50 protein-coding genes are annotated in these 47,776 nt (G+C 73.3%); 30 read left to right on the forward strand and 20 right to left on the reverse strand.

Annotation, left to right across the window (positions count from 1 at the left end):
• Nucleotides 1-200: 200 nt before the first annotated feature.
• Genes ACRWND_RS19280 through ACRWND_RS19300 form a run of 5 tightly spaced genes read left to right on the forward strand, consistent with a single transcriptional unit; the run spans nt 201 to nt 5,807 of the window.
• On the forward strand, nt 201-1,823 hold the full coding sequence (locus tag ACRWND_RS19280; RefSeq protein WP_431950982.1) for a peptide ABC transporter substrate-binding protein: 1,623 nt from the start codon (nt 201-203) through the stop codon (nt 1,821-1,823).
• A gap of 5 nt (nt 1,824-1,828) precedes the next feature.
• Nucleotides 1,829-2,752: an ABC transporter permease gene (locus ACRWND_RS19285; protein WP_431950984.1), complete on the forward strand. Its 924-nt coding sequence runs from the start codon at nt 1,829-1,831 to the stop codon at nt 2,750-2,752.
• A complete protein-coding gene (locus tag ACRWND_RS19290) occupies nt 2,745-3,749 on the forward strand; it encodes an ABC transporter permease (RefSeq protein WP_431950986.1) in 1,005 nt (334 codons plus the stop codon). The genes ACRWND_RS19285 and ACRWND_RS19290 overlap by 8 nt, the downstream gene beginning before the upstream one ends.
• Nucleotides 3,749-4,774, forward strand: a complete 1,026-nt coding sequence (locus tag ACRWND_RS19295) for an ABC transporter ATP-binding protein (protein ID WP_431950988.1) — start codon at nt 3,749-3,751, stop codon at nt 4,772-4,774. The genes ACRWND_RS19290 and ACRWND_RS19295 overlap by 1 nt, the downstream gene beginning before the upstream one ends.
• Nucleotides 4,758-5,807: an ABC transporter ATP-binding protein gene (locus ACRWND_RS19300; RefSeq protein WP_431950990.1), complete on the forward strand. Its 1,050-nt coding sequence runs from the start codon at nt 4,758-4,760 to the stop codon at nt 5,805-5,807. Before ACRWND_RS19295 ends, ACRWND_RS19300 begins: the two co-directional genes overlap by 17 nt.
• 160 nt (nt 5,808-5,967) lie before the next feature.
• On the opposite strand, the gene ACRWND_RS19305 is transcribed toward ACRWND_RS19300, so the two are convergent.
• Nucleotides 5,968-8,100, reverse strand: a complete 2,133-nt coding sequence (locus ACRWND_RS19305) for an alpha/beta fold hydrolase (protein WP_431950992.1) — start codon at nt 8,098-8,100, stop codon at nt 5,968-5,970.
• A 189-nt stretch (nt 8,101-8,289) separates the two neighbouring features.
• On the opposite strand from ACRWND_RS19305, the gene ACRWND_RS19310 reads away from it, so the two are divergent.
• From ACRWND_RS19310 to ACRWND_RS19325, 4 genes are all read left to right on the forward strand, one after another.
• The gene (locus ACRWND_RS19310; protein ID WP_431950994.1) at nt 8,290-8,484 is read left to right on the forward strand and encodes a hypothetical protein; all 195 of its coding nucleotides are present in this window, start codon (nt 8,290-8,292) and stop codon (nt 8,482-8,484) included.
• A 50-nt stretch (nt 8,485-8,534) separates the two neighbouring features.
• Entirely contained in the window at nt 8,535-9,428 is an 894-nt protein-coding gene (gene mshB, locus ACRWND_RS19315; RefSeq protein WP_431950996.1) for an N-acetyl-1-D-myo-inositol-2-amino-2-deoxy-alpha-D-glucopyranoside deacetylase, read from the forward strand.
• Nucleotides 9,425-9,781, forward strand: coding sequence for a DUF6113 family protein (locus ACRWND_RS19320; RefSeq protein WP_431950998.1), 357 nt, complete (start codon nt 9,425-9,427; stop codon nt 9,779-9,781). Before mshB ends, ACRWND_RS19320 begins: the two co-directional genes overlap by 4 nt.
• A 192-nt stretch (nt 9,782-9,973) precedes the next feature.
• On the forward strand, nt 9,974-12,076 hold the full coding sequence (locus ACRWND_RS19325; protein WP_431951000.1) for a hypothetical protein: 2,103 nt from the start codon (nt 9,974-9,976) through the stop codon (nt 12,074-12,076).
• Between the two features lie 214 nt (nt 12,077-12,290).
• On the opposite strand, the gene ACRWND_RS19330 is transcribed toward ACRWND_RS19325, so the two are convergent.
• A complete protein-coding gene (locus tag ACRWND_RS19330; RefSeq protein WP_431951002.1) occupies nt 12,291-13,115 on the reverse strand; it encodes a tetratricopeptide repeat protein in 825 nt (274 codons plus the stop codon).
• Between the two features lie 8 nt (nt 13,116-13,123).
• The gene (locus tag ACRWND_RS19335; protein WP_431951067.1) at nt 13,124-14,149 is read right to left on the reverse strand and encodes a GNAT family N-acetyltransferase; all 1,026 of its coding nucleotides are present in this window, start codon (nt 14,147-14,149) and stop codon (nt 13,124-13,126) included.
• 113 nt (nt 14,150-14,262) lie between these two features.
• On the opposite strand from ACRWND_RS19335, the gene fdxA reads away from it, so the two are divergent.
• Together fdxA and dapC are read left to right on the forward strand one after the other, a co-directional pair.
• Entirely contained in the window at nt 14,263-14,583 is a 321-nt protein-coding gene (gene fdxA, locus ACRWND_RS19340) for a ferredoxin (protein ID WP_431951004.1), read from the forward strand.
• Between the two features lie 94 nt (nt 14,584-14,677).
• A complete protein-coding gene (gene dapC / locus ACRWND_RS19345) occupies nt 14,678-15,790 on the forward strand; it encodes a succinyldiaminopimelate transaminase (protein ID WP_431951006.1) in 1,113 nt (370 codons plus the stop codon).
• 70 nt (nt 15,791-15,860) lie between these two features.
• Here the strand turns inward: dapC and ACRWND_RS19350 are convergent, their stop codons facing one another.
• On the reverse strand, nt 15,861-16,274 hold the full coding sequence (locus ACRWND_RS19350) for an ATP-binding protein (protein WP_431951008.1): 414 nt from the start codon (nt 16,272-16,274) through the stop codon (nt 15,861-15,863).
• Nucleotides 16,275-16,557: 283 nt separating this feature from the next.
• Complete coding sequence (locus ACRWND_RS19355; protein WP_431951010.1) at nt 16,558-17,574, reverse strand: heavy metal transporter; 1,017 nt, start codon at nt 17,572-17,574, stop codon at nt 16,558-16,560.
• 63 nt (nt 17,575-17,637) lie between these two features.
• On the opposite strand from ACRWND_RS19355, the gene dapE reads away from it, so the two are divergent.
• Nucleotides 17,638-18,705: a succinyl-diaminopimelate desuccinylase gene (gene dapE, locus ACRWND_RS19360; protein WP_431951012.1), complete on the forward strand. Its 1,068-nt coding sequence runs from the start codon at nt 17,638-17,640 to the stop codon at nt 18,703-18,705.
• Nucleotides 18,706-18,786: 81 nt separating this feature from the next.
• Nucleotides 18,787-19,581, forward strand: coding sequence for a TIGR00730 family Rossman fold protein (locus ACRWND_RS19365; protein WP_431951014.1), 795 nt, complete (start codon nt 18,787-18,789; stop codon nt 19,579-19,581).
• A gap of 13 nt (nt 19,582-19,594) precedes the next feature.
• Here the strand turns inward: ACRWND_RS19365 and folP are convergent, their stop codons facing one another.
• Nucleotides 19,595-20,455, reverse strand: coding sequence for a dihydropteroate synthase (folP, locus tag ACRWND_RS19370; RefSeq protein WP_431951016.1), 861 nt, complete (start codon nt 20,453-20,455; stop codon nt 19,595-19,597).
• Between the two features lie 124 nt (nt 20,456-20,579).
• On the opposite strand from folP, the gene ACRWND_RS19375 reads away from it, so the two are divergent.
• Nucleotides 20,580-20,960 carry a DivIVA domain-containing protein gene (locus ACRWND_RS19375; RefSeq protein ID WP_431951018.1) on the forward strand — a complete coding sequence of 127 codons (381 nt, stop codon included), beginning with the start codon at nt 20,580-20,582 and terminating at the stop codon, nt 20,958-20,960.
• On the forward strand, nt 20,957-21,547 hold the full coding sequence (locus ACRWND_RS19380) for a DNA-3-methyladenine glycosylase I (RefSeq protein WP_431951020.1): 591 nt from the start codon (nt 20,957-20,959) through the stop codon (nt 21,545-21,547). Before ACRWND_RS19375 ends, ACRWND_RS19380 begins: the two co-directional genes overlap by 4 nt.
• Nucleotides 21,548-21,557: 10 nt before the next feature.
• On the opposite strand, the gene ACRWND_RS19385 is transcribed toward ACRWND_RS19380, so the two are convergent.
• A complete protein-coding gene (locus ACRWND_RS19385; protein ID WP_431951069.1) occupies nt 21,558-22,376 on the reverse strand; it encodes an enoyl-CoA hydratase/isomerase family protein in 819 nt (272 codons plus the stop codon).
• 259 nt (nt 22,377-22,635) lie between these two features.
• Between ACRWND_RS19385 and ACRWND_RS19390 the strand changes: the two genes are divergently transcribed.
• Nucleotides 22,636-22,803, forward strand: coding sequence for a DUF3117 domain-containing protein (locus tag ACRWND_RS19390; protein WP_018561471.1), 168 nt, complete (start codon nt 22,636-22,638; stop codon nt 22,801-22,803).
• Nucleotides 22,804-22,910: 107 nt separating this feature from the next.
• On the opposite strand, the gene ACRWND_RS19395 is transcribed toward ACRWND_RS19390, so the two are convergent.
• Nucleotides 22,911-23,576: a class I SAM-dependent methyltransferase gene (locus tag ACRWND_RS19395; protein WP_431951071.1), complete on the reverse strand. Its 666-nt coding sequence runs from the start codon at nt 23,574-23,576 to the stop codon at nt 22,911-22,913.
• A 136-nt stretch (nt 23,577-23,712) separates the two neighbouring features.
• Here ACRWND_RS19395 and sigE point away from each other — a divergent pair, with 136 nt between their 5' ends.
• From sigE to ACRWND_RS19420, 5 genes are all read left to right on the forward strand, one after another.
• Nucleotides 23,713-24,489, forward strand: coding sequence for an RNA polymerase sigma factor SigE (gene sigE, locus ACRWND_RS19400; RefSeq protein WP_431951022.1), 777 nt, complete (start codon nt 23,713-23,715; stop codon nt 24,487-24,489).
• Entirely contained in the window at nt 24,486-25,466 is a 981-nt protein-coding gene (locus tag ACRWND_RS19405) for a zf-HC2 domain-containing protein (RefSeq protein WP_431951024.1), read from the forward strand. Before sigE ends, ACRWND_RS19405 begins: the two co-directional genes overlap by 4 nt.
• A 69-nt stretch (nt 25,467-25,535) precedes the next feature.
• The gene (locus ACRWND_RS19410) at nt 25,536-27,068 is read left to right on the forward strand and encodes a S1C family serine protease (protein ID WP_431951026.1); all 1,533 of its coding nucleotides are present in this window, start codon (nt 25,536-25,538) and stop codon (nt 27,066-27,068) included.
• 161 nt (nt 27,069-27,229) lie between these two features.
• Nucleotides 27,230-27,682 (forward strand): sec-independent translocase, encoded by a 453-nt coding sequence (locus ACRWND_RS19415; protein ID WP_431951028.1) that lies wholly within the window; start codon nt 27,230-27,232, stop codon nt 27,680-27,682.
• Nucleotides 27,683-27,761: 79 nt separating this feature from the next.
• Entirely contained in the window at nt 27,762-28,373 is a 612-nt protein-coding gene (locus ACRWND_RS19420; RefSeq protein ID WP_431951029.1) for a hypothetical protein, read from the forward strand.
• Nucleotides 28,374-28,458: 85 nt separating this feature from the next.
• Here the strand turns inward: ACRWND_RS19420 and ACRWND_RS19425 are convergent, their stop codons facing one another.
• The 3 genes from ACRWND_RS19425 to ACRWND_RS19435 all read right to left on the reverse strand — a co-directional run bounded on the left by ACRWND_RS19425 (nt 28,459) and on the right by ACRWND_RS19435 (nt 31,501).
• Nucleotides 28,459-29,619, reverse strand: coding sequence for an Mrp/NBP35 family ATP-binding protein (locus ACRWND_RS19425; RefSeq protein ID WP_431951033.1), 1,161 nt, complete (start codon nt 29,617-29,619; stop codon nt 28,459-28,461).
• A gap of 80 nt (nt 29,620-29,699) precedes the next feature.
• Nucleotides 29,700-30,227 carry a DUF1003 domain-containing protein gene (locus tag ACRWND_RS19430; RefSeq protein ID WP_431951073.1) on the reverse strand — a complete coding sequence of 176 codons (528 nt, stop codon included), beginning with the start codon at nt 30,225-30,227 and terminating at the stop codon, nt 29,700-29,702.
• Nucleotides 30,191-31,501, reverse strand: a complete 1,311-nt coding sequence (locus ACRWND_RS19435) for a magnesium transporter MgtE N-terminal domain-containing protein (protein WP_431951035.1) — start codon at nt 31,499-31,501, stop codon at nt 30,191-30,193. The genes ACRWND_RS19430 and ACRWND_RS19435 overlap by 37 nt, the downstream gene beginning before the upstream one ends.
• A 175-nt stretch (nt 31,502-31,676) precedes the next feature.
• Between ACRWND_RS19435 and ACRWND_RS19440 the strand changes: the two genes are divergently transcribed.
• Nucleotides 31,677-32,378 (forward strand): hypothetical protein, encoded by a 702-nt coding sequence (locus ACRWND_RS19440; protein WP_431951037.1) that lies wholly within the window; start codon nt 31,677-31,679, stop codon nt 32,376-32,378.
• A 138-nt stretch (nt 32,379-32,516) separates the two neighbouring features.
• Here the strand turns inward: ACRWND_RS19440 and ACRWND_RS19445 are convergent, their stop codons facing one another.
• Complete coding sequence (locus tag ACRWND_RS19445; RefSeq protein ID WP_431951039.1) at nt 32,517-33,050, reverse strand: hypothetical protein; 534 nt, start codon at nt 33,048-33,050, stop codon at nt 32,517-32,519.
• Between the two features lie 147 nt (nt 33,051-33,197).
• Here ACRWND_RS19445 and ACRWND_RS19450 point away from each other — a divergent pair, with 147 nt between their 5' ends.
• Nucleotides 33,198-34,145: a DMT family transporter gene (locus tag ACRWND_RS19450; protein ID WP_431951041.1), complete on the forward strand. Its 948-nt coding sequence runs from the start codon at nt 33,198-33,200 to the stop codon at nt 34,143-34,145.
• Between the two features lie 72 nt (nt 34,146-34,217).
• Here the strand turns inward: ACRWND_RS19450 and ACRWND_RS19455 are convergent, their stop codons facing one another.
• Nucleotides 34,218-35,330 (reverse strand): magnesium and cobalt transport protein CorA, encoded by a 1,113-nt coding sequence (locus ACRWND_RS19455; RefSeq protein ID WP_431951043.1) that lies wholly within the window; start codon nt 35,328-35,330, stop codon nt 34,218-34,220.
• A 445-nt stretch (nt 35,331-35,775) separates the two neighbouring features.
• Between ACRWND_RS19455 and ACRWND_RS19460 the strand changes: the two genes are divergently transcribed.
• The 4 genes from ACRWND_RS19460 to ACRWND_RS19475 all read left to right on the forward strand — a co-directional run bounded on the left by ACRWND_RS19460 (nt 35,776) and on the right by ACRWND_RS19475 (nt 38,864).
• Nucleotides 35,776-36,366: a suppressor of fused domain protein gene (locus tag ACRWND_RS19460; protein ID WP_431951045.1), complete on the forward strand. Its 591-nt coding sequence runs from the start codon at nt 35,776-35,778 to the stop codon at nt 36,364-36,366.
• A gap of 174 nt (nt 36,367-36,540) precedes the next feature.
• Entirely contained in the window at nt 36,541-37,179 is a 639-nt protein-coding gene (locus ACRWND_RS19465) for a DUF6758 family protein (RefSeq protein WP_431951047.1), read from the forward strand.
• 96 nt (nt 37,180-37,275) lie between these two features.
• Nucleotides 37,276-38,142: a PHP domain-containing protein gene (locus ACRWND_RS19470; protein ID WP_431951049.1), complete on the forward strand. Its 867-nt coding sequence runs from the start codon at nt 37,276-37,278 to the stop codon at nt 38,140-38,142.
• 107 nt (nt 38,143-38,249) lie between these two features.
• Entirely contained in the window at nt 38,250-38,864 is a 615-nt protein-coding gene (locus ACRWND_RS19475) for a MarC family protein (protein ID WP_431951051.1), read from the forward strand.
• A gap of 278 nt (nt 38,865-39,142) precedes the next feature.
• Here ACRWND_RS19475 and ACRWND_RS19480 read toward each other — a convergent pair whose 3' ends face one another.
• Entirely contained in the window at nt 39,143-39,292 is a 150-nt protein-coding gene (locus ACRWND_RS19480) for a hypothetical protein (protein ID WP_431951077.1), read from the reverse strand.
• Between the two features lie 223 nt (nt 39,293-39,515).
• Between ACRWND_RS19480 and ACRWND_RS19485 the strand changes: the two genes are divergently transcribed.
• Nucleotides 39,516-40,424 (forward strand): NYN domain-containing protein, encoded by a 909-nt coding sequence (locus ACRWND_RS19485; protein ID WP_431951053.1) that lies wholly within the window; start codon nt 39,516-39,518, stop codon nt 40,422-40,424.
• 66 nt (nt 40,425-40,490) lie between these two features.
• Here ACRWND_RS19485 and ACRWND_RS19490 read toward each other — a convergent pair whose 3' ends face one another.
• Complete coding sequence (locus tag ACRWND_RS19490; protein ID WP_431951055.1) at nt 40,491-41,390, reverse strand: alpha/beta fold hydrolase; 900 nt, start codon at nt 41,388-41,390, stop codon at nt 40,491-40,493.
• Nucleotides 41,391-41,532: 142 nt separating this feature from the next.
• A complete protein-coding gene (locus tag ACRWND_RS19495) occupies nt 41,533-43,206 on the reverse strand; it encodes a DEAD/DEAH box helicase (RefSeq protein WP_431951075.1) in 1,674 nt (557 codons plus the stop codon).
• A gap of 477 nt (nt 43,207-43,683) precedes the next feature.
• Between ACRWND_RS19495 and ACRWND_RS19500 the strand changes: the two genes are divergently transcribed.
• On the forward strand, nt 43,684-44,430 hold the full coding sequence (locus tag ACRWND_RS19500) for a ferritin-like fold-containing protein (RefSeq protein ID WP_431951057.1): 747 nt from the start codon (nt 43,684-43,686) through the stop codon (nt 44,428-44,430).
• Between the two features lie 49 nt (nt 44,431-44,479).
• Here the strand turns inward: ACRWND_RS19500 and ACRWND_RS19505 are convergent, their stop codons facing one another.
• The 4 genes from ACRWND_RS19505 to ACRWND_RS19520 form a co-directional block, all read right to left on the reverse strand.
• Nucleotides 44,480-44,755, reverse strand: coding sequence for a hypothetical protein (locus ACRWND_RS19505; RefSeq protein WP_431951059.1), 276 nt, complete (start codon nt 44,753-44,755; stop codon nt 44,480-44,482).
• Nucleotides 44,756-45,062: 307 nt separating this feature from the next.
• Nucleotides 45,063-45,293 (reverse strand): DUF3107 domain-containing protein, encoded by a 231-nt coding sequence (locus tag ACRWND_RS19510; protein ID WP_319158819.1) that lies wholly within the window; start codon nt 45,291-45,293, stop codon nt 45,063-45,065.
• Between the two features lie 135 nt (nt 45,294-45,428).
• Nucleotides 45,429-46,064 carry a TetR/AcrR family transcriptional regulator gene (locus ACRWND_RS19515; protein WP_431951061.1) on the reverse strand — a complete coding sequence of 212 codons (636 nt, stop codon included), beginning with the start codon at nt 46,062-46,064 and terminating at the stop codon, nt 45,429-45,431.
• A gap of 100 nt (nt 46,065-46,164) precedes the next feature.
• Complete coding sequence (locus ACRWND_RS19520; RefSeq protein WP_431951063.1) at nt 46,165-46,383, reverse strand: hypothetical protein; 219 nt, start codon at nt 46,381-46,383, stop codon at nt 46,165-46,167.
• A 265-nt stretch (nt 46,384-46,648) separates the two neighbouring features.
• On the opposite strand from ACRWND_RS19520, the gene ACRWND_RS19525 reads away from it, so the two are divergent.
• Nucleotides 46,649-47,617, forward strand: a complete 969-nt coding sequence (locus tag ACRWND_RS19525) for an alpha/beta fold hydrolase (protein ID WP_431951065.1) — start codon at nt 46,649-46,651, stop codon at nt 47,615-47,617.
• Nucleotides 47,618-47,776 lie beyond the last annotated feature (159 nt).

Genomic DNA, 47,776 nt, shown 5'->3' on the forward strand with positions numbered 1-47,776 from the left:
CCCCCCCCCCCCCCCCCACCCCCCCCCCCCCCCCCCCCCCCCCCCCCCCCCCCTCGGGCGTTCGCGGCCCTGTGACGCTCCGGGGCGTCACAGGGCCGCACCGACCGGGTCGGTGAGCCGCTGTGCAATATGCCTGGGTTTGCGGTGTCATGGTGGACCTCGTGTCCTTCATGGCACAGAGCTCCCCGAGGAGGCATCCGATGCGCAGGAGCGCGGCGAGGTGGGCCGCCGGTGCGGCCGTGGCCGCCCTTGTGGCGACGGGCTGCGGCGGCGGGGACGGCGCCCGGAGCAGCGGCTCCGGTGTGCTGAGCGCGGCGTGGACCGATCCGCAGAATCCGCTGGAGCCGGCCAACACCAACGAGGTGCAGGGCGGCAAGGTGCTGGACATGATCTTCCGCGGGCTGAAGAAGTACAACCCCCGGACGGCGGCCGCCGAGGACGTCATCGCCGACTCGATCACGACCACGGACCAGCGGACCTTCACCATCAGGCTGAAGGCCGGCTGGACCTTCAGCAACGGCGAGAAGGTCACCGCCGATTCCTTCATCGACGCCTGGAACTACGCGGCGCTCGTGACGAACAAGCAGATCAACGCCTCCTTCTTCCGGTACGTCGAGGGCTACGACAAGGTCCATCCGCGGTCCGGGAAACCCGCCGCCGCCGAGCTGTCCGGCCTCACCCGGCAGGACGACCTGAACTTCACCGTCAGGCTCAACCAGAAGTTCTCCACCTGGCCCGACACCCTCGGCTACGCCGCCTACATGCCGCTGCCACGGGCCTTCTTCACCGACCATGCGGGCTGGCTGCGCAAACCCGTCGGCAACGGCCCCTACCGCGTGGAGTCCTACACCAAGGGCCAGGGCATGCGGTTGCGCGCGTGGGACGGTTACAGGGGCTCCGACGCGGCCGTCAACAAGGGCGTGGACCTCAAGGTCTACACCGACACCAACACCGCCTACACCGATCTGCAGGCCGGCAACCTGGACCTGGTCGACGACGTGCCCGCCGCCCAGTTGAGGAACGTCGAGACCGACCTGGACGGCCGCTACCTCAACACCCCGGCCGGCATCATCCAGACCCTCGCCTTTCCGCTCTACGACAAGGCATGGTCGGGTCCGGACTCCGAGAAGCTCCGCCAGGGCATCTCCATGGCGATCAACCGCGAGCAGATCACCCGGCAGATCTTCCAGAACACCCGTATCCCGGCGGGGGACTGGACCTCGCCCGTGCTCGGCGCGGACGGCGGCTTCGACGACACCCTGTGCGGCCGCACGTGCGCGTACGACCCCGCCCGCGCCAGGCAACTGGTCAAGGAGGGCGGCGGCCTCCCCGGCGGCACCATGAGGATCACCTACAACGCGGACGGCGGCTCCCACAAGGAGTGGGTCGACGCGGTCTGCAACAGCATCAACAACGCCCTGGGCAAGGACGACGCCTGCGTCGGCGATCCCGTCGGCACCTTCGCCGACTTCCGCAACCAGATCGTCAACCAGCGGATGAAGAACCCGTTCCGGGCCGGCTGGCAGATGGACTACCCGCTGATCCAGAACTTCCTGCAGCCGCTCTACTACACCGGCGCCTCGTCCAACGACGCCCACTTCAGCGACCCCCGCTTCGACCGGCTCGTCGACCGGGCGAACGCCGAGAGCGACCCCGCCAAGGCCGTCGACACCTTCAAGCAGGCCGAGCGGATCCTGCCGCAGCAGGTCCCGGCCATCGCGCTGTGGTACCAGAACGGCAGCGCGGCCTGGTCGCAGCGGCTCTCCGACGTGACCCTCAACCCCTTCAGCGTGCCCGTCTTCAACCAGATCAAGGTCGGCTGACGCCCATGGGCCGGTACGTCATCCGCCGTCTGCTGCAGATGATCCCCGTCTTCGCCGGCACCACCGTGCTGATCTTCGTCATGGTGTACGCGCTCGGCGACCCCGTCCAGGCACGGTGCGGCGACCGCGCCTGCGACCCCGCCACGGCCGCGCAGATCCGCCGCGACCTGTATCTGGACCACCCGCTGTGGCAGCAGTACCTGCGCTACATGGGGCAGATCTTCCGCGGCGACTTCGGGGTCGCCTGGAACGGGCAGCCGGTCACCGAACTGCTGGCCACCGCGCTGCCCGTCACCTTGCGGCTGACGGTCCTCGCCATCCTCTTCGAGATCGTCGCCGGCATCACCCTCGGCGTCCTCACCGGGCTGCGCCGCGGGCGCCTGGAGGACACCGCGACGCTGCTGGGCACCCTGGTCGTCATCTCCGTGCCGACCTTCGTCACCGGCTACGTGCTGCAGTACCTGCTCGGCGTCAAGTGGCACGTCATCGCGCCCTCGGTCTCCTCGCAGGCCCGCCTCGACGAGCTGGTCGTGCCGGCGTTCGTCCTCGCCCTGACCTCGCTCGCCTACGTCACCCGGCTCAGCCGCACCTCGGTCGTGGAGAACGTCCGGGCCGACTACGTCAGGACCGCCGTCGCCAAGGGACTGCCGAGACGCCGGGTGATCACCCGCCACCTGCTGCGCAACTCCCTCATCCCGGTGGTCACCTTCATCGGCACCGACATCGGGGCGCTGATGGGAGGGGCCATCGTCACCGAGCGCATCTTCAACATCCACGGCGTGGGCTACCAGCTCTACCAGGGCATCCTGCGGCTGGACTCGGCCACGGTGGTCGGGTTCGTGACGATCCTCGTGATCGTCTTCCTCCTGGCGAACCTGATGGTCGACCTCCTCTACGCCGTCCTCGACCCGAGGATCCGCTATGCCTGAGCCGCGCAACCACCCCGACGAGGCCGTGGAGCCGGCCGGCGGGACGGGAGCCGCCATGGGACTGGGCCAGGACGAGGCACGCACCCTGGAGAGGGGGGTACCCGCTCCCGGCAGGCCCCCGGCCGCCCCGGCCGGCGGGCCCGGCACGGACCGGCCGCGCAGCCTGTGGTCGGACGCCTGGCGGGACCTGCGGCGCAACCCGGTCTTCGTGATCGCCGCGCTGATCATCGTCTTCCTCGTCGTCATCTCCCTCTGGCCGCAGCTCATCGCTCCCGGCAACCCGCTCAGCTGCGACCTGGACAACTCCCAGAAGGGCTCCGCCCCCGGCCACCCCTTCGGCTTCGACACCCAGGGGTGCGACGTCTACACCCGGGTCGTCCACGGCGCCCGCGCCTCGGTCACCGTCGGCATCTGCGCCACCGTCGGAGCCGCCCTGCTCGGCTCGCTCCTCGGCGGCCTCGCCGGCTACCACGGCGGCTGGGCGGACGCGGTGCTCTCCCGGGTGAGCGACATCTTCTTCGGCATCCCGATCGTCCTCGGCGGCCTGGTCTTCCTCTCCGTCGTCACCGGCACCACCGTCTGGCCGGTGGTGGGGTTCATCGTGCTGCTCGGCTGGCCGCAGATCGGCCGCATCGCCCGCGGGTCGGTGATCACCGTGAAGCGAAACGACTACGTCGAGGCCGCCCGTGCGCTCGGCGCCGGACACACCCGGCTGCTGCTGCGGCACATCGCGCCCAACGCCGTCGCCCCCGTCATCGTCGTCGCGACCATCGCGCTCGGCACCTACATCTCCCTGGAGGCCACCCTGTCCTACCTCGGCGTCGGGCTGAAACCGCCCACCGTCTCCTGGGGCATCGACATCTCCCAGGCCTCCACCCAGATCCGCAACGCACCCCACATGCTGCTCTGGCCGGCCGGAGCGCTGAGCGTGACGGTGCTCGCCTTCATCATGCTCGGTGACGCGGTGCGCGACGCCCTCGACCCCAAGCTGCGCTGATGGACGGGCAGACGCCGGCCGACACGGCCCGGGACGAGCCGCCCCTGCTCGAGGTGCGCGACCTGCACGTGGAGTTCCGCACCCGGGACGGCGTCGCCCGGGCCGTGGGCGGGGTCTCCTACGCGGTGCGCTCCCGCCAGACGCTGGCCGTGCTGGGCGAGTCGGGCTCCGGCAAGTCGGTGACCGCGCAGGCCGTCATGGGCATCCTCGACTCGCCGCCCGGGTTCGTCACCCGCGGCGAGATCCTCTTCCACGGCGAGGACCTGCTCGCCATGGGCCGCGAGGCGCGCCGAAGGATCCGCGGCGCCAGGATGGCGATGATCTTCCAGGACGCGCTGTCCGCCCTCAATCCCGTGCTGACCGTGGGCGAGCAGCTCGGCGAGATGTTCCGGGTGCACCGGGGGATGTCCCGCAAGGACGCCCGTGCCAAGGCGGTGGAGCTGATGGACCGGGTGCGCATCCCGGCGGCGAAGGAGCGGGTGGGCGACTACCCGCACCAGTTCTCCGGCGGCATGCGCCAGCGCGTCATGATCGCGATGGCGCTCGCCCTGGAGCCCGAGCTGGTCATCGCCGACGAGCCGACCACCGCGCTCGACGTGACCGTGCAGGCACAGGTCATGGAACTCCTGGCGGAGCTGCAGCGCGAGTACGGCATGGGCCTGATCCTCATCACCCACGACCTCGGCGTCGTCGCCGACGTCGCCGACCACATCGCCGTGATGTACGCGGGGCGCATCGTGGAGACCGCGCCCGTCCACGAGATCTACCAGCGCCCCGCACACCCCTACACCAGGGGCCTGCTGGAGTCGATCCCGCGTCTGGACCGCAAGGGCCGGGAGCTGCATGCGATCAAGGGCCTGCCCCCGAACCCGCTGCACATCCCGACCGGCTGCCCCTTCCACCCGCGCTGCCCGCTCGCCCGCGACGTGTGCGCCACCGACGAGCCGGCGCTGTACCGGATCAGCGCCCGGCAGGGCAGCGCCTGCCACTTCTGGAGGGAGTGCCTCGGTGAGCGGCAGCGGTGACCCCGTGCTCCAGGTGCGGGGGCTGGTCAAGCACTTCCCGCTCACCCAGGGAATCCTCTTCAAGCGGCAGGTCGGCGAGGTCCAGGCGGTCGACGGCGTGGACCTCGACCTGCGCCGCGGCGAGACCCTGGGCGTCGTCGGCGAGTCCGGGTGCGGGAAGTCCACCCTGGCCCGGCTGCTGGTGCATCTGGAGCGGGCCACCCGGGGGCAGATCCTCTACAGGGGCGAGGACGTCACCAAGCTGTCCGGCCGCGCCCTGAGGGCCGTGCGCCGGAACATCCAGATGGTGTTCCAGGACCCGTACACCTCGCTGAACCCGCGCATGACGGTCGGCGACATCATCGGCGAGCCGTACGAGATCCACCCCGAGGTGGCCCCGAAGGGCGACCGGCGCCGCAAGGTGCGCGAACTGCTGGACGTCGTCGGCCTCGACCCCGAGCACGTCAACCGCTATCCGCACCAGTTCTCCGGCGGCCAGCGGCAGCGCATCGGCATCGCCCGCGGCCTGGCGCTGCGCCCCGAGGTCATCGTCGCCGACGAGCCGGTCTCGGCGCTGGACGTCTCCGTGCAGGCGCAGGTCGTCAACCTGATGGAGAGACTGCAGGCCGAGTTCGCCCTCTCCTACGTCTTCATCGCGCACGACCTGTCGATCGTGCGGCACATCGCGGACCGGGTGGCGGTGATGTACCTCGGGCGGATCGTCGAGACCGGGGACGACACCCAGGTCTACGAGCACCCGACCCACCCGTACACCCAGGCCCTGTTGTCGGCGGTGCCGGTCCCGGATCCCGGGGCGCGCGGGCGGCGTGAGCGCATCGTGCTCAGCGGTGACGTGCCCTCGCCGGCCGACCCGCCGTCCGGCTGCCGTTTCCGGACGCGCTGCTGGAAGGCACGGGAACGCTGCGCCCTGGAGGTGCCGGCGCTGGCGGTGCCCGAGGCCTTCCGGGCGGTGGACTCTCCGGCGGCGCACGACAGCGCGTGCCATTTCGCCGAGGACAAACGGGTGCTGCCGCCGGAGCCCCCGGGGCGCTGAGCGCGGCGGGCGGCCGCCGTCTTACACGCGCGCAACGTGATGGACGCACGTCCGATATACGGACGCCCCATGCTGGCATGTGTACGGCCGTGCGGGTGCCGTGAGCCGGCCGGAACGACCCTCGGTCGTTCCGGCCGGCTGCCGTGCGTTCCGGCGCGGCCTAGCGCCGCGCGACACCCAACGAGCGCCGCAGGAAGTCGACCTGGAGCAGGAGCAGGTTCTCCGCGACCTCCTCCTGCGGTGTCATGTGGGTGACCCCGGACAGCGGCAGGACCTCGTGCGGGCGGCCGGCCGCCAGCAGCGCGGAGGACAGCCGCAGGGTGTGCGCGGCCACCACGTTGTCGTCGGCGAGACCGTGGATGATCATCAGCGGCCGGACCTCGTCCGCCGGGTCCGCCAGCCCGGCGTCAGTGACCAGCGAGTTGGCCGCGTACACCGCCGGCTGCTCCCCGGGGTGGCCGAGGTAGCGCTCGGTGTAGTGGGTGTCGTACAGCCGCCAGTCGGTGACCGGTGCGCCCGCCACCGCGGCGTGGAAGACGTCCGGGCGGCGCAGCACCGCGAGCGCCGCCAGGTAGCCGCCGTAGGACCAGCCGCGGATGCCCACCCGGGTCAGGTCCAGCGGGTGCCGTTCGGCCAGTGCGTGCAGCGCGTGGACCTGGTCGTCGAGGGTGACGCCCGCGAAGTCGCCGGCGATCGCCTTCTCCCAGGCGGGGGAGTGCCCGGGGGTGCCCCGGCCGTCCGCGACGACCACCGCGAAGCCCTGGTCGGCCAGCCACTGCGGCTCGAGGTGGATGCGCTGCGTGCGCAGCACCATCTGGCCGTGGGGCCCGCCGTAGGGGTCCATCAGCACCGGCAGCGGTCCGTCGCCCTCCCGGTAGCCGGAGGGGAGCAGCACCGCCGCCGGGATGCCGCGCTCGCCGGCGCCCACCAGCACCGGGCGCGCGGTGAGGACCGGGGTCTCGGCGTGCGAGGCGATCTCCGCCACCTGTTCGCCGTCCCGCAGCACCCGAACGGCCGTGGCCGCCGACTCCAGGGACGCGGAGGACAGCACCATGACGCCCCCGGCGTGCACCGCGGAGTGGACACCGGGCGCACCGCTCAGCCGGACCGGTCCGCCGGGGCCGCCGTCGGCGCGGTACACATGGATCTCGCCGTACTCCGGGTCCTTGGCGCCGTGCCCCGCGGATGCGGACAGCAAGATGGCGTCGCCATCGCTTCCGAGCATCGCACGCACGTGCAATTCCGGTCCTGTCCAGGGCTGTTCGCCGACGTACAGTGATCGCGAGCCGTTCTCGTCGGAGATCCGCACGAGCCGCTCCCCGGACAGCCACGCGGGCACCCCGGCGAAAAGATCAAGCCAGATTCCGTCGCGGTCCCGGTGCACCTCGCGGGTGGCGCCGGTGGCGGTGTCCACCGCCAGGTACACCTGCTCGCACTGGTCACGCGTTTGCGCGAGCAGCAGCGGCGGACCGCCCGCCGACCAGTGCACCTGCGCCAGGTACGGGTAGCGCTCGCGGTCCCACTCCACCGCGACGGCGGCGCCGTCCAGCGTCAGCAGCACCAGCGTCACCTCGGCGTTCGGCGTCCCCGCCGCCGGATAGGCGACCTCCGCCGGCGCCTGCCCGGGGTTCGCCGGGTCGGCGATCCACCATCGCTGGACGGGGGAGGAGTCCACCCGGGCCGCCAGCACGCGGGTGCCGTCCGGGGACCACCAGTAGCCGCGGCTGCGGGACATCTCCTCGGCGGCGATGAACTCGGCCAGCCCGTAGGTGACTTCCGGCCCCTCGGGTTCGGCCAGCGCCCGGTCCTCGCTGCCGTCGGCGGCCACCACGCGCAGCGCGCCGTCCGCCACATAAGCCACCCGGCGGCCGTCCGGCGACGGGCGCGGGTCCACCACCGGGCCCGGTACGGCGAGCTCCCGGGCGGTTCCGGCCCGCAGCTCCGCCGTGAACAGCCGTCCCGACAGGGCGAAGGCGGCCAGCTCCGCCGCGTCGTCGGTCGCGTAGCCGACGATCCCGGCCGAGCCCTCCCGGCTGCGCTCGCGGCGCGCCTTCTCCTCCGGCGACAACTCCTCCGCGGCGCCGGACAGCAGCAGCGCGGGGTCCGCCGCGACCCGCTCGGCGCCGGACTCCACGTCGAGCACCCACAGCAGATGCGAGCGGTCGGTACCGGAACGGGAGCGGAGGAAGGCGATGCGGCCGCCGTCCGGCGACACGGTGAAGGAGCGGGGGGCGCCGAGCGAGAACCGCTGCGTGCGGGCGTACTGCCGGGGGAACGAGAGCGCTTGCGTCATGGAGGGAGTGTGCCATTGCCCTTTCGGCGCGCCCAGCGCACGCCGACCGCGAGATCCGGCCATGCGCCCCCGCATGCTCCCGTGCGACGAGCTATGCGGCGCGCCACAAAGTTATGATCCCGTCCCGAGAGTGGGTAACAACCGGTTGGCAACTGCTGTCGGAATACGAGGCCCTGGAGGTGAGCCGCTGTGGCACTTTCGATTTCGGCGGTGCTGCTGCTGCTGATCGTCGTCTTCCTGCTGGTCAGGAAGGCGGGTCTGAAGGCGGGGCATGCGGTGGTCTGCGTACTGCTCGGGTTCTACCTGGCAAGCTCCTCCATCGCGCCGACGATCCGGGACCTCACCACCAACGTCGCGGGCATGATCGGCGACTTCAAGTTCTGAGCTGGTGGCTCGCCGCGGATGAGGCGGGGTGACTGCCCTAGGCTCTTCTCATGACCGCACTGCCCGCCCGGCGACTGCTGTTCGTCCACGCGCATCCCGACGACGAGTCGATCAACAACGGCGCCACCATGGCGAAGTACGCCGCCGAGGGCGCGCGCGTCACCCTGGTGACGTGCACCCTCGGGGAGGAGGGCGAGGTCATCCCGCCCGAGCTGGCGCATCTGGCGTCCGACCGCGACGACGCCCTCGGCGCCCACCGGATCGGCGAGCTCGCCGACGCCATGGTCCAACTCGGCGTCACCGACCACCGCTTCCTCGGCGGCCCGGGCCGCTTCCGGGACTCCGGGATGATGGGCGCGCCCCAGAACGACCGGCCCGACAGCTTCTGGCAGGCCGATCTCGACCTCGCCGCCGGGTACCTCGTGGAGGTGATCCGCGAGGTCCGTCCGCAGGTCCTGGTCGCCTACGACCCCGACGGCGGCTACGGCCACCCCGACCACATCAAGGCGCACCGGGTCGCCATGCGCGCCGCCGAGCTGTCCGCCGAGCCGACCTACCGCCGCGACCTCGGCGAGCCGCACTCCATCGCCAAGATCTACTGGAACTGCGTTCCGCGCCGGGTGGTCGAGGAGGGCTTCGCCCGCCTGCGCGCGGCCGGCCGGCAGATCCCCTTCGAGGGCATCGCGACGGCCGACGACGTCCCCGGCGTGGTGGACGACGACCTGGTGACCGCGGCCATCGACGTGGACGGCCGCTACTCCGAGCGGAAGGCGGCGGCGATGAAGGCCCACGCCACCCAGATCGCGGTGGACGGCCCGTTCTTCGCGCTCTCCAACGACCTCGGGCAGCCCCTGTTCGGGGCCGAGTTCTACCGTCTGGTCGCGGGCGTGCCCGCGCCGGCCGGGAGCCTGGAGGACGACCTGTTCGCGGGGACCGGGGCATGAGGCGCGCGGCCTACCCCCTGCTCGCCGTCCTGGGCGTCCTGGTCGCCGTCGCGGGGTCGCTCGTCCAGGCCGCCTGGTTCCCGGGCGGGCTGCTGCTCGCGCTCGCCGGGAGCGCGGCGCTCTTCCACGGCGGCGCCAGACTCACCGGCACGCGGCTGGGCGCGGTGGTCCCGGCGGCGGTCTGGCTGATCACCGTGATGCTGCTCAGCTCCGCCCGCCCGGAGGGTGATTTCCTGTTCGCCAACGGGATCAGCCCGTACGTCTACCTGCTGGGCGGAGCGTTGGCAGGCGTGATGTCGGCCACGCTTGTGCAGCCCCGCGCCGACGGCAGTGGATCACGTGAGGCACGATAGGCGCCACGTTGCGTCCGTGAGGGAGCGAACGTCGTCCGTGTGACGCGCGACGTCCTATAAGCCCCTTTTGCAGGGGCGGTCTCCATTCAGCGGGCAGCGGCTTCGACGCGGCGCCCAGTATGGTGGTGCGCGCCGCCGGGCCGCCCGCGGAAAGGCCGTGACGGGTGGCGAAGCGAACCGGGAGAGCCTGCTTTGAGTCGTGAAACTGATCGTCCGTCCCCCGGCCCCCAGGGGCGGGGAGGAGCCGCCTACCCGTCGGGTACCCCGCCGTACGGAACCCGGCCGTTTCCGTCGCTGCATCCGCAGGAGGACCCGCGCGACGGTGCCGCGAACGGGGAGCCGGCCGAGGCTCCCGCCGCGGAGGAGGCCAAGACCGAGACCACGCTGACCACCCGGGTGCGTATCAACATCCCCGGATCCCGGCCGATCCCGCCGGTCGTCGTCCGCACGCCCGTCGAGGGCGGCGAGGAGGGCGAGCCGTCCGCCTGGTCCGCGCCGGGCGCCTCCGCGGCCGAGTCGGCGCCGCGGCCCGCGGGCCGGCCGGCCGGCGGCCCGGGCCCCGGTACGGGCAGCGGCACCGGGGCCGGTCAGGGCGCCCCGGCATCCGGCCCCGCGCCGCAGCCCGCCGGCGAGCCGGCTCCCGGGCCGAAGGCCGAGAAGTCGGCGAGTGACTGGTTCGCCCCGCGGAAGGGTGCCCCCGCGCCCGCACCCGCACCGGCTTCTGCCCCGGCCCCCGAGGCGGCCCAGGAGTTCTCCGCCCCCGAGGTCACCCAGCCGATGCGGCTCGGCGACATCCCCGCCCAGCCCGGCCCCGCGGAGCGCGGCCCGGTTCCGGGGCCGGCCGACGGCTCCGGCGCGCCCCGGCGCGGCGGCATCCCGCGCCCGAACGGCGGCGCCGCCGGTTTCGGCGGTCCCGGGGGCCCGGCGGTGCAGGGTGGTCCTGAGGGCCCCGGTGGTTTCGGCGGCCCGGCCGGTCCCGGACGCCAGGCCCCGGCGCAGCGCCCGTTCCCCGGGGGGCCCGTTGCGGGACCCGCGGGTGGCCCCGGAGCCGGCCAGCCCTTCCCGGGGCAGCAGCCACCGTCCGGCCCCACCGCGGGCCCGGTCACCGGTGACATGCGCGTGCCCCCGGCGGGCCCCGCGGCCGGCCGCTCGCCGCGTCCCACGCCGTTCCCGCCTCCCGCAGCCGACCGGCTGCCCGGGGACACGCTCGTCGGCGGCATCCCGGCGGTTCCCCCCGCGGGGCCGTCCGCCAACCGGCCCGCCCCGGCCGGCGGCGAGATGTACCGCTTCGAGCAGGACGAGCCGGCGGCGCCCGCCGGCCGCCAGAACACTGCGGAGCCCAAGCCCAAGGGCCGTTCCAAGCTCATACTGGTGGGCGTCGGCGTGCTGGGCCTGCTCGGCCTCGCCTACGGCGCCGGCCTGCTGATGGACCACGCCGACGTGCCGGCCGGCACGACCGTCTACGGCGTGGAGATCGGCGGCAAGACCAAGGACCAGGCCGTCGCGCTCCTCGACGAGCGGCTGGGCGCCCGCAAGAACGCGGCGATCACCGTCACCGTCGGCGACGCTCGCCAGTCGTTGAAGCCCACGGCCGCCGGACTCGTCCTCGACACCGACGCGACGGTCCGCAACCTGGCGCACCGCGACTACAACCCGGTCACCGTCATCGGCTCGCTGTTCGGCGGCACGCGGGCGGCCGAGCCCGTGCTGACCACGGACAACGAGAAGCTCCGCGCCCAGCTGGAGAAGCTCTCCCAGGAGCTCGGGGGCCCCGGCTCCGAGGGCATGGTCAAGTTCGTGAAGGGCAAGGCGGTCGCCGTCCCCGGCAAGCCCCACCAGGGTGTGGACGTGGGCGCCTCGATCGACGCCGTGAAGACGGCCTACGCCACGCAGGTCGCCACGGGCAAGGCCGGCGTGGTCGGCCTGAAGGTCACCACCGTCCAGCCCAAGGTGACCCAGGAGGCGCTCGACAAGGCCGTCGACGGCTTCGGCAAGACCGCCATGTCCGGGTTCGTCACGGTCCGCGCGGGTGCCGCGCAGATCCCGTTCAGCCCCCAGAAGTCGCTGTCGCAGATCCTCACGATGGTGCCGGACCAGAACGGCAACCTCACCCCGTACATCGACCGCAAGGTGCTCAAGGACCTGTACGGCGGCGCCTTCGACGGCGTGCTGGTCGAACGCGGTGACGGCAGCAAGACCGCCGTCACCCCCGAGGACGTGGCCTCCGCGATGCTGCCCGCGCTGCAGACCACCGACGCCGCCAAGAAGACGGTGACCATCGAGGGCACCTCCTGACCCCCGGTCGCCCGACCCGCGTGTGACGGGTGTGGCCCCCGGTACCCGTACCGAGGGCCACACCCGTCTCATCCGCGCTCTGGGTCCCGCGGCTCTCCCGCCGTCCGGCGCCCGAGGGCGCGAGACCAACCCGCCCCCGAGGACCGGCACCACGTCAGCACCGCCGGCCCGCGCCGATCACCGGCCACACCCGCCCCGCGCACCCCCGGCGCCTTCAGTTCAGGAGAGCGCGGGCGGCCCGCGCCTGGCGGCGCACCGCCGCCGCGGCGGAGGGCTCCGCCTCCGCGAGCACGTCCGCGTACGCCTCCATCTCCACGGCGCCCCGAGCGAAGTCCCCGGCGCGCACCAGCAGCTGCGCCCGCTCCAAGCGCAGGCGAGCAGGGTGGTGGGGCAGCAACAGCGCCAGTTCCACCGTCCACAGCTGTGTGGCGAGCTGCTCCGGACGTGCGGAGGCCCAGGCGCGGATGTTGTTGAGCACCCGCAGCACGATCTCCAGCGGGTCGGCCGGCTCCAGCACCACCGAGGACGGCGCGGCTCCCGTCGCGCCCGCCACGAGCAGGCGTACGTCCTCCTCGCCGAGCCGCCGGCCGCCGTCGAAGGGGTCGGCGGGCACGAAGGCGCCCGCGGGGTCGCCGAAGCCCACGATGAAGTGCCCGGGGAGGGCGACGCCGTGGATCGGGCCGCCCACACGCCGGACGACCTCCATCCAGACCACCGACAGCAGGATCGGCAGCCCGCGCCGCCGCCACAGCACCTGGTGCAGCAGGGACGACTCCAGCCGCTGGTAGTCGGCCGGGGAACCGCCGAACCCGCAACGGCCACCGAGCAGTTCCGCGGTGGCGCCCGCCCAGTCGACGGCAGTGGTGAGGCCGTACGGCAGGAGGCCGGCGAGGCGGTCGAGTTCCATCTGCGCCGCGTCCGTCCCGGCCTCGTCGAGGGCCGGGTCGGCCGCGGCCCCGATGAGCAGGCACAGCTCGGCGAGGTCGGGGCGCGGCTCGCGGGCAGCCTCGGCGAAGCGCTGCCTGAGGGTGTCGTCCATACGGGGGCTCACCCTTCCGCGGACAGCGGGCCGCGCTGGTAGTGATAGGCGTGATGGGGGGTGAAGCCCATGCTGTCGTAGAGGGCGCGCGCGGCCTCGTTGCCCGTCTCGACCTGCAGGTACGCGCCGGAGGCGCCCTCGTCCAGGGCCTTGCGGGCGAGCGCGGCCATCACGGCCCCGGCCAGTCCGCGCCGGCGGTGGTCCGGGGCCACCTCGACGGCGCCGAAGGAGGCGAAGCGGCCGTCGACCACACAGCGTCCGATCGCCGCGGGCCCCGTGACGGCCGGGTCGCCGTCCGCCGGCACGGCGGCGAACCACACCGAGGGCCCGCCGCCCAGCACCTTCGAAGCCACGTCGCCCGAAGCGCCCGTGCGGTGGTAGCGATCCAGCCACCCGCCGTCGGCCTCGCGAGACAGGCGGACGGCCTCGGCGCCCGGCAGGTCCGCGATCGGCGCCAGAGGGGCCGTGCAGAGCAGGGCGTGGCCCTCCGCGGTCCAGCCCATGCCCACCAGCGCCTGTGCGAGCGTCTCGTCGGAGTCCTCGCCGCCGGTGGTGACCTGCACGTACGCGGGCAGGCCGCGGTCGCCGTACCAGCGGGCGGTCCGTGCCGCGGCCTCCGCCAGCGGGACACCCGGATCCCCGAGCGGCAGCACCGAGTTGGCGCGCCGGGTGAAGCCGCCCGCCGCCCGAAGCGTCCATCCGCCCAGCCGGGCGGTCTCCCGCGCAGGCCAGCAGCGGGAGGCCGACTCCTGCAGTTCCCGGGCCGTCGCGCGCGGCGCGCGGGCGCCGCGACGCGCCGGCGCCGCGGGCACGATCTTGCCCGCCACCAGGGAGGATTCCGCGATGCGCACGGACGCCCCGTCCCGGCGGGTGACCACCAGTACCCCTTCGTCCCAGGATGTGAGAACTCCGACGGCGTCGGCGAAAACCGGCCGCCCGTCGACGATCTCCGCGATCCTCCGTACCGAAACGCGTTTGCCCACGTCAGAAGGGGTTATGCGCACCTCGAACCTGCCTCCGGCGGTGAAATCCATGCCCATGACCGCCCCTCCTGTTCGTCTGCTGCCCAAGAACGGAGATACTAGGGGCGGGCATCGACGACGCCGCGCTCCCGCGCGAGACAGCCCTACCGAGGAGGAACGACAGCGTGACCTACGTCATCGCGCAGCCTTGTGTCGACGTCAAGGACAAGGCATGCATCGAGGAGTGCCCCGTCGACTGCATCTACGAGGGCCAGCGGTCCTTGTACATCCACCCGGACGAATGCGTCGACTGCGGAGCCTGTGAGCCGGTCTGCCCGGTGGAGGCCATCTTCTACGAGGACGACACCCCGGAGGAGTGGAAGGACTACTACAAGGCGAACGTCGAGTTCTTCGACGAGCTCGGCTCGCCCGGTGGCGCCTCCAAGCTCGGGCTGATCGAGCGCGACCACCCCTTCATCGCCGCCCTGCCGCCGCAGGGCGCGTGACACGACAATCGCGGGCGGTCCCGTACGGCACACCGCCGTGCGGGACCGCCGCGTTTCAGGCAGCGGCAGGCCGCGGGCCTGCGAGGAACCGAAAGTGAGCACCACCGTGGCACAGCCTGTCTCGTCCCGACTCCCCGTCTTCCCGTGGGACCGGCTCGAACCGTACAAGGCCACGGCCGCCGCCCACCCCGGCGGCATCGTCGACCTGTCGGTCGGCACCCCCGTCGACCCGGTCCCGCACCTCGTGCAGCAGGCCCTGTCCGCGGCCGCGGACAGCCCCGGTTACCCGACCGTGTGGGGGACGCCCGAGCTGCGCGCCGCCATCACCGGCTGGGCCGGCCGCCGGCTGGGCGCCACCGGGCTGACCGACGCGCATGTGCTGCCGGTCGTCGGCTCCAAGGAGCTGGTCGCCTGGCTGCCCACCCAACTGGGCCTCGGCGCGGGCGACAAGGTGGCCTACCCGCGGCTCGCCTACCCCACCTACGAGGTCGGCGCGCGGTTGGCGGGCGCCGAGCCGGTCGTCTACGACGAGCCGACCGAGCAGGACCCGGCCGGGCTGCGCCTGCTGTGGCTCAACAGCCCCTCCAACCCCTCCGGACGCGTACTGTCCAAGGACGAGCTGACCCGTGCCGTCGCCTGGGCGCGGGAGCACGGAGTGCTGGTGTTCAGCGACGAGTGCTACCTGGAGCTGGGCTGGGACGCCGACCCGGTCTCCGTCCTGCACCCCGACGTCTGCGGCGGCTCCTACGAGGGGATCGTGGCCGTCCACTCACTGTCCAAGCGCTCCAACCTGGCCGGCTACCGCTCCGCCTTCCTGCTCGGCGACTCCGCCGTGCTGGGCGAGCTGCTGCAGATCCGCAAGCACGGCGGCATGATGACGCCCGCTCCGGTGCAGGCCGCCACCATCGCCGCGCTCGGGGACGACGCCCATGTGGCACGGCAGCGGGAGCGCTACGCACGGCGGCGGGCGATGCTGCGGGAGGCCTTCGAGGCCGCGGGCTTCCGCATCGAGCACAGCGAGGCGAGTCTGTACCTGTGGGCGACGCGCGACGAGTCCTGCTGGGACACCGTCGCGGACCTGTCCAAGCAGGGCATCCTCGTGGCGCCGGGCGACTTCTACGGCGCTGCAGGGGAGCGGTACGTACGCGTCGCCTTCACGGCCACCGACGAGCGGGTCGCGGCGGCGGTGCGCAGGCTGTCCGCCTGAGCCGCGGCGGCACGACCGCGCGAAGGGCCCGGGAGCAGCGCCCCCGGGCCCTTCGCGCCGCTGTGGGTGGTCAGCCGCCGAGGGGAAGCCCCTTCAGGGGCGCCTGGCCGGTGGAGGGGATGCCGCCGGGCAGCCCCGGGGCCTTGGCGGACTTCCCGAGCTCGTAGGCGGTGCCGCCGACGGTCTTGGCGGCCTGCGTCGCGGCGCCCTGGACGGTGGGCTGGGTGCTCTTGGCCAAGCCGCCGACGGTCTCGGTCGTCGCGGGCAGCGTCTCCTGCACGGTCCGCACCGCGCCGGACTGCTTGGCCACGCCGTTCACGGTGCCGGCGAGCTCGGGGGCCTTGTCCATGTTGGTCAGCCCACCCACCTTGCCGACCTGCGGAAGCTCGGCGGCGGACGCGGCGCCGGCACCGATGAGAGGCGCCGCGGCCGCGCCGACCAGCAGGGCGGCCCGGGCGATCCGACGCGCGAGGGGGAGAGACATGGTGCTCCTTTTACGGAGAGACGACAGTTTCGACGTGGTGTGTCCGCGGGGCGGACGCCGTGACTACCGCGTGAAGGGGCTCGAAGGTTTCGGCCGCCGAGGGTAAAGAGTTGGTAATGCGCGCTGATTTCGAAGTGGTAAAGCGGAGCAATTCGGGCGCGGTGGTAACCGCCGCGGAAACGTAACGGCCCTTGGTCGGGCGTGTTTTTCGCACCCCGGACGCAGGGATTCGCATCTGATGGGTTTGGCGTATCAATCACCCGCCTGCGGGTGATTACTCGCACTATTGCGCGACGGTGATCCTGACGTCGCCCGCGGCCGGCCGCCCGACGCCTGAAAGAGCCGTCCAGCCCCGGTCGGAGGTCCTGGCCGACCACTCGCGGTCCCCGAACGACACTTTCTCCACCTTCAGCTCGCCCGCGTGCGCCACCGCCCAGTGGGCCAGCACCCAGCCCTGCCGGAGCCCGTCGCCGCGCCCCCCGCTCCCCGCGGCGGCGGAGGCCACGGACACCGTGCGCCGGTCGGGCCGCCCGCCCGCGGCGGCGTTCTCGGCGTCCCGGGCGGCCTCGTCGCCCGCCCCGGCGGACGTCTCGGTGATCCGCGGCACCACACGAGACCCGAACTCCCGGAGCAGCCGCGCCCGCACCTTCGCCGGGTCGCCTCCGGAGGCCTCGCCCGCGGCGACAGGGGTGACCGGGGTGACGGGGGTGACGCAGTTGAGCGCACCCGGGCGCCGGCCGGTCAGCGCTGCGGCCAGCAGCGCGGCGTCCCCCTCGTGCTTGGCGTACGCCAGCGGGAAGCCGCTCTTCTGCACTTTCTGCGCGGCCTCCGTCAGGGGCAGCCGGGAATAGCCGCGGATCTTCACCAGGCCGTCGAAGAATTCGTTGGAGGCGTAGACCGGGTCCATGATCTGCGCGGCCGTTCCCCAACCCTGCGAGGGGCGCTGCTGGAACAGGCCGACCGAGTCGCGGTCCCCGTGATCGAGATTGCGCAGCGCCGACTCCTGCATGGACGTGGCCAGCGCTATCGTCAGCGCGCGCTCCGGCAGCCCCCGCGAGGTCGCGACCGCGGCGATCGTCGAGGCGTTCGCCGCCTGCTGCGGCTCCAAAGTGAGGCTGCCGGCCTCGGTGGTCACCGTGCAGCCCGGACGGCGAACGCCCCTGACACCGGTCAGGTGGTCGTACGCGACATAGCTCGCGACCCCCAGCAGGACCAGGCCTGCGGTGACCGTTCGGGCTGCCCGCGCGCGCCTGCGCGAGGGGCGTGCGGAGGGTGTCGAGGGCGACGCTGGCTTCGGCACGCGCACACCGTACCGAAGCCCGCTCCGCCGGGCCCCCGACCCGCTCCCGGTAGGGTCGGCGGCATGGAACGGCCCGTGCTCGATCTCAGTCAGGACGCCGCCGCCGTGACGGCGCAGCTCGTCGACATCCCCTCCGTCAGCCTCGCCGAGAAGCCGCTGGCGGACGCCGTGGAGAGCGCCCTGCGCGCCCTGCCGCACCTGACGGTGGACCGGGACGGGGACGCCGTCGTCGCCCGCACCCGGCTCGGCCGGGCCGAGCGGGTCGTCCTCGCCGGGCACCTGGACACCGTGCCGATCGCCGAGAACGTGCCCTCCCGCCTCGACGCCGACGGCATCCTGTGGGGTTGCGGCACCTCCGACATGAAGTCGGGGGTCGCCGTCCAGCTGCGGCTCGCCGCCACCCTTCCCGCCCCCACCCGCGACCTGACCTTCGTCTTCTACGACGCCGAGGAGATCGCGGCGGAGCACAACGGCCTCAAGCGCCTCGCGCAGAACCACCCGGAATGGCTCGCGGGCGACTTCGCCGTCCTGCTGGAGCCGACCGGCGCCAAGGTCGAGGGCGGCTGCCAGGGCACCCTGCGGGTCCGCGTGGAGACCACCGGCCGCCGCGCCCACTCCGCGCGCAGCTGGCTGGGCGACAACGCCATCCACAAGGCCGCGCCGGTGCTGGCCCGGCTCGCCGCGTACGCGCCCCGCAAGGCCGTCATCGACGGACTCACCTACCGCGAGGGCCTCAACGCCGTGATGATCGAGGGCGGTCACGCCGGGAACGTGATCCCGGACTCCTGCGCGGTGGTCGTCAACTTCCGCTTCGCCCCCGACCGCTCCGAGGCCGACGCGCTCGCCCACGTCCGCGAGGTGTTCGACGGCTTCGACGTACGGCTCACCGACAGCGCCCCCGGCGCCCTGCCGGGCCTGTCCCACCCCGCGGCGGCCGCCTTCGTCGAGGCCATCGGCACCGAGCCCGCGCCCAAGGAGGCCTGGACCGACGTGGCCCGCTTCTCCGCGCTGGGCGTCCCGGCGGTGAACTACGGCCCCGGCGACCCCGCGCTCGCCCACACCCGCGAGGAGCACGTCGCCGTCAGCGCCGTCCTGGAGGCGGAGGAGAAGCTGCGCGCCTGGCTGTCGTAACGGACAGTTCAGCGGCGCGTTCTTGATCCGCCGAGTGGACGCGGCCGTACCCTGACCGGACGGCAGCGAAAGGAGCGCGACATGAACCGTGACGCGGAGGAGGCGGCCGCCGCCGAGACAGCCGCGGCGGAGGGCCGCCCCACGGGGCGCGGCTGGCCCGAGCGCCACACCGGGCCCGTCGTCAGGCGCCGGGGCCAGGTGCAGAAGTCGACGACCGACCAGCGGCTGCTGGACACCCGCGGATCGTCGGACTGGGTCCACAGCGATCCGTGGCGCGTGATGCGCATCCAGTCCGAGTTCGTGGAGGGGTTCGGCGCGCTCGCCGAACTCGGCAAGGCGGTCAGCGTCTTCGGCTCCGCCCGGATGGCGGAGGGCACGGCCGACTATGAGACCGGCGTCCGCATCGGCCGCGCCCTGGCCGAGGCCGGCTTCGCCGTCATCACCGGCGGCGGCCCCGGCGCGATGGAGGCGGCCAACCGCGGCGCCTGCGAGGCCGGAGGGGTCTCGGTGGGCCTGGGCATCGAGCTGCCCTTCGAGCAGGGGCTCAACCCCTATGTGGACATCGGCGTGAACTTCCGCTACTTCTTCGTCCGCAAGACGATGTTCGTCAAGTACGCCTCCGGGTTCATCGTCCTGCCGGGCGGTTTCGGCACCCTCGACGAACTCTTCGAGGCCCTGACGCTGGTGCAGACCCGCAAGGTCACGCAGTTCCCCATCGTCCTGTTCGGCTCCGCCTACTGGCGCGGCCTGGTCGACTGGGTCCGCGACACCGTCGTGGACGGCGGCAAGGCGTCCCCCGTCGACCTCGAACTCCTCCACCTCACGGACGACGTCGACGAGGCGGTCGCCCTGGTGACCAAGGAGATCGGCGACTGACCCGCCGGCGGCGCTACGCCAGCCCCCGCCGGGCGACCGCCGGGGGCCGGTGCCCCGCGATCGAGGCCACCATGTCCAGCACCTGACGCGTCTCGGCGACCTCGTGCACCCGGTACACCTGTGCGCCGAGCCACGCCGAGACGGCGGTCGTCGCCAGAGTGCCGATCAGCCGCTCCTTGACCGGCCGGTCCAGGGTCTCGCCGACGAAGTCCTTGTTGGACAGCGAGACCAGCACCGGCCAGCCCGTCGCCGTCATCTCCGGCAGCCGCCGCGTCGCCTCCAGCGAGTGCCGGGTGTTCTTCCCGAAGTCGTGGCCGGGGTCGATGAGGATGGCGTCCCGCCGCACGCCGAGCGCGGCTGCCCGCTCGGCGAGGCCCACCGTCACCTTCAGGATGTCGGCCATCACGTCCTCGTAGCCCACCCGGTGCGGCCGGGTCCGCGGCAGCGCGCCGCCCGCGTGGGTGCACACCAGGCCGACGCCGTGCTTCGCGGCGACCTCGGCGAGCCGGGGGTCGACCCCTCCCCAGGCGTCGTTGAGCAGGTCCGCACCGGCCTCGCAGACCGCCTCGCCGACCTCGTGGCGCCACGTGTCGACGCTGATCACCACGTCGGGGTGGCGCCGGCGCACCTCGGCGACGAAGCCCGCCGTCCTGCGGATCTCCTCCTGGGCGGAGACCTCCTCGCCCGGGCCCGCCTTCACCCCGCCGACATCGATGATCGCGGCCCCCTCCGCGACCGCGCGCTCGACGCGGTCGAGGGCCGGAGCGTCGGTGAACGTGGCGCCCTGGTCGTAGAACGAGTCCGGCGTCCGGTTAACGATCGCCATGATCACCGGCTCGTGGTCGCCGAACTCCCGTGTGCCCAGCCGCAGCATGTTTGCGCCCGCCTCCCTCGAAATGTCGTACGCCGATCGAAGATAGTCGCCGACCGCGGCCCGCACGCACGGCGCGACATGGCACGATCGTGGCGTACACGTCGGGCCGACCCCGGGAGAGGTCTTGTTCTGGTTCATGCTCATCGCGCTGGTCGCGGTGGTCGCCGCCGTCGCTCTCGCGGTGCTCGGCGACGGCGGGGTGCTCCGTGACGTGGAGCCGGACCGGGTGGACGACCGGCTGCCCCCGGAGCGGCCGGTGGGCCGCGCGGACGTCGAGCGGCTCCGCCTGCCGGTGACCGTGCGCGGTTACCGGATGGTGGACGTGGACGACGTGCTGGACCGCCTCGGCGCGGAACTGGCCCAGCGCGACGCCCACATCGCCGACCTGGAGGCCGCGCTGGCCGGCGCCCACGCGACCCGGCTGGGCGGCGGCCCGTCGGCCGAGGACGCCCCCGAGGTCCCGCGGGACCCCGAGGGCCCGGCCGCTCCCGGGAGCGGGCTGTGAGCGAAGGCGGCGTGGTGACCGGGCCGGACGGCCTGGCGCGCTGCCCGTGGGGGCTGTCCACCCACGACTACGTCGCGTACCACGACACCGAGTGGGGCCGGCCGGTGCACGGCGAGGCGGCGCTCTTCGAGCGGCTGTGCCTGGAGGCGTTCCAGTCGGGCCTGTCGTGGATCACGATCCTGCGGCGCCGCGAGGCTTTCCGCGCGGCCTTCGCGGGCTTCTCTCCGGAGGCGGTCGCCGCCTTCACCGACCAGGACCGCGAGCGGCTGCTGGCCGACACCGGCATCATCCGCAACAGCGCCAAGATCGACGCCGCCATCGCCAACGCGCACGCCACCCTGGCGCTGCGCGAGTCCCACGAGGGCGGCCTGGACACCCTGGTCTGGTCGTACGCACCGGACCCCGCCGGACGTCCGGCACCCCGCACGGTCGCGGACGTACCGGCCGTCACGGCGGAGTCCACCGCGCTGGCCAAGGAGCTCAAGAAGCGCGGCTTCCGCTTCGTCGGCCCCACCACCGCCTATGCGCTGATGCAGGCCTGCGGCCTGGTGGACGACCACCTGGCCGACTGCTGCGCCCGCCGCTGAGCGGCGCGGCTCAGCGGCCGAGGAAGCGGGGCTTCTCCTTCTTCAGGAAGGCGTCGACCGCGATCCGGTGGTCCTCGGAGGCGCCGGCGGCCGTCTGCAGCTCGTCCTCCTTGGCCAGGGTGTCGACGAGCGAGTGCGCCTCACCGTAGGCCAAGGAGGCCTTGACCGCCGCGTAGGCGACCGTCGGGCCCTCGGCGAGCCGGCGGGCGACCGAGGCGGCCTCGGCGGCCAGCTCACCGGCCGGCACCACGCGGTTGGCGATGCCCAGCTCGTGTGCCTCCTGCGCGCTGACGGTGCGCGGGAAGAGCAGCAGTTCGGCGGCGCGGCTGCGGCCGATCAGCCGGGGCAGCGTCCAGGACGTGCCGGAGTCGGCGGACAGGCCCACGCCGACGAAGGAGGTGTTGAAAGCGGCGGTGTCGGCGACCACGCGGTAGTCGCACGCGAAGGCGAAGCCCGCGCCGGCGCCCGCGGCGATCCCGTTGACCCCGGCGACGACGGGCTTGGGCATGGTGGCGATCGCGGTGACGATCGGGTTGTAGTGCTCGCGCACCGTCGACATCGCGCCCCCGCGCCCGGCCGCGGGCGTCCCCGCCGCGCCGCCGGCCTCCTCGAGCAGCGCGATGTGCTCCTTGAGGTCCTGGCCGACGCAGAAGGCCTGCCCGTTCGCGGTCAGCAGCACGGCCCGCACCGCGGAATCGGCGCCCGCCGTCCGCAGGGCGTCCCGCAGGGCGGCCTTGGTGTCGACGTCCAGAGCGTTCCTCGCCTCAGGGCGGTTGAGGGTGATGGTGGCGAGGCCGTCGCTCACCTCGTACAGCACGGTGTCGGCCATGTGGTCCCCTTCGTCGCGGCTCACGTTCGGGGCCAGCATGCCGGAGATCCCCGGCGCCGACATGAGACCCGTCAATCCCGCCGCGCAGTGCGATCACCGAAATGGACGGTTTTGCGGAACGGGGTTCTCGAACGGATGGGAACCGATGTTGGTCATCAGGTCACCCGATGCGGGATAATGGCCGAGAACCAATGTGTTCGAGTCCGGTGGCGCCTGGGCCGCCGGTTGCGAAGAGCTGGTTTCAGGAAGGGGAACGAGCATGGCGGCCATGAAGCCGCGGACGGGTGATGGCCCGCTCGAGGTGACCAAGGAGGGGCGGAGCATCATCATGCGCGTTCCGCTCGAGGGCGGCGGACGGCTTGTCGTCGAGCTGACTCCGGACGAGGCGGATGCACTCGGCGAAGCCTTGAAGAAGGCCATCGCCTGACAACCGGTCAATCAAGCCTTGGGGCCCCTGGCGTCTCGCCGGGGGCCCGCCTGTTTCCTCGTGCGGGAGCCGGTCCGGAAACAGGCGCATTCCGGGCGGGGGGATTCTCAGTCGCGCCGTACCGCGCAGAGCAGTCCGTCGTCGGTCGGCAGCAGGACGGGGGCGAGGGCCGCGTTGTCCCGTACCGTGCGCATCAGTTCGCGCAGCCGCATCACCTCCGGCTCCGAGTGGGCGGCGTCCATGGAACGGCCCTGCGCGAAGGCCCCCTCGAAGCAGACCAGTCCGCCGGGCCGCAGCAGGCGCAGCGATTCGCCGAGGTAGTCCGGGTACTCCTGCCGGTCCCCGTCGCAGAACACCAGGTCGTAGCCGCCGTCGGCGAGGCGGGGGAGGACGTCCAGCGCCCGGCCGGGAATGAAGCGGGCGCGGTTCCCCGCGAACCCCGCCTCCCGGTAGGCGGTGCGGGCGAGCTGCTGGCGGTCGGGTTCGGTGTCGACGGTGGTCAGCACGCCGTCGGGACGCATGCCGTGCAGCAGGTGGATCCCGGAGACCCCGGTCCCGGTGCCGATCTCCACGACCGCCTTGGCGTCGGTGGCGGCGGCCAGCAGCCGCAGCGCCGCGCCGGTGCCGGGGGAGACAGGGCGCACGCCTGCCTCACGCGCCCGCTCGCGGGCGCGTATCAGCGCGTCGTCCTCGGCGACGAAAGCGTCCGCGAACGCCCAGCTCGCCTGCCGGTTGCCGGTAATTGCCCTCTCCTGTCCGCCTGACGGTTGCAGCCCGCCCGGCGACTGTATCCGTTGCGGTCGGGAACCCGCAGATGGGACCGCTCGTTGGTGTGGGGGACGGGCCTGAACGACAGGGGCCGGGTGCGGTGAGCCCGGCATTTATCCGGAGCTAACGGGCGAGGTGGCTATGGTAGGGGCTCTACTGGACACCACCAGAGCCGACAGGGGAGGTGCGGCTGCTGCGGGTCACCGCGGAGTGCTCTCGCGCTTCCGCAGGTCGGCCGGCGAGCCGAAATCCGTGACCGATACTGCTGACGACCGTCCGCGCAACGACGAGTCCGCGACTGTGGCCGCGAACGCGACCTTCGCCACCGACGGGGACAACCAGGCGTGGACCCCCCCTTCCTGGGAGGAGATCGTCAGCACGCACAGTGCCCGGGTCTACCGCCTCGCGTACCGCCTCACCGGAAACCAGCACGACGCCGAGGACCTCACCCAGGAGGTCTTCGTCCGGGTCTTCCGTTCGCTGTCGACGTACACCCCCGGCACCTTCGAGGGCTGGTTGCACCGCATCACCACCAACCTCTTCCTCGACATGGTCCGCCGTCGTCAGCGGATCCGCTTCGACGCCCTCGGTGACGACGCCGCCGAGCGGCTGCCGAGCCGCGAGCCCTCCCCTGCGCAGCACTTCGCCGACACCCATTTCGACGCGGACATCCAGCAGGCGCTCGACACCCTCGCCCCGGAGTTCCGCGCGGCCGTGGTGCTCTGCGACATCGAGGGCCTGTCCTACGAGGAGATCGCCGCCACGCTCGGGGTCAAGCTGGGCACCGTGCGCAGCCGCATCCACCGCGGCCGCTCCCACCTGCGCAAGGCGCTGGAGCACCGGGCGCCGGCCACCCGTCCCGGTCCCGCGCCCGTCCTGGCCGCCGCCCGGCCGGCCCTGGAGGGCGGGAGCACGTGAGCAGCGGTGTCAGCCGGCACCTCGCCTGTGCCGACCAGCACTTGGGTGACCATCTCGCCGCCTTCGTCGACGGCGAGCTGCACGACGACGCCCGCGACCGGGTGCTCGCGCACCTGGCGACCTGCCCCGACTGCAAGACCGCGGCCGACGAGCAGCGCCGGATGAAGGACGTGGTGGCCGCCACCGCGCCGCCCGCCCTCTCGGCGGCCCTGCTCGCCCGACTCCAGGAGTTGCCCGGGAACGACGGCGACGGCGGAAGAGGGCCCTTCGGGGACGGCGGGCTGATCGAGACGGCCAGCCTCGGCGGTGAGCGCCTGGGCGGCGGCCTCTTCGGCAAGGCGCGCGAGGAGTTCTCCCTGCCGCTGCCCCCCTCCGGCTCCGGCGGCTTCCCGATCCACGAGAGCGGCCGCTCCGGCGGAGCGGTCACGCCTGTCGGCCCCGCCGCTCCGGCGTCCCCCGCCGCGGTCCGCGGCCGGCGCCGTTTCGCCTTCGCCGCGGCCGGCGCGGTCTCCATGGCGGCCATCGCGCTCGGCGGCGCCCTGCCGCTGGACGCGGCCGTGGAAGGTGCGGGCGGCACCCCGCTCTCCCGCAGCGGCGCGGGTGCGGGTGCCCCCGCGACACCGTTCGCGGGCGGGAGCGCGCGTGCGGCCGCCGACGTGTGGAACATGACCACCAGCGACGTGGTGCCCCCCGTGGCCGAGGGCATGCACCCGTACGGCTCCGGGGCGGCGGACGGCCCCGTGCCCGCGGGCACCGTCACCAGGCCCCTGGGCCTGGCCGGCGCCGAGCGGCCGGGCCGTGGCTCGACCGCCTCCGTCGTCCCCGGGGTCACCCCGGGGCCCGCCGTCGCGCCCTCGGCCACCGGCCCCGTCGCCGCCTCGGTCGGCGCGCCGAGCGGTGCCGCGCCCTCCCCCGCGGCGCCCGTCACGCGCGACGCGGTCGCCCCCCTGCTCGGCCACTTCACCATGACCCGCTGAGCGGTCGGCTGCGGGCAGGGCCGACTCCTGGTTCAATCCAGGGAGGACTGGTCGTCGTAGGGGAGCACCGTGGACGAGGGGAAGGCCGCAGGGCCGAAGTGGTGGAGCCGGCCGGAGACGGTCGCGCCGGCTCCCCCTGAGCCGCTTGACCGGCCGGCCCCGGACGCGCCCGAGGCGCCCGAGGCGCCCGCCGTGGCGGAGGCGCCGGACGCGCCGGACGCCACCGACGCCGCCTCCGCGGAGGCGGCTCCCGGGCACGCCCGGGACCCTCACGACACCCCGCCGTACGGCAAGCCCGGGCCATGGGCCCCCGCGCCGCCCGTGCAGCACCCCGCCGGTGCGGCCCCCCCGCCGTACCACCCCGCCGCCGCGCCGCCCGCCGGCCCGCCCGCGTCCCCGCCGCCGCTGTCCGTGGGCCAGTGGCACCGCCACGACCCCTGGGCGGCTCCCGGCAGCCCCGCAGGACCCCAGCCGCCCGCGCGGCCCACGGGCAGCCGCCGCGCCCCGCTGGCCGCGGCCCTGGTCGCCGTGACCCTGATCGCCGGAGGCATCGGCGGGGCGCTGGGCGCCTATGTGCACGACAGCGGCGGCGCACCGGACGTGACCCTGCCGCAGGCCACCGCGCAGGCCGGCACCCGGCCTCCGGACAGCATCGCGGGCATCGCCGCCCAGGTCCTTCCCGGCGTCGTCTACATCCACGTCAAGGGCGACGGCGGGGAGGGCACCGGCACCGGCTTCGTCCTGGACGGCCAGGGGCACATCCTCACCAACAACCATGTGGTGGAGAGCGTCGCCAAGGGCGGCACGATCTCGGTGACCTTCAACGGCGGCCAGGTCGAACCCGCCACCATCGTGGGCCGTGACACCGGCTACGACCTGGCCGTCATCAAGGTGGGCGGCGTCAAGGGACTGCACCCGCTGACCCTCGGCGACTCCGATGCCGCCCAGGTCGGGGACCCGGTCGTCGCCATCGGCGCGCCCTACGGCCTCGAGGGGACCGTGACCTCCGGCATCATCAGCGCCACCCAGCGCCCGATCACCGCGGGCGGGGAGACCGACGGCGGCGACGTCAGCTATGTCGACGCCATCCAGACCGACGCCCCGATCAACCCCGGCAACTCCGGTGGGCCGCTGGTCGACGCCAAGGGCCTGGTCATCGGCATCAACAGCGCCATCCGCTCGGCGGACAGCGGCACCGACCCCTTCGGCAACGGCAGCCAGGGCGGGAGCATCGGCCTGGGCTTCGCCATCCCGGTCAACCAGGCCAAGCGGGTCGCCGAGCAGCTGATCAACGACGGCAAGGCCACGCACCCGGTGATCGGCGTGAGCATCAACCTGGCGTACTCCGGTGACGGCGCCCAGGTCAGCCCGGAGGGCCAGGGCGAGGGCGATTCGGTGACCCCGAACGGCCCCGGCGCCAAGGCGGGCATCGAGCCGGGCGACGTGATCACCGCCGTCGACGGCAAGCGGGTGCACAGCGGCGAGGAGCTGATCGTGCGGATCCGCGCGCACCGGCCCGGCGACACGCTGCGGCTGACCGTGAAGCGGGACGGCAAGGAGCGCGCCGTGAAGCTGACGCTGGGCTCTGCCAGCGGAGACTAGGCGGCCCCGCCTGTCCGCGCGGCCTCTCAGCACGGGATGTTCGGGATTTACCGGGGCGCGGCCTACTGTTGACCCTGCCCACTCCCGTGTGGACGGTAGGGGCAGGTACGGTGAGACCCGCGGATTCCGTCCGCCGGCCGAGGACCACGAGGAGCTGCACGGTGTTTTCAGACATAGGCGCGCTGGAGGTCGTCGCGCTCGTGATCCTGGCCGTTCTCGTGTTCGGGCCGGACAAGCTGCCCAAGGTCATCAGGGACGTGATGCAGTTCGTCCGCAAGGTGCGGGAATTCTCGGACAGCGCGAAGGCCGACATCCGCAACGAGCTGGGTCCGGAGTTCAAGGACTTCGAGTTCGAGGACCTGAACCCGAAGAACTTCGTCCGCAAGCAGCTGCTGGACAACGACGAGCTGGGCCTGAAGGAGATCCGCAACGGATTCGACTTCAAGGAGGAGCTGTCGGCGGTCACCGACGCCGTGCACGGCCGCGAGAGCGGCGGTTCGGGCGCCTCGGGCTCCGCGAGCACCTCGGGCTCCTCCGGCACCCCGGACCTGCTGCGCAAGCGCGACGGCCTGACGCCCGGCGAGGCCCCGCCCTTCGACTCCGACGCCACCTGACACGGGGGCCTGCCTCGTTCACGCGGTGTGAGTGGCTATTCTCCCTCTGGTCTGACCTTATGGAGGAGGCGCCGCGCGTATGGAGACCACAGCTGACCCAGCGGATCGTACGTCCGACGGCCACCTGAAGGCCGACTTCCCCTGGTACGGGCTGGACGAGGCCTTCACCGGCGAGCGCTGGCTCGCCCCCGTCGGGCTGAACGCCGACGGCACGGTCGAGCACGGCTCCACCGGCCACGGCGACGAGCCGTCCGTGAAGGTCGAGCCCACCCCCGGCAACCGCCGCTTCGTGGTGGTCGTCACGGTGCCCGAGCGCCCGCTCCGGCAGACCTCGGACGGCACCGGCGTGCTGGAGGCCACCTCCGTCGCCACGGCGGCCTGGCTCGCGGGCTCCGGGCTGCTGAGCTGCACCTGGCCCACCCGGATGGAGCGGCACCTGCGGCAGGACTGGCTCGAGCAGCAGACCGCCATCGCCTGGGACCTCGCGGACCACCTCGACGGCTCCGCCTGGTCGGCGCTGACCCTGCCGGTGGACGGCGTCCCCACGCCCTTCCACTACCGCGAGTCGGAGTACGGCTGGGTGCTGGCCGGGTCGGCACGCGGGGTGCACCTGGGCGCCTTCGGGCAGGGGATGAGCGCCTACGGGCTCGGCCTCGCCCAGGTGGAGGACATCGGCGCGTACCGGGCGTGAGACGGCAGGGGCGCCTCCCGGCAGGGAGGCGCCCCTGAGGGTGTCTTCGGCGGTCACCCCCGGCCCGGTGGGCCCGGCGTGCCGATCAGAACTTGTTGCGCGGGGTGATGCCCAGCGACAGGCCCGCGAGACCGCGCTGGCGCCCGCCGAGCTTGCCCGCGATGGCCCGCAGCGCCGAGCCGGCCGGGGACTCCGGGTCGGTCAGCACGACCGGGCGGCCGTCGTCGCCGCCCTCGCGCAGGCGCACGTCGATGGGGATCTGGCCGAGCACGGGAACGGTGGCGCCGGTGGTGCGGGTCAGCCCCTCGGCGACGCGCTCGCCGCCGCCGGTCCCGAAGACGTCGACCATCTCGCCGCAGTGCGGGCAGGGCAGCCCGGACATGTTCTCGATGACGCCGACGATCTTCTGGTGGGTCTGCACCGCGATGGTGCCCGCGCGCTCGGCGACCTCGGCCGCCGCCTGCTGGGGCGTGGTGACCACGAGGATCTCGGCGTTCGGGACCAGCTGCGCGACGGAGATCGCGATGTCGCCCGTGCCGGGCGGCAGGTCGAGCAGCAGGACGTCCAGGTCGCCCCAGTACACGTCGGCGAGGAACTGCTGCAGCGCCCGGTGGAGCATCGGGCCGCGCCACACCACCGGGGCGTTGCCCGGGGTGAACATGCCGATGGAGATGACCTTCACGCCGTTGGCCGAGGGCGGCATGATCATGTTCTCGACCTGGGTCGGACGGCCGTCCGCGCCCAGCATCCGCGGCACGCTGTGGCCGTAGATGTCGGCGTCGACCACACCGACCTTCAGGCCGTCGGCGGCCATCGCGGCCGCCAGATTCACCGTCACCGAGGACTTGCCGACGCCGCCCTTGCCGGACGCGACCGCGTACACCCGGGTCAGCGAACCGGGCTTGGCGAACGGGATCTCCCGCTCCGCCTGGCCGCCGCGCAGCGAGGTGGCCAGCTCGCGGCGCTGCTCGTCGCTCATCACGTCCAGCTCGACCGCCACCCCGGTGACGCCGGGGACCTTCGCGACGGCGGCCGTGACCGAGCGGGTGATGGTGTCCCGCAGCGGACAGCCCGAAACCGTCAGGTACACGCCGACCCGCACCGCGCCGTCGTCCGCGATGTCGACCGACTTGACCATGCCCAGATCGGTGATCGGCTTGTGGATCTCGGGGTCGTTCACCGTCGCGAGCGCGGCGCGCACCGCGTCGGGCGAGGGGGCGGAGCCTGGGGGAGGATCGGTAGCCATGCGTCGATGGTACGTCCCGTACCGTGCCCGGGAGGACCCCCGTGCACGGGTCCGTGCGGCCGCGACCGCACGCTGGGCGATCACTCCGCGTCGGCCCGCTGCCGCGGTCCGATGTCCCGGCGCAGGTCCTGCAGCTCGGAGCGGATCCAGTCGCGCGTGGCGACCTCGCCCAGGCCCAGCCGCAGCGCGGCCACCTCGCGGGTCAGGTACTCGGTGTCGGCGATGCTGCGCTCGTTCGCCTTGCGGTCCTGCTCCAGGTTGACCCGGTCGCGGTCGGCCTGCCGGTTCTGCGCCAGCAGGATCAGCGGCGCGGCGTACGAGGCCTGCAGCGACAGCATCAGGGTGAGGAAGATGAAGGGATACGGGTCCCAGCGCAGGTGGCGCGGGGCCAGCGCGTTCCACGCCACCCACACCACGATCACCACCGTCATCCAGACGATGAAGCGGCCGGTCCCCAGGAAACGGGCGATCTTCTCCGACAGCCGCCCGAACGCCTCCGGGTCGTAGGCGGGCAGCGGGCTGATCCGCCGTACCTGCGGCTGGTCGAGGCGGACGCGGGGGCGCTCGTCGCTCACCGCGGCACCTCGTGCAGCTCCGTCTCCCGCCAGTCCTCCGGCAGGAGGTGGTCGAGGACGTCGTCGACGGTGACGGCGCCCAGCAGCGAGCCGCCGTCGTCCACGACCGGCACGGACACCATGTTGTACGCCGCGAGGAAGCTGGTGACCGCGGACAGCGGGGTGTCCGGCGGCAGCGGCTGCAGGTCGCTGTCGATGAGCGCGCTGACCAGGGTGAACGGGGGGTCGCGCAGCAGTCGCTGGAAGTGCACCGTGCCCAGGTACGTGCCGGTCGGGGTCTCGTCCGGCGGCCGGCACACGTACACCTGGGCGGCGAGTGCGGGCGACAGGTCGGGGTTGCGGACCCGCGCCAGGGCGTCGGCGACGGTGGCGTCGGGGCGCAGCACGATCGGCTCGGTGGTCATCAGGCCGCCGGCGGTGCGCTCCTCGTACGACATCAGCCGCCGCATGTCGGCCGCCTCGTGCGGCTCCATCAGACCGAGCAGCCTTTCCTGCTCCTCCTCCGGCAGCTCGGCCAGCAGGTCGGCGGCGTCGTCCGGGTCCATCGCCTCCAGCACGTCGGCGGCGCGCTCCTGCTTCAGCTTGCCGAGGATCTCCACCTGGTCGTCGTCCGGCAGCTCCTCCAGGACGTCGGCGAGCCGGTCGTCGTCGAGGGCGGCGGCGACCTCGGCGCGGCGCTTGGGCGACAGGTGGTGCAGGACGTTCGCCAGGTCGGCCGCGCGCAGCTGCTCGAAGGTGGCGAGCAGCGCCTCCGCGCCCTGCGCGTGCTCGTCCAGCGAGAAGCCCGTGACCGCCGACCACGGCACCGTCAGCGTCTCCCCTCCGGCCCGCCGCCCGCCCCCACCCCGCCACGGAAGCACGCGCCCGGTGATCTCGCGCCGCAGCGGGCCGCCCTTGCCCCGGCGGACGAAGACCTTGTCGATCGTCCATTCGCGGCGTGCGGCCGCCCGCACCATCGACACGTCCAGCACGGTCACCTCCTCGCCGGTCTCGACGAGGGTCACCCGGCGGTCGAGCAGCTCTCCCAGGACCAGGGTCTCGCTCGGGCGCTGTTCGAAGCGCCGCATGTTGACGACGCCCGTGGTGATCACCTGGCCGGACTCCACGCCCGTCACCCGGGTGATCGGCAGAAAGATCCGGCGGCGGCTGACGACCTCCACCACCAGTCCCAGCACACGCGGCGCCCGGCCCCCGACCCGCAGCATCACGACGACGTCCCGGACCCGGCCGACCTGGTCGCCGTTGGGGTCGAAGACCCGCACCCCGGAAAGGTGCGAGACGAACACCCGGGAGGTTCCCGCTGGCATGCCGCCAGGCTAACGCCGCGCCGGTCGGCGGGGCGCGCGATGCTGCTCTCCACGGGGGCTTCGCACGGCGTTCACCACGGTTCACCCGGCCAGCGGTACGCTGCGGTAGCTTCGGCTCCGGTTCGCCGCTGCCCCGGTGTGACGGGCGCGTACACCCGCAGGAGGAAGAGAACACGTGATCCCCGGCCGCACGTCGTCCGTCCTGGTGAGTCTTCTGGGCGCGGTCCTCCTGGTCGTGGGAGCGACGGGGTGCTCGGGTGATCCGGACGCGGGGACCAACGGCGTCGGCAGACTGCCGGCCAAGAGCATCGAGAAGCGCGCCCGGGCCGCCGCCGCGGCGGCCGCCACGGTACGGCTGAGCGGCACCGTCGTCAGCCGCGGCCGCGTCTACACGCTCGACATGCGGTTGCGCGGCAACGGCGGCCTCGGCGAGGTCACCTCCGAGGGCAGCACTTTCGAGCTGCTGCGCGTGGGCGACGACCTCTACCTCAAGGCGGGCGCCGGCTTCTACGGCGACCAGGTCGGCGCCAAGCTCAAGAACAAGTACGTCAAGGTGCCCGCGGCGGACCCCGCGTACGACCAGTTCAGCGGCTTCACCGACAAGAAGGTGCTGCTGGACGGCCTCTTCGTGCTGCACGGCGCGCTCGCCGTGGGGGACCACCGCACGGTCGACGGCGTCCGCACCATCGCCGTCACCGCGGACGGCGGCGAGGGAGGCACGCTCGACGTGTCCCTGGAGGGCAAGCCGTATCCGCTGCGCTACGAACGCGCGGGCGGCGCCGGGACGCTGACCATGGACGACTGGGGCAAGGACTTCACGCTGCGCGCGCCGGACGAGGACGATGTCGTCGACTACGGCAAGGCCGTGATGCGGTAGGGCCGGGACCGGGCGGCGGGTGGTCGCCTTCGTCGGCGCCGGGGTCGCGCCGGGGGGTGCACGCGGGCGTCGCGCTCGGCTGCGGCGGGGGGTTCGGGCGGGGGGAGGCGGGCTCAGGCCGCGTGCCCCGCACCGCGGTCACACGTTGTTCTTCTTGCGGCGTCGCAGCACGAGTTTCGGGAGGCCTGCCGGGATCGGGCGGCGGGTGATCGCGTTCGTCGGCGCCGGGGCTGCCGCGCCGCTGGCGTCCGGCATCGCGCCCGGACGCTCCAGGGGGGCGCCGGCGGGCTCCAGGCGCAGCACACGGCACTCGCGGGCCCAGCGCCCCGTCATCGTCTCCGCGTCGGGCGCGTTGAGCCGCTTGCCCTTGAGCTCCTCCACCGCGGCCGTCCACGCCGCACCGTCCGGGCGCAGCTCGGTGACCCGGACCGGGAAGACGACCAGCCGGCCGCCCTTGTCCTTGCTGCGGACGGTGACGGTGGCGGTGCCGCCGTCGGTCAGGCCGGGGCCTGGAAGCGGCTGTTCGCCGGGACCGCCGCCGACGACCACCACGGCGCCGTCGACCCAGGCGTGCCACAGGGCCTGACCGTCGGCCCACAGCAGACCGGACTTCTTCGCGGCCTCATCGATCAGGGCCTGGTCCAGCTGCGGCTGCGTCACGGTGTCGGTCATGCGTCCCACCCTATGGCGTGGCCCGCGCCGGGCGCCGCAGTGGTGCTGCACACATGGTGAGACGACAGGAGCTCAGGCCCCGTACGGGCCTTACGCTAAGGACGTCACCGCCCGCCCTGCCCCCCCCGCCCCCGAGGAGTGCCCCGCGTGTCCGCCGCGCCGTCCGCCGAAACCACGCCCGCCGCATCGACGGCGGACGCCGAGCCGGGCGCGGCCCTCCACGCGAAGGTGCCGCTGGACTTCGCGCTCCTGGCCGTCGCCATCGCCGGGGTCTCCCTGTCCGCGCCGCTGGTCGCCGCGACCGCCGCGCCGGCGCTGGCCATCGCCTTCTGGCGGAACGCGATGGCCATCGGGGTGCTGAGCCCCTTCGTGTGGCTGCGGCACCGGCGGGAGCTGCTGGGGATGGGCCGACGGCCCTTCAAGCTCTCGCTCGCCTCCGGCCTGGTGCTGGCGCTGCACTTCGGCCTCTGGCTGCCGAGCCTCACCATGACGTCGGTGGCGTCCGCCACGGCGCTGGGCACCACCACGCCCGTGTGGACCACCCTGTTCCTGTGGATCCGCGGTCACCGCCCGCCCCGGATGGTGTGGCTGGGCTCGGCGCTCGCGGTGGCCGGAGTGGTGCTGCTGACCGGCGTCGACCTGTCGCTGTCGCCGCGCGCCCTGGCCGGGGACGCGCTGGCGCTGGGCGGCGGCATCGCGGCGGCCGGCTATGTGCTGCTCGGCGCGGAGGTGCGACGGACCGTCAGCACGACCGCGTACACCTATGTCTGCTACTCCACCACGGCCGTGGCCCTGCTGGCCGTCTGCCTGGCCTCGGGCTCGGCGCTCGGCGGTTACGACGGCGGTGCCTGGGCCAAGCTCGTCGCGCTGACCGTCGCCGCGCAACTGCTCGGCCACAGCCTGCTCAACCGTGTGGTGCGCGGGCTCGGGGCGTCGACGACGTCCACGGCGATCCTGCTGGAGACGCCGGGCGCCGCCCTGGTGGCGGCGATCTGGCTGGGCCAGACCCCGCCCGTGGCGGCCTACCCGGCGCTCGCGGTGATCCTCGCCGGGCTCGCCCTGGTGATCCTGGCGGACCGCCGGAAGGCCGCTTAGAGGTCGCGCGGAGAGGCGGGGCCGCGACGCCGGCCCGCCCATCCGTGTGGCCTCCTGGTAGGGGCCGGGCCCCTACAGCCAGCCGTTGCGGCGCAGGATGCGGTGGATGGTGAGGCAGATCCCGCCGATGGCTACCAGCACCATCGGATATCCGTAGCGCCAGTGGACTTCCGGCATGTGGTCGAAGTTCATCCCGTACACACCGCAGATCATGGTCGGGACGGCGATGATCGCCGCCCAGGAGGTGATCTTGCGCATGTCCTCGTTCTGCGCGACGGCGGCCTGGGCGAGATTGGCCTGCAGGATCGAGTTGAGCAGGTCGTCGAAGCCGACCACCATCTCGTGGACGCGCGCGACGTGGTCGGCGACGTCCCGGAAGTACTTCTGGATCTCCGGGTCCACCACGCGCATCGGCCGCTCGCTGAGCATCTGCATCGGGCGCAGCAGCGGGGAGACCGCCCGCTTGAACTCCAGCACCTCGCGCTTGAGCTGGTAGATGCGCCCGGCGTCGGTGGCGCGCGGGGACTTGCCCTGGGCGGAGAAGACGTCGATCTCCACCTCGTCGATGTCGTCCTGGACGGCCTCGCTGACGGCCAGGTAGTCGTCCACGACCTGGTCGGCGATGGCGTGCAGCACGGCCGAGGGGCCCTTGGCGAGCAGTTCGGGGTCGTCCTCGAGGCGGTGCCGCAGGGCGCGCAGCGAGCCGTGGCCGCCGTGCCGGACGGTGATGACGAAGTGCCGGCCGGTGAAGACCATCACCTCGCCGCTCTCCACCACCTCGCTGGTGGCGGTGAGTTCGGCGTGCTCGACGTAGCGGATGGTCTTGAAGACCATGAAGATCGTGTCGTCGTAGCGCTCGAGCTTGGGCCGCTGGTGCGCGTGGACGGCGTCCTCCACCGCCAGCGGGTGCAGGCCGAACACCTCGGCGATCTCCGCGAACTCCCGCTCCGACGGCTCGTGCAGGCCGATCCAGACGAAGCCGCCTCCGCCGCGCACCTTCTCCAGCGCCTCGCGCGGCGAGAGGTGGTCGCCGTTGCGGCGGCCCTCCTGGTAGACGGCGCAGTCCACGACCGAGCTGGGCCTGTCGGTGACGGTGCGGGAGCGGTCCGGGCCGTAGTCGTATGACGTGCTGCTCTTGCGCAGGGCGGGGCGGACGACTGCGCGCAGGTCGCGGATCATCGACATGGCAAGCTCCTTCACGGACTGGCCGAGCTGAAATGCGGATCAGGGAGGGGTGATCACCGTTGATCACTGCGCAGTTCAGGGAGCTCTTCCGGAAGCGGCGGGGCGGGACCCGTGCGGGTCTCGGGAGCGGGCACGCGGCACCGTCACGCGATGTGTGCGCGCGTCCGCGGAAAATCCCGGGAATCTCCGGCGGTTCCGTGGTTCTCTGGTTTCACGCCCGGGTGACCGGGTACGGAACGCGGGGGATCAGGAGGGTTGCCGGGCGGAAGAGCTGCCGGTACTGCACGGTCGACTGGGATCCATCGCAGCCCCACCTCCTCCGGCCGATCCCCGCTTGGGGAAGACGAGCACGCCTCGAGCGGCGTAGCCGACGCCTCACCATAGCAGGCGGCCTTGGCGCGGAACCGCGCCTTTACCCCTTCCATACGGGCCCTATGCTCGCCCCATGGTGGATGTACTGGGGCTTGTGGAGGCGCGCCTGCGCACGGCCTTCGGCGAGCCGGACGCCCGCGCCGCGGTGACCTTCGTAGGCGCCGAACGGATCGAGGTGCTGCGCTTCCGCGACGGCGAGCTCCTGCGGTATGTGACGCTCGGCATGGCGCGCGCGCCGATGAACGATCCCGTCGCCGTCGTCGCGGACCCCGTGCGCGGTCCGCGCGCGGAACTCGTGCTCACCCTGCGCGCCGGGCGCGGCGCCGACACCGACAAGGTCCTGCGGCCGCTCGCGGTGCTGGCGGCCGGCCCTCAGGTCGAGGGGGTCGTCGTGGCGCCGGGGAATTCGCTGGACGTGGGCGAACCGCTGTGGCCCGGGGCTCCGTTCTCGGCCGTCCTGGTCGCCGAGCCCGGCGGTCTCGTGCCGGATGTGGAACTCGGCGCGCCGATGGACCCCGTGCGCTTCTTCCCGCTGCTGCCGATGACGGCGAACGAGGCCGCCTGGAAGCGGGTGCGGGGCGCGGGGGCGCTGCAGGAGCGGTGGCTGCGGGAGGGGACCGACCTGCGCGACCCGCACCGCGCCGCGGTCGCGCTGACGGACTGAGCCCCGGCCGCTGCTGACGTGATGTCAGTCCGGGCCCGCGCGACCCGAGCGGGAGTGCCGCCGGCGGGAGGCGTGGCCGGCGGGAAAGGTGTGGCGCCGGGCCGCGCCACGGGCCGAACCCGGACGGGTGATCGTCCTTGACGCGGGCACGCCGCCGGAGGACCGTGGGGCGGTATGAGGGGCGAACCCAGTTGCCCGAAGTGCGGTGGCCGGGTCCGAGCGCCCGGGCTCTTCGCCGACTCCTGGCAGTGCGACGAGCACGGGGCCGTGTACCCGTTGCAGCCTGTCGTCCCGCCGAGCGTGCAGGCCCTCGGCGTGGTCGTGGGCCGTGCGCGCGTCCCGGTATGGATGCCCTGGCCCCTGCCGGTCGGCTGGCTGTTCACGGGAGTCGTCTCCGCGGGGGACGACCGCAGCGGCGGGCGGGCCACGGCACTGGCCTGCTCGGGGCCGGGGCCGCTCGGCGGGCAGGGCGAGATGGTGCTGGTGGCGGAGGAGCCCGGGGTCGGGCTCGGGGCGAGGTTCGCCGGCATCCCGGGGCCGGACCCGGGTCCGGCGATGTGCCTCGGCAAGCCGCCCGCCGCCAAGGTGATCGCGGCCGGGAGGCCGACCGGTCTGTGGCATGTGAACGGGACGCCCCCGGACCGCGCGGTCTTCGCGGGGGAGTCCTTCGGGCTCTGGCTGTGGGCGGTCGTGTGGCCGGAGGAGTCGGGCCTGCTCATGTACGACGAACTGATACTGACCGATCTGCGCGAGGCCGGCGCGGAAATCGATCTCGTACCGTGCGGGGCGCTCTCCCCTCGCCTGCTCTCCTGAGAATCAGAGGTTGGCCAGGCAGTTATCCTGGTAATCGCAACCCTTGATTCCGTCCGAGCAGCGAGCAGCGAGGACCGAGCGTCTGGAGTGACCTGAGTGCGCATCGACCTGCACGCCCACTCCACCGCCTCCGACGGCACGGACACCCCCGCGGAGCTGGTCCGGGCCGCCGCCGCGGCCGGGCTGGACGTCGTGGCCCTGACCGACCACGACACGGTCGGCGGCTACGCCGAGGCCGAGAAGGCGCTGGGTGAACTGCGTGCCGCGGGCGCCGCGGCCCCGACGCTGGTCACCGGCGCCGAGCTGTCCTGCCGCATCGACGGGGTGAGCCTGCATCTGCTCGCCTACCTCTTCGACCCGCAGGAACCGGAGCTCCACCGGGAACGGGAACTCGTCCGCGACGACCGGGTGCCCCGAGCGCGGGCCATGGTCGCCCGGCTTCGCGACCACGGTGTACCGGTGACCTGGGAGCGGGTCGCCGAGATCGCCGGCGACGGAGCCGTGGGGCGGCCGCACATCGCCCAGGCGCTGATCGAGGCGGGGCTGGTCGGCAGCATCGCCGAGGCGTTCACGCCCGTGTGGATAGGGCCGGGCGGGCGCGCCTACGTCGAGAAGCACGAGCTCGACCCCTTCGAGGCCGTCCGGCTCGTGCGCAACGCGGGCGGGGTGACGGTCTTCGCCCATCCCGCCGCCGTCAAGCGCGGCACCTGCGTGCCCGAGAGCGTCATCCGCGACCTGGCGGCCGCCGGGCTGGACGGCATCGAGGTGGACCACATGGACCACGACGAGCCGACCCGCGCCCGTCTGCGCTCCCTCGCCGCGGAACTGGGCCTGCTCACCACCGGGTCCAGCGACTACCACGGCACCCGCAAGACCGTCCGCCTCGGCGAGTACACCACGGACCCCGAGGTCTACCGGGAGCTCGTCCGGCGGGCCACCGGCGCGGCGCCGATCATGCCGTGACGCGCTTACCCGCCGCCCGCCCGCCGTCCCCGCGGCGCGCTGACGCGCGCTGACGCGCCGAGCACCGCCGGCCCCGACCTTCCTCCCACCGCACCACCGCTAGGCCCATGGATCTGTTCTCGCTCACCCTGTTCGGCTCGGTCTTCGTCACGCTGTTCGTGATCATGGACCCGCCCGGGATCACCCCGATATTCCTCGCCCTCACCTCCGGCCGCGCGGTCAAGGTCCAGCGCCGCATGGCCTGGCAGGCCGCCGCCGTCGCGCTGGGCGTCATCACCGTCTTCGGCATCTGCGGCCAGCAGATCCTCGACTACCTGCATGTCTCGGTGCCGGCCCTGATGATCGCGGGCGGTCTGCTCCTGCTGCTCATCGCCCTCGACCTGCTCACGGGCAAGGCGGACGAGCCCACCCAGACCAAGGACGTCAATGTCGCGCTGGTGCCGCTCGGCATGCCGCTGCTCGCCGGGCCGGGCGCGATCGTCACGGTGATCCTCGCGGTGCAGCGCGCGCACGGCTTCGGGGAGCAGTTGTCGGTATGGGTCGCCATCGCCGCGATGCACGTGGTGCTCTGGCTGACGATGCGTTACTCGCTGGTGATCATCCGTCTGATCAGGGACGGCGGTGTGGTGCTGGTGACCCGGCTCTCCGGCATGCTGCTCTCGGCGATCGCGGTGCAGCAGGTCGCGGGCGGGGTCTTCGGCTTCATCCGCGGCGAGGGCTGACGGTCCGTCGAGGGGCGTCCGGGCGCGACGAGGGCCCCGTTCCGTGTGAACGGGGCCCTTTCGCGTGCGGGGTGTCCGGCCGTGCGGCCGCGCCGTGCCGGCGTGGTGACGGGGCCTTGGAGGCCGCGCGGATAGGCGGGCCGGCGTCGCGGGTCGGTGGCTCTCGCCTGGCGGCGTTGTCGTCGGTCGCCGCAGCTCCGCTGCGTCTCCCTTCTCCGCCTTGCCGGGCTCGGCCCTCGACCCGCTCCTTTCTCCACCCCGCCTATCCGCGCGACCTCTTACTCGGCTGGGCGGATGTAGACGCGCTGGCCGAGCGCTGCGGCCTGCTGAACGATCTGATCGACGGAGGCGGCGTCCACGACCGTGCAGTCGACGGCACGGCCGTCCTGGTCGTTGAGGCGCATGATCTCGAAGCGCATGGTGTTCACGGCTTCTCCCTTCGTCCGGGCACTCCTCCATTGGAGTACGGGGCTGCTTCGCAGCCGTTACCTGCCGGGGTCATTCATGTATCGACAACTGTTGTACCGGCGAAAACCTTCCTTGTCCTAAGGAAATTTTCCCGCCACGCTTCTACTCGCGGGTAACCACCGGTACCGGCGGTCCTGGTTCCGGTTGTGTGTGCGGACACAAGCGCCGGACAATGTCATCTCTATGAACGACGACGCCCTTTCCGCCATCGCCGCCGGCATCGAGCGCACGAACGAGCTCCTGCAGCGGGTGCTCGCCGAGGTCGCCACGACCCCGGCGACCCACGCCGTGTTCGTCGACGCCGGGTACGTGTACGCCGCGGCCGGTCGCCTCGTCGCGGGCACCGAGGACCGGAGGGCCTTCGAACTCGACGCCGAGGGGATCATCGAGGCCTTCATCGACCGGGCCCGCACGCTCTTCGCCGACAGCCGCCTGCTGCGCGTCTACTGGTACGACGGGGCCCGCCGCCGCATCCACACCGCCGAGCAGGAACGCATCGCCGAGCTGCCCGACGTCAAGGTGCGGCTCGGCAACCTCAACGCCAGCCGCCAGCAGAAGGGCGTCGACTCCCTGATCCGCAGCGACCTGGAGTCACTGGCCCGGCACCGCGCCATCAGCGACGCCGTCCTGATCGGCGGCGACGAGGACCTGGTGTCCGCGGTCGAGGCCGCCCAGGGCTACGGCGCCCGTGTCCACCTGTGGGGCATCGAGGCCGCCGACGGCCGCAACCAGGCCGACCCGCTGCTGTGGGAGGTCGACAGCCTCCGCACCCTCGACCTGGACTTCTGCAAGCCCTACATCACCCGGCGCACCGTCCCCGTCTACGGAGACGCGGCCATCCCCACCGGTCCCATCCCCACCCGCGAGGACGTGCACTTCGTCGGGGCCCGGGTCGCCTCGCAGTGGCTGGCGACCCGCGGCCGCGACGCCCTGGCCGAGCTGCTGCCGGGGCACCCGTACCTGCCGCCGGCCTTCGACCAGGAACTGCTCGTCGAGGCCGAGGGCATGCTCAACATCTCGCTGCGCGGTCACGCCGACCTGCGGCGCGTGCTGCGCGACGGCTTCTGGGAGCACCTGCAGGCCCGCCTGTAGGCCCGCCTGTAGGCCCGCCTGCAGGCGGGCCTGCGGGCGAACCCGCACGCGTACCTGCGGGCGCGGCTAGTCCGCGGCCTCGGCGCTGTTCCAGAAGTCCTGCAGGGCCCGGGCGGTCCGCGCCGGCTGCTCGGCGTTGGGGGAGTGCTCGGCGTCCTCGACGACGACGCGGCGTGCGCCGAGGCGTTCGGCCATCGCGTCCAGCCAGGGGAGGGGCCAGGCGTAGTCGACCGCGCCGGAGAGCACGAGCTTCGGCAGCGGGACCGCCGCCAGCTCCGCCACCCGGTCCGGCTCGTCGATCAGCTGCCGGCCGGTGACGATCAGCTGCTCGGGCACCGTCGCCAGCCAGCGCCGGTGCAGGAACTCCTCGACCGCACCCGAGGCGCGCGCCGTGCCCTCGAGATCCTCGGCGTCCAGCTCGCGCATCGCGCGCCACACGCCCTCCATGTCCATCGACGACAGCGCCTCCAGCAGCAACTTGGTACGGGCCTGCTGGGCGGGTTCGATGGCGGCCGGGCCGGAGCTCATGAGGGTCAGCGACGCCCAGGGCAGGGCGCCGCCCCCGTCGTGCGCGGCCAGGACGGCGGCACGGGCGACCAGGCCCCCCATCGAGTGCCCCAGCAGGTGCACCGGCTCCCCGGCCGGGGTGGCGAGGGCCGCGGTCTGCGCGACCACGTCGGCGGCCAGTTCTCCTTGCGCGTACGGCGCCTCGTCCCGCGGGCCGGGCGACTCGTGCTGGCCCCGGCCGTCCACGGCGACCACGCGGTAGCCGGCGGCCGCGAGCGGTTCCAGCAGGGCGACGAAGTCCTCCTTGCTGCCCGTGAACCCGGGCAGCAGCAAGGCGGTGCCGCGCCGGGGCGTGCCGGCCGGGGGGAGGGCGTCCAGCACGGCGAAGGCGCCGCGCGCCGTCTGGAGGAGGTGCGCGGTGGCGTTCTCGGGCAGCGTCAGGAAGGGCGGTCGGCTCATGGGCCGAGGCTAGCGGGGCCGGACGGTCCGCACGGGACGCGGGCCCCGGTCCCGGGCGGGACCGGGCAGGACGCCGACGGCCGGGGCCCCGATCAGGGGCGCCCGGCCGTCGGCGGTGCGGATGCGGTGCGGACGCGTCGCGTCAGCCGGTGGCCTCGTCGGCCGGCTTGGCCGCCCGTGTGCGGCGGCGGCGGACCGTCCTGGCAGCGCCCTCGCCCTCGGAGGAGGCGGCCTCAGGGGCCGCGGTCTCCGCGGCGGGCGGAGTCTTGGCGCCGGTGGCGGCGCCACCGGACCGCGTACGGCGGCGGCGCGGGACGGGGACCTCCTCGGCCGCCGGGGCGGCGTCCGCGGCGGTCTCGGCGCCCGCACCCGTGGTGGTCCCGGCGGCGCCCGCACGGGTGCGGCGGCGACGGCGCGGGGCCGGGGTCTCGATGTCCGGGCCCTCGGCGGCCGGGGCCACGGTCTCGACGACCGCCTCCGCCTCGGCGGGCGCCTCGCCGATCGCCTGCCCGCCGCGGGTGCGGCGGCGCTGGCGCGGCGTACGGGTGCGGGCCGGAAGCTCCTCCGCCTCGGCCGAGGCGGCCGGGCCGGACTTGCGGCCGCCGCGGCCGCGCCCGCGGCCGCCGGTCTCGCCGAGGTCCTCGACCTCCTCCGCGTCGAGCCCGGCACGGGTGCGCTCCGCACGCGGCAGCACGCCCTTGGTGCCGTCGGGGATGCCGAGCAGCTCGTAGAGGTGGGCCGAGGTGGAGTAGGTCTCCTCCGGCTCGTTGAAGGGCAGGTCCAGCGCCTTGTTGATCAGCTGCCAGCGCGGGATGTCGTCCCAGTCGACCAGGGTGATCGCGGTGCCGGACGCCCCCGCGCGGCCGGTGCGGCCGATGCGGTGGAGGTAGGTCTTCTCGTCCTCCGGCGTCTGGTAGTTGATCACGTGCGTGACGCCCTCGACGTCGATGCCGCGGGCGGCGACGTCGGTGCAGACCAGGACGTCGACCTTGCCGTTGCGGAAGGCGCGCAGCGCCTGCTCGCGGGCACCCTGGCCGAGGTCGCCGTGCACGGCGCCGGAGGCGAAGCCGCGGCGCTCGAGCTGCTCGGCGACGTCGGCGGCGGTGCGCTTGGTGCGGCAGAAGATCATGGCCAGCCCGCGGCCCTCGGCCTGCAGGACGCGCGAGACGAGCTCGGCCTTGTCCAGCGAGTGGGCGCGGAAGACGTGCTGGGTGATGTTGGCGACGGTCGCGCCCTCGTCGTCCGGCGAGGTGGCCCGGATGTGCGTGGGCTGCGACATGTAGCGGCGGGCGAGGCCGATGACGGCGCCCGGCATGGTCGCGGAGAAGAGCATGGTCTGCCGCTTCGCCGGCAGCATCTCGATGATCTTCTCGACGTCGGGGAGGAAGCCCAGGTCCAGCATCTCGTCGGCCTCGTCGAGGACGAGCGCGCGGACGTGACGCAGGTCGAGCTTCTTCTGGCCCGCCAGGTCGAGCAGTCGGCCCGGGGTGCCGACGATCACGTCGACGCCCTTCTTCAGGGCCTCGACCTGCGGCTCGTAGGCGCGGCCGCCGTAGATCGCCAGGACGCGGACGTTGCGCACCTTGCCCGCCGTGAGCAGGTCGTTGGTGACCTGGGTGCACAGCTCGCGGGTGGGGACGATGATCAGGGCCTGCGGACCGTCGACGACGTCCTCGGGCCTGGCCCGCCCGGCCTCGACGTCTGCCGGGACGACGACCCGCTCCAGGAGCGGAAGGCCGAAGCCCAGGGTCTTGCCGGTGCCGGTCTTCGCCTGGCCGATGACGTCGTTGCCCGCGAGGGCGACGGGGAGCGTCATCTCCTGGATCGGGAAGGGAGTGGTGATGCCGACGGCCTCGAGGGCCTCGGCGGTCTCGGGGAGGATCCCCAGATCGCGGAAGGTCGTGGTGGTGGTCAGGATGCTGCCTCTTCTGTTGGGACGCGGCGTCGAGCGGTTTCCGGGGTGGGTCGGGCGCAAGGAACTGCGCTGACCGCGCGGAGTGTCGTCCGGCCGTCGATGGCCGAGGTGCGCGGGACCACTGCCCTCGTGCGCGCCGCGAAGCTGTCCCTCCCCACGGGGAAGGGCGGTCGGTAGGAGCCGATCGGGCCACCGACCGGGCATCCATTCATGCGTGACCCGCCGGGTCACCTGGCGGGTCCATATCACTGTACCCCGGAATCACGCACCTGCGGCGGATGGATTTCACGCTCTGTGGGACAGGTCGTGCCGCGGCTCCCGCACGACGGGCCGTACGAGGTGGTTGCCGCGCTGGTGGGGTTGGCTATTGTGCGCAGCATGGAGACGCCTGACACCCCCGCGAAGACCCCTGCCGAGACCTCCTCCGGAACGGCCGTCGCCGCGAAGGACTGGGCCGCCGCCTCCGTGGACCCGCAGTACCGCGCGGCGGTCGTGGACCTGCTCGGGGCCCTGGCATACGGCGAGCTCGCCGCCTTCGAGCGGCTGGCGGAGGACGCGAAGCTCGCGCCGTCCCTGGCGGACAAGGCGGAGCTCGCGGCGATGGCGTCCGCCGAGTTCCACCACTTCGAGCAGCTTCGCGCACGGCTCACCGCCATCGAGGCGGACCCGACCGCGGCGATGGAGCCCTTCGCCGCCGCGCTGGACGAGTTCCACCGCCAGACCGCGCCGTCGGACTGGCTGGAGGGCCTGGTCAAGGCGTACGTCGGCGACTCCATCGCGTCCGACTTCTACCGCGAGGTGGCCGCCCGGCTGGACACCGACACCCGGGAACTGGTGCTGGCGGTGCTGGACGACACCGGCCACGCCTCCTTCGCGGTGGAGAAGGTGCGCTCCGCGATCGAGGCCGACCCCCGGGTCGGCGGGCGGCTCGCGCTGTGGGGGCGCCGGCTGATGGGCGAGGCGCTGTCGCAGGCGCAGCGGGTCGTGGCGGACCGCGACGCGCTCAGCACGATGCTGGTGGGCGGGGTCGCCGACGGCTTCGACCTCGCGGAGGTCGGCCGGATGTTCACCCGGATCACCGAGGCCCACACCAAGCGGATGGCGGCGCTGAGCCTGTCCGCCTGAGCGGTGGGGACGACGGCGCGGACCGCCCGGTCCGTGCCGTCACGCGGCCTCAGGCGGCGCGCGGCGCGGAGCGGCGGGCGGCGCGCGGCGGGCGCACCAGCAGGGAGAGCAGGGCCGCCGCGACCCCTACCGACACGGCGAGGCTGATCAGGAACCGGTCGGAACCCAGGACCGTACGGGTGACGAGGCCGCCGAGCACCGCGGCGACCGTCCCCGTGGCCAGCACGAGGGTCGCGGCGGGAAGGCGGCGGCGGGGGAGCAGCCGCGTCGCGGCGAACGCGACGGACAGTCCGACGGCGGCGTACGCGAGCGCTTCCCACAGCATGGCGCGGCCCCTCCCGGAGACTTCGGTCCTACGGGTCCTACCCCTCGGCGCCACCTGGCGAAACGGCGGGTCACCCCATTCGGGGACGACCCGCCGTCAGGCGTTCCGGTAGGGGGGCGAGGCCGCGGCCGTCCTCGGATGAGGGCGTCCGTGCCCTGCCGGGCCGTGCCCGGGGGAGTCGTCCGCCGCGTCCGAGAAGCCCTCCGCGAGGGCGGCACGCCGGCTCGCCGGCCCGCCGTCCCGTGCCGCCGCCCGGGAAGCGCCTCCCCGCGACGGCGGGGAGCCGCTCCGGAGGCGGATGCCGGAGCTAGAGCTGGGCGCCGAAGCCCACCCGGCGCGCCGCCGGCTCACCGATCTCCACGTAGGCCAGCCGGTCGGCCGGCACGAGCACGCGCTTGCCGTGCTCGTCGGTGAGGCTGAGCAGCTTGCCGGTGCCGGTCAGCGCCTCCGCGACGGCCTTCTCTACCTCCTCGGCCGTCTGCGCGCTCTCGATGCTGATCTCACGCGGCGCGTGCTGCACGCCGATCTTGACCTCCACGGCTTTCGTCCCTCCGAACGGTCTGCGGTGTGCGCGGTTGGAAATCGCGCCGTACGCAGACACATTAGCCGCGCCGCGCGCCGGGCCACCGGCCGACGGGCACGCCCAGAGCGAACAGCCGCCGCGGGAGTGGGGTCAGTGCTCGGCGCCGTGCAGTGGGAAGCCCGCGATGCCGCGCCAGGCGAGGGAGGTCAGCAGCTGCACCGCGGTGTCGCGGGGCATGGAGCTGCCGCTGGAGAGCCAGTAGCGGGCCACGACCTGCGAGACGCCGCCGAGTCCGACGGCGAGCAGCATGGACTCCTCGGTGGTCAGCCCGGTGTCCTCGGCGATGACCTCGCTGATCGCCTCGGCGCACTGCAGCGCGACCTTGTCGACGCGCTCGCGGACGGCCGGCTCATTGGTGAGGTCGGACTCGAAGACCAGGCGGAAGGCGCCGCCCTCGTCCTCCACGTACGCGAAGTAGGCGTCCATGGTCGCCGCCACGCGCTGCTTGTTGTCGGTGGTGGAGGCCAGCGCGGTGCGCACGGCGTCCAGCAGGGCCTCGCAGTGCTGGTCCAGCAGGGCCAGGTAGAGCTCGAGCTTGCCGGGGAAGTGCTGGTACAGCACGGGCTTGCTCACGCCCGCGCGCTCGGCGATGTCGTCCATCGCGGCGGCGTGGTAGCCCTGGGCGACGAACACCTCCTGGGCCGCGCCCAGCAGCTGGTTCCGCCGAGCCCGGCGCGGCAGGCGGGTGCCGCGGGGGCGCGCCTCAGTCTGCTCGATGGCTGTCACGCCGCCTCCAAGTGGTGTCGTTCTGCGCTGCGGGTGCCATCGTACTTTTTCGGTAGTGGGGCCATGCGCTGTGCGAACGCACATTCTCACCAGGTGGAACTCAGCGGTAGTCGTCCTCGTCGAGCTCCACGACCCGGCGCTGTTCGGCGACGTCCGCGGGATCGGCGTCGTCCGGGCGCTCGGTGATCGGGACGTCGCGGTGCTGCAGCAGGTCGAGATGCTGTTCGGCGATGTCCGCCTCGGGCGCCTCGATGTCGGCCTCGGCGTCCTCCAGGTCGTCGATGGCGTCGTCCTCGAAGCCCTCGATGTCGTCGGACACGGGGACCTCCCGTCTGGTCGTGTGCTGCCGTCCCCCGCTGCTACCCACTGTCCGCTTCCTTCCCGTTCTGTCCCTCCTTCCCTCCTTCCCTCCTTCCCTTTCCCTCCTTCCCTCTCTGCGAGGGTAGGAGACGGGAACCCCGTGCGCAGAGCGACAAGCGCGGGCGGCGCCGGCCACGGGGGCGTCGCGACACCGCGCGGAATCGTCGAGGGGCTGTGAGGGCGAACACAAGAGCGCACGCGTGATCACCTCGTAACATTGGGCCATGTCCTCGACGGAGTCCTCCGAAGCCGCACTCGCCGCCGTGCCCGTACCCCCTTCGGGAGCCAGAGCCGGGGACGGGGAGACGGTGCGGACCGTGGCGCTTGCGGGGAGGACGCTGGCCGTACGCGTGCGGGTGGAGCAGGCCGAAAGGCTGCCGCCCGCGCTCTTCGTGCACGGCCTGGGCGGGTCCTCGGCCAACTGGTCGGAGCTGATGCGCCTGCTGGCCGACCGTGTGTCCTGCGAGGCCGTGGACCTGCCCGGTTTCGGGTACTCCCCGCCGCCGGACGACGGCAATTACTCGATCGGTGGGCACACGCGCGCCGTCGTGCGCCTGCTGGAGGCTTCCGGGCGCGGGCCGGTGCACCTCGTCGGCAACTCGCTGGGCGGCGCCGTCGCCACCAAGGTGGCCGCGGCCCGGCCCGACCTGGTCCGCACCCTGACCCTGATCTCGCCCGCCCTGCCGGAGGTGCCGCCGCAGCGCGGCGCCTGGCCGACCGCCGTCCTCGGACTGCCGGGCGTGAGCACGGTGGTGAGACGCGCCACCCGCGGCTGGTCCGTGGAGCGCCGCACCCGCCAGCTGCTGGCGCTCTGCTACGGCGACCCGGCGAAGGTCGGTGAGGAGGCCTTCGCCGAGCACGCCGCGGAGTACGGCCGCCGGCTGGAGCTGCCCTACTTCTGGGACGCGCTGACCCGCTCGACACGCGGCATCGTCGACGCCTACACCCTCGGCGGCCAGCACAACCTGTGGCGGCAGGCCGAGCGGGTCCTCGCGCCGACGCTGCTGGTGTACGGGGGCCGGGACAAGCTGGTCGCCCCCCGGATGGCGTACCGTGCCGCCCGGACGTTCCCTGACGCGCGGCTGCTGTTGCTCCCCGACAGCGGGCACGTCGCGATGATGGAGCACCCCGATGCGGTGGAGCGGGCCTTCCGCGAGCTGCTGGACGCCACGGACGCGCGGACGGATCACTGACTTCATGGGCAGGCACAGCGCACCCGGCGGCCGAGACGGCCGCCGCGACGACGTACCGGGCATAGCCGACGGCGGGGGTGGGGGGGGGGGGGGGGGGGGGGGGGGGGGGGGAGGGGGGGGGGGGGGGAGGGGGGGGGGAGGGGGGGGGGGGGGGGGGGG

It is taken from the genome of Actinacidiphila sp. bgisy167 (assembly GCF_965342175.1).
GTDB lineage: Bacteria > Actinomycetota > Actinomycetes > Streptomycetales > Streptomycetaceae > Actinacidiphila.

Coding starts and splice junctions, on each gene's coding strand:
- ACRWND_RS19280 (WP_431950982.1), top strand. CDS start 201: ATGCGCAGGAGCGCGGCGAGGTGGGCCGCCGGTGCGGCCGTGGCCGCC.
- ACRWND_RS19285 (WP_431950984.1), top strand. CDS start 1,829: ATGGGCCGGTACGTCATCCGCCGTCTGCTGCAGATGATCCCCGTCTTC.
- ACRWND_RS19290 (WP_431950986.1), top strand. CDS start 2,745: ATGCCTGAGCCGCGCAACCACCCCGACGAGGCCGTGGAGCCGGCCGGC.
- ACRWND_RS19295 (WP_431950988.1), top strand. CDS start 3,749: ATGGACGGGCAGACGCCGGCCGACACGGCCCGGGACGAGCCGCCCCTG.
- ACRWND_RS19305 (WP_431950992.1), bottom strand. CDS start 8,100: ATGACGCAAGCGCTCTCGTTCCCCCGGCAGTACGCCCGCACGCAGCGG.
- mshB (WP_431950996.1), top strand. CDS start 8,535: ATGACCGCACTGCCCGCCCGGCGACTGCTGTTCGTCCACGCGCATCCC.
- ACRWND_RS19320 (WP_431950998.1), top strand. CDS start 9,425: ATGAGGCGCGCGGCCTACCCCCTGCTCGCCGTCCTGGGCGTCCTGGTC.
- ACRWND_RS19330 (WP_431951002.1), bottom strand. CDS start 13,115: ATGGACGACACCCTCAGGCAGCGCTTCGCCGAGGCTGCCCGCGAGCCG.
- ACRWND_RS19335 (WP_431951067.1), bottom strand. CDS start 14,149: ATGGATTTCACCGCCGGAGGCAGGTTCGAGGTGCGCATAACCCCTTCT.
- ACRWND_RS19350 (WP_431951008.1), bottom strand. CDS start 16,274: ATGTCTCTCCCCCTCGCGCGTCGGATCGCCCGGGCCGCCCTGCTGGTC.
- dapE (WP_431951012.1), top strand. CDS start 17,638: ATGGAACGGCCCGTGCTCGATCTCAGTCAGGACGCCGCCGCCGTGACG.
- ACRWND_RS19365 (WP_431951014.1), top strand. CDS start 18,787: ATGAACCGTGACGCGGAGGAGGCGGCCGCCGCCGAGACAGCCGCGGCG.
- folP (WP_431951016.1), bottom strand. CDS start 20,455: ATGCTGCGGCTGGGCACACGGGAGTTCGGCGACCACGAGCCGGTGATC.
- ACRWND_RS19385 (WP_431951069.1), bottom strand. CDS start 22,376: ATGGCCGACACCGTGCTGTACGAGGTGAGCGACGGCCTCGCCACCATC.
- ACRWND_RS19390 (WP_018561471.1), top strand. CDS start 22,636: ATGGCGGCCATGAAGCCGCGGACGGGTGATGGCCCGCTCGAGGTGACC.
- sigE (WP_431951022.1), top strand. CDS start 23,713: ATGGTAGGGGCTCTACTGGACACCACCAGAGCCGACAGGGGAGGTGCG.
- ACRWND_RS19420 (WP_431951029.1), top strand. CDS start 27,762: ATGGAGACCACAGCTGACCCAGCGGATCGTACGTCCGACGGCCACCTG.
- ACRWND_RS19425 (WP_431951033.1), bottom strand. CDS start 29,619: ATGGCTACCGATCCTCCCCCAGGCTCCGCCCCCTCGCCCGACGCGGTG.
- ACRWND_RS19435 (WP_431951035.1), bottom strand. CDS start 31,501: ATGCCAGCGGGAACCTCCCGGGTGTTCGTCTCGCACCTTTCCGGGGTG.
- ACRWND_RS19445 (WP_431951039.1), bottom strand. CDS start 33,050: ATGACCGACACCGTGACGCAGCCGCAGCTGGACCAGGCCCTGATCGAT.
- ACRWND_RS19455 (WP_431951043.1), bottom strand. CDS start 35,330: ATGTCGATGATCCGCGACCTGCGCGCAGTCGTCCGCCCCGCCCTGCGC.
- ACRWND_RS19460 (WP_431951045.1), top strand. CDS start 35,776: ATGGTGGATGTACTGGGGCTTGTGGAGGCGCGCCTGCGCACGGCCTTC.
- ACRWND_RS19465 (WP_431951047.1), top strand. CDS start 36,541: ATGAGGGGCGAACCCAGTTGCCCGAAGTGCGGTGGCCGGGTCCGAGCG.
- ACRWND_RS19475 (WP_431951051.1), top strand. CDS start 38,250: ATGGATCTGTTCTCGCTCACCCTGTTCGGCTCGGTCTTCGTCACGCTG.
- ACRWND_RS19485 (WP_431951053.1), top strand. CDS start 39,516: ATGAACGACGACGCCCTTTCCGCCATCGCCGCCGGCATCGAGCGCACG.
- ACRWND_RS19490 (WP_431951055.1), bottom strand. CDS start 41,390: ATGAGCCGACCGCCCTTCCTGACGCTGCCCGAGAACGCCACCGCGCAC.
- ACRWND_RS19495 (WP_431951075.1), bottom strand. CDS start 43,206: ATGACGCTCCCCGTCGCCCTCGCGGGCAACGACGTCATCGGCCAGGCG.
- ACRWND_RS19500 (WP_431951057.1), top strand. CDS start 43,684: ATGGAGACGCCTGACACCCCCGCGAAGACCCCTGCCGAGACCTCCTCC.
- ACRWND_RS19505 (WP_431951059.1), bottom strand. CDS start 44,755: ATGCTGTGGGAAGCGCTCGCGTACGCCGCCGTCGGACTGTCCGTCGCG.
- ACRWND_RS19525 (WP_431951065.1), top strand. CDS start 46,649: ATGTCCTCGACGGAGTCCTCCGAAGCCGCACTCGCCGCCGTGCCCGTA.